This is a genomic window from Cellulomonas sp. ICMP 17802, assembly GCF_041295535.1.
GTDB lineage: Bacteria > Actinomycetota > Actinomycetes > Actinomycetales > Cellulomonadaceae > Cellulomonas.
In genome coordinates, this window is sequence record NZ_JBGFQZ010000001.1 from 558,373 (window position 1) to 613,904 (window position 55,532).

At 73.4% G+C, this 55,532-nt stretch carries 54 protein-coding genes, 1 tRNA gene and 1 pseudogene (1 of these 56 running past the window's edge); 32 read left to right on the top strand and 24 right to left on the bottom strand.

Features of this window, described 5'->3' with window-relative positions; translation table 11 throughout:
* Nucleotides 1-59 precede the first annotated feature (59 nt).
* From AB5970_RS02745 to pstB, 6 genes are all read left to right on the top strand, one after another.
* Entirely contained in the window at nucleotides 60-1,316 is a 1,257-nt protein-coding gene (locus AB5970_RS02745) for a sensor histidine kinase (protein ID WP_370502363.1), read from the top strand.
* Nucleotides 1,313-2,035, top strand: a complete 723-nt coding sequence (locus AB5970_RS02750) for a response regulator (RefSeq protein WP_370502364.1) — start codon at nucleotides 1,313-1,315, stop codon at nucleotides 2,033-2,035. Before AB5970_RS02745 ends, AB5970_RS02750 begins: the two co-directional genes overlap by 4 nt.
* Before the next feature lie 205 nt (nucleotides 2,036-2,240).
* Nucleotides 2,241-3,350, top strand: a complete 1,110-nt coding sequence (locus AB5970_RS02755) for a phosphate ABC transporter substrate-binding protein PstS (protein ID WP_370502365.1) — start codon at nucleotides 2,241-2,243, stop codon at nucleotides 3,348-3,350.
* An 85-nt stretch (nucleotides 3,351-3,435) separates the two neighbouring features.
* Entirely contained in the window at nucleotides 3,436-4,440 is a 1,005-nt protein-coding gene (pstC, locus tag AB5970_RS02760; RefSeq protein WP_370502366.1) for a phosphate ABC transporter permease subunit PstC, read from the top strand.
* 1 nt (nucleotide 4,441) lies between these two features.
* Entirely contained in the window at nucleotides 4,442-5,395 is a 954-nt protein-coding gene (pstA, locus tag AB5970_RS02765) for a phosphate ABC transporter permease PstA (RefSeq protein ID WP_370502367.1), read from the top strand.
* Between the two features lie 20 nt (nucleotides 5,396-5,415).
* Nucleotides 5,416-6,195, top strand: coding sequence for a phosphate ABC transporter ATP-binding protein PstB (gene pstB / locus AB5970_RS02770; protein ID WP_370502368.1), 780 nt, complete (start codon nucleotides 5,416-5,418; stop codon nucleotides 6,193-6,195).
* A 73-nt stretch (nucleotides 6,196-6,268) separates the two neighbouring features.
* Here the strand turns inward: pstB and AB5970_RS02775 are convergent, their stop codons facing one another.
* Nucleotides 6,269-6,778 (bottom strand): hypothetical protein, encoded by a 510-nt coding sequence (locus AB5970_RS02775; protein ID WP_370502369.1) that lies wholly within the window; start codon nucleotides 6,776-6,778, stop codon nucleotides 6,269-6,271.
* A 242-nt stretch (nucleotides 6,779-7,020) separates the two neighbouring features.
* Between AB5970_RS02775 and AB5970_RS02780 the strand changes: the two genes are divergently transcribed.
* The 3 genes and pseudogenes from AB5970_RS02780 to AB5970_RS02790 form a co-directional block, all read left to right on the top strand.
* Complete coding sequence (locus AB5970_RS02780) at nucleotides 7,021-7,503, top strand: CarD family transcriptional regulator (protein WP_028046210.1); 483 nt, start codon at nucleotides 7,021-7,023, stop codon at nucleotides 7,501-7,503.
* A gap of 13 nt (nucleotides 7,504-7,516) precedes the next feature.
* Nucleotides 7,517-8,263, top strand: a complete 747-nt coding sequence (gene ispD, locus AB5970_RS02785) for a 2-C-methyl-D-erythritol 4-phosphate cytidylyltransferase (RefSeq protein WP_370502370.1) — start codon at nucleotides 7,517-7,519, stop codon at nucleotides 8,261-8,263.
* A gap of 32 nt (nucleotides 8,264-8,295) precedes the next feature.
* Nucleotides 8,296-8,679, top strand: a pseudogene (locus AB5970_RS02790) (2-C-methyl-D-erythritol 2,4-cyclodiphosphate synthase); the annotation flags it as partial.
* On the opposite strand, the gene AB5970_RS02795 reads toward AB5970_RS02790, so the two are convergent.
* Nucleotides 8,601-9,632 carry an EamA family transporter gene (locus AB5970_RS02795; RefSeq protein ID WP_432205892.1) on the bottom strand — a complete coding sequence of 344 codons (1,032 nt, stop codon included), beginning with the start codon at nucleotides 9,630-9,632 and terminating at the stop codon, nucleotides 8,601-8,603. The pseudogene AB5970_RS02790 and the gene AB5970_RS02795 overlap by 79 nt on opposite strands.
* A 72-nt stretch (nucleotides 9,633-9,704) precedes the next feature.
* Here AB5970_RS02795 and AB5970_RS02800 point away from each other — a divergent pair, with 72 nt between their 5' ends.
* Nucleotides 9,705-10,610 (top strand): LysR family transcriptional regulator, encoded by a 906-nt coding sequence (locus AB5970_RS02800; RefSeq protein ID WP_370502372.1) that lies wholly within the window; start codon nucleotides 9,705-9,707, stop codon nucleotides 10,608-10,610.
* An 83-nt stretch (nucleotides 10,611-10,693) separates the two neighbouring features.
* The gene (locus AB5970_RS02805) at nucleotides 10,694-10,909 is read left to right on the top strand and encodes a hypothetical protein (RefSeq protein WP_370502373.1); all 216 of its coding nucleotides are present in this window, start codon (nucleotides 10,694-10,696) and stop codon (nucleotides 10,907-10,909) included.
* A gap of 7 nt (nucleotides 10,910-10,916) precedes the next feature.
* On the opposite strand, the gene AB5970_RS02810 is transcribed toward AB5970_RS02805, so the two are convergent.
* From AB5970_RS02810 to AB5970_RS02830, 5 genes are all read right to left on the bottom strand, one after another.
* Nucleotides 10,917-11,867 (bottom strand): NADP-dependent oxidoreductase, encoded by a 951-nt coding sequence (locus AB5970_RS02810; RefSeq protein ID WP_370502374.1) that lies wholly within the window; start codon nucleotides 11,865-11,867, stop codon nucleotides 10,917-10,919.
* Between the two features lie 86 nt (nucleotides 11,868-11,953).
* Nucleotides 11,954-13,861: a glycoside hydrolase family 127 protein gene (locus AB5970_RS02815; protein WP_370502375.1), complete on the bottom strand. Its 1,908-nt coding sequence runs from the start codon at nucleotides 13,859-13,861 to the stop codon at nucleotides 11,954-11,956.
* On the bottom strand, nucleotides 13,858-14,754 hold the full coding sequence (locus tag AB5970_RS02820) for a carbohydrate ABC transporter permease (protein WP_370502376.1): 897 nt from the start codon (nucleotides 14,752-14,754) through the stop codon (nucleotides 13,858-13,860). The genes AB5970_RS02815 and AB5970_RS02820 overlap by 4 nt, the downstream gene beginning before the upstream one ends.
* Nucleotides 14,755-14,764: 10 nt before the next feature.
* A complete protein-coding gene (locus tag AB5970_RS02825) occupies nucleotides 14,765-15,673 on the bottom strand; it encodes a carbohydrate ABC transporter permease (RefSeq protein WP_370502377.1) in 909 nt (302 codons plus the stop codon).
* A 79-nt stretch (nucleotides 15,674-15,752) separates the two neighbouring features.
* Nucleotides 15,753-17,069, bottom strand: coding sequence for an ABC transporter substrate-binding protein (locus AB5970_RS02830; protein WP_370502378.1), 1,317 nt, complete (start codon nucleotides 17,067-17,069; stop codon nucleotides 15,753-15,755).
* A gap of 295 nt (nucleotides 17,070-17,364) precedes the next feature.
* Between AB5970_RS02830 and AB5970_RS02835 the strand changes: the two genes are divergently transcribed.
* A complete protein-coding gene (locus AB5970_RS02835; RefSeq protein ID WP_370502379.1) occupies nucleotides 17,365-18,387 on the top strand; it encodes a LacI family DNA-binding transcriptional regulator in 1,023 nt (340 codons plus the stop codon).
* Here AB5970_RS02835 and AB5970_RS02840 read toward each other — a convergent pair.
* Nucleotides 18,384-19,742, bottom strand: coding sequence for a D-arabinono-1,4-lactone oxidase (locus AB5970_RS02840; RefSeq protein WP_370502380.1), 1,359 nt, complete (start codon nucleotides 19,740-19,742; stop codon nucleotides 18,384-18,386). The genes AB5970_RS02835 and AB5970_RS02840 overlap by 4 nt on opposite strands.
* Before the next feature lie 134 nt (nucleotides 19,743-19,876).
* On the opposite strand from AB5970_RS02840, the gene AB5970_RS02845 reads away from it, so the two are divergent.
* The 5 genes from AB5970_RS02845 (at nucleotide 19,877) to rlmB (ending at nucleotide 25,829) form a co-directional block, all read left to right on the top strand.
* The gene (locus tag AB5970_RS02845) at nucleotides 19,877-20,518 is read left to right on the top strand and encodes a TetR/AcrR family transcriptional regulator (RefSeq protein WP_370502381.1); all 642 of its coding nucleotides are present in this window, start codon (nucleotides 19,877-19,879) and stop codon (nucleotides 20,516-20,518) included.
* Nucleotides 20,515-21,735: an MFS transporter gene (locus AB5970_RS02850; RefSeq protein ID WP_370502382.1), complete on the top strand. Its 1,221-nt coding sequence runs from the start codon at nucleotides 20,515-20,517 to the stop codon at nucleotides 21,733-21,735. Before AB5970_RS02845 ends, AB5970_RS02850 begins: the two co-directional genes overlap by 4 nt.
* Entirely contained in the window at nucleotides 21,732-22,916 is a 1,185-nt protein-coding gene (locus AB5970_RS02855; protein WP_370502383.1) for an alanine racemase, read from the top strand. The genes AB5970_RS02850 and AB5970_RS02855 overlap by 4 nt, the downstream gene beginning before the upstream one ends.
* Before the next feature lie 368 nt (nucleotides 22,917-23,284).
* Nucleotides 23,285-24,730 (top strand): cysteine--tRNA ligase, encoded by a 1,446-nt coding sequence (cysS, locus tag AB5970_RS02860; protein WP_370502384.1) that lies wholly within the window; start codon nucleotides 23,285-23,287, stop codon nucleotides 24,728-24,730.
* 91 nt (nucleotides 24,731-24,821) lie between these two features.
* Entirely contained in the window at nucleotides 24,822-25,829 is a 1,008-nt protein-coding gene (gene rlmB, locus AB5970_RS02865) for a 23S rRNA (guanosine(2251)-2'-O)-methyltransferase RlmB (protein WP_370502385.1), read from the top strand.
* 9 nt (nucleotides 25,830-25,838) lie between these two features.
* On the opposite strand, the gene AB5970_RS02870 is transcribed toward rlmB, so the two are convergent.
* The 6 genes from AB5970_RS02870 to AB5970_RS02895 all read right to left on the bottom strand — a co-directional run bounded on the left by AB5970_RS02870 (nucleotide 25,839) and on the right by AB5970_RS02895 (nucleotide 33,885).
* Nucleotides 25,839-27,125 (bottom strand): DUF4032 domain-containing protein, encoded by a 1,287-nt coding sequence (locus tag AB5970_RS02870; protein ID WP_370502386.1) that lies wholly within the window; start codon nucleotides 27,123-27,125, stop codon nucleotides 25,839-25,841.
* A 122-nt stretch (nucleotides 27,126-27,247) separates the two neighbouring features.
* Complete coding sequence (locus tag AB5970_RS02875) at nucleotides 27,248-28,375, bottom strand: ABC transporter ATP-binding protein (RefSeq protein ID WP_370502387.1); 1,128 nt, start codon at nucleotides 28,373-28,375, stop codon at nucleotides 27,248-27,250.
* Between the two features lie 170 nt (nucleotides 28,376-28,545).
* Nucleotides 28,546-30,036 (bottom strand): PQQ-binding-like beta-propeller repeat protein, encoded by a 1,491-nt coding sequence (locus AB5970_RS02880; protein ID WP_370502388.1) that lies wholly within the window; start codon nucleotides 30,034-30,036, stop codon nucleotides 28,546-28,548.
* A 3-nt stretch (nucleotides 30,037-30,039) separates the two neighbouring features.
* Nucleotides 30,040-31,638, bottom strand: a complete 1,599-nt coding sequence (locus AB5970_RS02885; RefSeq protein ID WP_370502389.1) for a PQQ-binding-like beta-propeller repeat protein — start codon at nucleotides 31,636-31,638, stop codon at nucleotides 30,040-30,042.
* 44 nt (nucleotides 31,639-31,682) lie between these two features.
* A complete protein-coding gene (gene otsB / locus AB5970_RS02890) occupies nucleotides 31,683-32,453 on the bottom strand; it encodes a trehalose-phosphatase (RefSeq protein WP_370502390.1) in 771 nt (256 codons plus the stop codon).
* Nucleotides 32,446-33,885, bottom strand: a complete 1,440-nt coding sequence (locus tag AB5970_RS02895) for an alpha,alpha-trehalose-phosphate synthase (UDP-forming) (protein ID WP_370502391.1) — start codon at nucleotides 33,883-33,885, stop codon at nucleotides 32,446-32,448. Before AB5970_RS02895 ends, otsB begins: the two co-directional genes overlap by 8 nt.
* A 126-nt stretch (nucleotides 33,886-34,011) precedes the next feature.
* Between AB5970_RS02895 and AB5970_RS02900 the strand changes: the two genes are divergently transcribed.
* From AB5970_RS02900 to AB5970_RS02920, 5 genes are all read left to right on the top strand, one after another.
* A complete protein-coding gene (locus tag AB5970_RS02900) occupies nucleotides 34,012-35,709 on the top strand; it encodes a serine/threonine-protein kinase (RefSeq protein ID WP_370502392.1) in 1,698 nt (565 codons plus the stop codon).
* 63 nt (nucleotides 35,710-35,772) lie between these two features.
* A complete protein-coding gene (locus tag AB5970_RS02905) occupies nucleotides 35,773-36,270 on the top strand; it encodes a hypothetical protein (RefSeq protein ID WP_370502393.1) in 498 nt (165 codons plus the stop codon).
* A 42-nt stretch (nucleotides 36,271-36,312) separates the two neighbouring features.
* Nucleotides 36,313-37,233: a DsbA family protein gene (locus AB5970_RS02910; RefSeq protein WP_370502394.1), complete on the top strand. Its 921-nt coding sequence runs from the start codon at nucleotides 36,313-36,315 to the stop codon at nucleotides 37,231-37,233.
* Nucleotides 37,234-37,291: 58 nt separating this feature from the next.
* Nucleotides 37,292-37,365 (top strand) — tRNA-Thr (locus AB5970_RS02915).
* A 1-nt stretch (nucleotide 37,366) separates the two neighbouring features.
* A complete protein-coding gene (locus AB5970_RS02920) occupies nucleotides 37,367-38,581 on the top strand; it encodes a serpin family protein (protein ID WP_370502395.1) in 1,215 nt (404 codons plus the stop codon).
* A gap of 4 nt (nucleotides 38,582-38,585) precedes the next feature.
* On the opposite strand, the gene AB5970_RS02925 is transcribed toward AB5970_RS02920, so the two are convergent.
* Both AB5970_RS02925 and AB5970_RS02930 read right to left on the bottom strand, forming a co-directional pair.
* A complete protein-coding gene (locus tag AB5970_RS02925) occupies nucleotides 38,586-39,206 on the bottom strand; it encodes a pentapeptide repeat-containing protein (RefSeq protein ID WP_370502396.1) in 621 nt (206 codons plus the stop codon).
* 95 nt (nucleotides 39,207-39,301) lie between these two features.
* Nucleotides 39,302-39,973, bottom strand: a complete 672-nt coding sequence (locus AB5970_RS02930; RefSeq protein WP_370502397.1) for a response regulator — start codon at nucleotides 39,971-39,973, stop codon at nucleotides 39,302-39,304.
* A 90-nt stretch (nucleotides 39,974-40,063) separates the two neighbouring features.
* Here AB5970_RS02930 and AB5970_RS02935 point away from each other — a divergent pair, with 90 nt between their 5' ends.
* From AB5970_RS02935 to AB5970_RS02960, 6 genes are all read left to right on the top strand, one after another.
* Complete coding sequence (locus AB5970_RS02935) at nucleotides 40,064-41,236, top strand: sensor histidine kinase (protein WP_370502398.1); 1,173 nt, start codon at nucleotides 40,064-40,066, stop codon at nucleotides 41,234-41,236.
* Nucleotides 41,237-41,444: 208 nt separating this feature from the next.
* Nucleotides 41,445-42,008: a hypothetical protein gene (locus AB5970_RS02940; protein ID WP_370502399.1), complete on the top strand. Its 564-nt coding sequence runs from the start codon at nucleotides 41,445-41,447 to the stop codon at nucleotides 42,006-42,008.
* A gap of 66 nt (nucleotides 42,009-42,074) precedes the next feature.
* Nucleotides 42,075-42,632 (top strand): signal peptidase I, encoded by a 558-nt coding sequence (locus tag AB5970_RS02945; protein ID WP_370502400.1) that lies wholly within the window; start codon nucleotides 42,075-42,077, stop codon nucleotides 42,630-42,632.
* Nucleotides 42,629-43,204 (top strand): hypothetical protein, encoded by a 576-nt coding sequence (locus AB5970_RS02950; RefSeq protein ID WP_370502401.1) that lies wholly within the window; start codon nucleotides 42,629-42,631, stop codon nucleotides 43,202-43,204. Before AB5970_RS02945 ends, AB5970_RS02950 begins: the two co-directional genes overlap by 4 nt.
* The gene (locus tag AB5970_RS02955; protein WP_370502402.1) at nucleotides 43,198-43,788 is read left to right on the top strand and encodes a ricin-type beta-trefoil lectin domain protein; all 591 of its coding nucleotides are present in this window, start codon (nucleotides 43,198-43,200) and stop codon (nucleotides 43,786-43,788) included. Before AB5970_RS02950 ends, AB5970_RS02955 begins: the two co-directional genes overlap by 7 nt.
* On the top strand, nucleotides 43,785-44,342 hold the full coding sequence (locus AB5970_RS02960; RefSeq protein WP_370502403.1) for a hypothetical protein: 558 nt from the start codon (nucleotides 43,785-43,787) through the stop codon (nucleotides 44,340-44,342). Before AB5970_RS02955 ends, AB5970_RS02960 begins: the two co-directional genes overlap by 4 nt.
* Nucleotides 44,343-44,352: 10 nt before the next feature.
* Here the strand turns inward: AB5970_RS02960 and AB5970_RS02965 are convergent, their stop codons facing one another.
* Entirely contained in the window at nucleotides 44,353-45,150 is a 798-nt protein-coding gene (locus tag AB5970_RS02965; protein WP_370502404.1) for an SGNH/GDSL hydrolase family protein, read from the bottom strand.
* Between the two features lie 14 nt (nucleotides 45,151-45,164).
* On the bottom strand, nucleotides 45,165-45,842 hold the full coding sequence (locus AB5970_RS02970) for a uracil-DNA glycosylase (RefSeq protein ID WP_370502405.1): 678 nt from the start codon (nucleotides 45,840-45,842) through the stop codon (nucleotides 45,165-45,167).
* Between the two features lie 161 nt (nucleotides 45,843-46,003).
* Here AB5970_RS02970 and AB5970_RS02975 point away from each other — a divergent pair, with 161 nt between their 5' ends.
* The 3 genes from AB5970_RS02975 to AB5970_RS02985 all read left to right on the top strand — a co-directional run bounded on the left by AB5970_RS02975 (nucleotide 46,004) and on the right by AB5970_RS02985 (nucleotide 47,348).
* Nucleotides 46,004-46,318 (top strand): DUF3263 domain-containing protein, encoded by a 315-nt coding sequence (locus AB5970_RS02975; RefSeq protein ID WP_370502406.1) that lies wholly within the window; start codon nucleotides 46,004-46,006, stop codon nucleotides 46,316-46,318.
* Between the two features lie 93 nt (nucleotides 46,319-46,411).
* The gene (locus tag AB5970_RS02980) at nucleotides 46,412-47,017 is read left to right on the top strand and encodes a LytR C-terminal domain-containing protein (protein ID WP_370502407.1); all 606 of its coding nucleotides are present in this window, start codon (nucleotides 46,412-46,414) and stop codon (nucleotides 47,015-47,017) included.
* A gap of 127 nt (nucleotides 47,018-47,144) precedes the next feature.
* A complete protein-coding gene (locus AB5970_RS02985) occupies nucleotides 47,145-47,348 on the top strand; it encodes a cold-shock protein (protein WP_370502408.1) in 204 nt (67 codons plus the stop codon).
* Between the two features lie 113 nt (nucleotides 47,349-47,461).
* Here AB5970_RS02985 and AB5970_RS02990 read toward each other — a convergent pair whose 3' ends face one another.
* On the bottom strand, nucleotides 47,462-48,961 hold the full coding sequence (locus AB5970_RS02990) for a glycoside hydrolase family 15 (protein ID WP_370502409.1): 1,500 nt from the start codon (nucleotides 48,959-48,961) through the stop codon (nucleotides 47,462-47,464).
* A gap of 285 nt (nucleotides 48,962-49,246) precedes the next feature.
* On the opposite strand from AB5970_RS02990, the gene groL reads away from it, so the two are divergent.
* A complete protein-coding gene (gene groL, locus AB5970_RS02995) occupies nucleotides 49,247-50,872 on the top strand; it encodes a chaperonin GroEL (protein WP_370502410.1) in 1,626 nt (541 codons plus the stop codon).
* Nucleotides 50,873-50,967: 95 nt separating this feature from the next.
* Here the strand turns inward: groL and AB5970_RS03000 are convergent, their stop codons facing one another.
* From AB5970_RS03000 to AB5970_RS03020, 5 genes are all read right to left on the bottom strand, one after another.
* Nucleotides 50,968-52,194, bottom strand: coding sequence for a pyridoxal phosphate-dependent aminotransferase (locus AB5970_RS03000; RefSeq protein WP_370502411.1), 1,227 nt, complete (start codon nucleotides 52,192-52,194; stop codon nucleotides 50,968-50,970).
* 79 nt (nucleotides 52,195-52,273) lie between these two features.
* Nucleotides 52,274-52,549, bottom strand: coding sequence for a DUF4031 domain-containing protein (locus AB5970_RS03005; RefSeq protein WP_370502412.1), 276 nt, complete (start codon nucleotides 52,547-52,549; stop codon nucleotides 52,274-52,276).
* A 30-nt stretch (nucleotides 52,550-52,579) separates the two neighbouring features.
* Nucleotides 52,580-52,870 (bottom strand): WXG100 family type VII secretion target, encoded by a 291-nt coding sequence (locus AB5970_RS03010; RefSeq protein ID WP_370502413.1) that lies wholly within the window; start codon nucleotides 52,868-52,870, stop codon nucleotides 52,580-52,582.
* Between the two features lie 745 nt (nucleotides 52,871-53,615).
* The gene (locus AB5970_RS03015; protein WP_370502414.1) at nucleotides 53,616-54,443 is read right to left on the bottom strand and encodes an HD domain-containing protein; all 828 of its coding nucleotides are present in this window, start codon (nucleotides 54,441-54,443) and stop codon (nucleotides 53,616-53,618) included.
* 45 nt (nucleotides 54,444-54,488) lie between these two features.
* Nucleotides 54,489-55,532 carry the 3' portion of a sensor histidine kinase gene (locus AB5970_RS03020; protein WP_370502415.1) on the bottom strand. It continues 483 nt past the right edge of the window, so the window shows 1,044 of its 1,527 coding nt (coding positions 484-1,527); its start codon lies off the right edge, out of view — the gene reads right to left on this strand; the stop codon is at nucleotides 54,489-54,491.

The window sequence follows — 55,532 nt, forward strand, 5'->3', positions numbered from 1 at the left end:
CGGTCCGCTGCGGTGACATCGGCGTGTCGCACCCGTCGGCGCGTCCTAGGGTGAGTGCCGTGAACGGGATCAACGGGCTGCTGATGCTCCTCGCCGGCGGGCTCGGTCTGCTGGTGGGGGTCTGGGCGACCTTTGCGTTCCGCTGGAGCGAGCGCGAGCAGCGCACGCTCCCGCCGATGATCGAGCCGCAGCTGGACGAGGGCCTGGTCCGCACGCTCTCGGTGCTGCGTTCCGCGGCCGTGGTGCTCGACGAGGCCGACCGCGTGGTGCGGGCCAGCGCCCCGGCGCACGCGCTCGGCATCGTGCGCGACGGACGCATCGCCCCGGCGGCGATCCGGGACATGATCGAGCTGGTCCGGCGCGACGGCGTCATCCGCGACGAGGTGCTCGAGGTGCCGCGCGGCCCGGTGGGTCCGGGCGTGCTGCTGGTGCAGGTGCGCGTCGCGCAGGTGAGCGCCGAGCACCTGGTGGTGCTCGCGGAGGACCTGACGCAGGCCCGCCGGCTCGAGGCGATCCGGCGCGACTTCGTGGTCAACGTCTCGCACGAGCTGAAGACCCCGGTGGGCGCGCTGGCGCTGCTGGCGGAGACGATCCAGGACGCGGCCGACGACCCCGAGGCCGTGCGCCGGTTCGCGGGCCGGATGCAGACGGAGGCCACGCGGCTGTCGGCCCTGGTGCACGAGATCATCGAGCTCTCCCGGCTCCAGGTGGCGGGCGCCCTCGGGCAGCTCGGCCTGGTCGACGTGGACGCCGTGCTCTCCGAGGCGGTCGACCGCGCGCGCACCACGGCGGAGGCCAAGAAGGTCCGGCTGGACATCGGCGGCGTGCGCGGCACGCGCGTGTTCGGCCAGCACGAGCTGCTGGTCACCGCGGTGCGCAACCTGCTCGACAACGCGGTCGCGTACTCGGGCGAGGCGTCGCACGTGGGCGTCGGGGTGCGCACCGAGGGCGACCTGGTGGAGATCGCCGTGGTCGACGAGGGCATCGGCATCGCCGCCGCCGAGCAGGAGCGCGTGTTCGAGCGGTTCTACCGGGTGGACCCGGCCCGCTCCCGCGACACCGGCGGCACCGGCCTCGGGCTCTCCATCGTCAAGCACGTCGCGGCCGACCACGGCGGGGACGTGACCGTGTGGTCGCAGCCCGGCCGCGGGTCCACGTTCACGCTGCGCCTGCCGCGCGCGGAGGACCCGACGACCACCGGCACGGTCAGCACGCTGTCGGTGACCGACCGCGCGGCCGCCGCCGAGCCCGAGGACACCGACATCGACACCCCCATGGACATCGAAGGAGCGCACGTGCGCCGGAGCGCGTCATGACCAGGATCCTGCTGGTCGAGGACGAGGAGTCCTACCGGGACCCCCTGACGTACCAGCTGGAGCGCGAGGGGTTCGACGTCGTCACCGCCGCCACCGGCCCCGAGGCGCTGGCCAAGTTCGACGAGTTCGGGGCGGACCTGGTGCTCCTCGACCTCATGCTGCCCGGGCTGCCCGGTACGGAGGTGTGCCGGCGCCTGCGCCTGGTCAGCGACGTGCCGGTCATCATGCTCACGGCCAAGGACGACGAGATCGACAAGGTGGTCGGCCTGGAGCTGGGCGCCGACGACTACGTCACCAAGCCGTACTCCTCGCGCGAGCTGCTGGCGCGCGTGCGTGCGGTGCTGCGCCGCCGGGAGTCCGTCGTGGTCACGGCGGGCGCGCCCGCCCCGCTCGCCGACGCCGAGGACGACGAGCTGCTGGCCGCCGGCCCGGTGCGCATGGACGTCGAGCGGCACACCGTCCGGGTGCGCGACGAGCTGGTGGCGTTCCCCCTCAAGGAGTTCGAGCTGCTCGAGCTGCTGCTGCGCAACGCCGGCCGCGTGCTCACCCGGGGGCAGCTGATCGACCGCATCTGGGGCTCCGACTACGTCGGCGACACCAAGACGCTCGACGTCCACGTCAAGCGGGTCCGGGCCAAGATCGAGACCGACCCGGGCAACCCGACGCTGCTGCTCACGGTGCGCGGGCTGGGCTACAAGCTGACCGACGACGACGAGTAGCCCGTCGGCACCGTGACGCCCCGCCGCCCTCGAGGGCGCGCGGGGCGTCGTGCTGTGCGTCACGCGAGGTCGGACGCGCGTCCGACTCGTCGGCCACCGTTCACCTGGGGTTCACCCGATGCCGTCCACCCGGTCACGTGGGCTTCCTACCGTCAGCCTCGCCGCGCACACATCGGTGCGCACACGATCGACAGGACGGACCACAGTGAAGCTTCCCCTCCTCGGCCGCATCGGGGCGGTTGCCCTCGTCGGCACCCTCGCCCTCACGCTGTCGGCCTGCGGATCGGACAACGCGACGGGCACCCCGTCGTCCGGCACCTCGGACGCCCCGGCCTCGACGCTGAGCGGCACCCTCAACGGTGGCGGCTCCAGCGCGCAGGAGAAGGCGCAGCAGGCGTGGGTCGCCGGCTTCCAGACCGCGAACCCCGACGTCACCGTCAACTACACGACCACCGACTCGGGTGCAGGCCGCAAGGGCTTCCTCGACTCCTCGCTCGACTACGCCGGCTCGGACAGCGCGCTGAACGACGAGGAGCTCGCCTCCTCGACCGACCGCTGCTTCGGCGGCTCGGGCATCGACCTGCCGGTCTACATCAGCCCGATCGCCGTGGCGTTCAACATCGACGGCGTGAAGGAGCTCAACCTGTCGGCCGACGTGGTCGCCAAGATCTTCGCCGGCACCATCACCACGTGGGACGACGCGGCGATCACGGCGCTCAACCCGGACGCCTCGCTCTCCGGCCCGATCACGGTCGTGCACCGCTCCGACGACTCGGGCACCTCCAAGAACTTCCAGGACTACCTGTCCAAGACCGCGCCCGACGTGTGGACCTACGAGGTCTCCAACACGTGGCCGGTGGCCGTCGGCCAGGGTGCCAACGGCACGTCCGGTGTCGTCCAGACCATCCAGGCCGCGACCGGCACCATCGGCTACGCGGACGCGTCCGCCGTCGGTGACCTGGGCAAGGTCTCGCTGGGGGTCGGCTCCGAGTTCGTCGCCCCGACCGCCGACGCGGCCGCCAAGACCGTGGACGTCTCGCCCCGCGACGACGCCCGCGCCGAGGGCGACATCGTCATCAAGGTCGACCGCACCACTACCGAGTCGGGTGCCTACCCGGCGATCCTGGTGTCCTACCTGGTCGTCTGCAACACCTACGACAGCCAGGACAAGGTCGACCTGATCAAGGGCTACGCCAACTACGTGGCGAGCGCCGACGGCCAGTCGAAGGCGGCCACCGCGGCCGGCTCGGCGGCCATCTCGGACACGCTGCGCACGGACGTCCTCGCCTCGATCGACGCGATCACCACCAAGTAGTCAGCACGTCCCGCCCTCGTCCGGCGGCCGCCCACGCGGCCGCCGGACGAGGCCGCACCACCACTGTGGACAGGAGAATGATCCGTTGGCCTCGCCCACGACAGCGCTGACCCCGCCGGTCACGCCGGTCACCCCGCCCTCGCGCCGCACGAAGCCGAGCGACCGTGGCCTCGACCGCGGCTTCCGCTACCTCGCCGTGCTGTCCGGGATCCTCATCCTGGCCGTGCTCGCGGCGGTGGCGATCTTCCTGGTGATCGAGGCCATGCCGGCGCTCACCAACCCCGACCTCGCGTCGGAGGTCCCGTGGATCCCGGCCGGCGGGAACCTGTGGTCGGTGGTCGGGCCGCTCATCTTCGGCACGATCCTGGCCGCCGTCGTCTCGCTCCTGCTGGCGGTGCCGGTCGCCGTCGGCATCGCGCTGTTCATCTCGCACTACGCGCCCCGCCGGATGGCCTCGGTCCTCGGCTACGTCGTGGACCTGCTGGCTGCCATCCCGTCGGTCGTGTTCGGCCTCTGGGGCGTGCTGGTGCTGGCGCCCAAGGTGCAGCCCGTGTGGCAGTTCCTGGTCGACTACCTCGGCTGGATCCCGCTGTTCGCCGGCGACGACCACGGCAACGCGTCCAACCCGCCCCGCGTGCTCATGACCACCGCGATCGTGCTCGCCGTGATGATCCTGCCGATCATCACCGCCGTGAGCCGCGAGGTGTTCCTGCAGACGCCGCGGCTGCACGAGGAGGCCGCGCTGGCCCTCGGTGCGACACGCTGGGAGCTCGTCCGGATGGCGGTCCTGCCGTTCGGGCGCTCGGGCGTCACCTCCGCCGCGATGCTCGGCCTGGGCCGCGCGCTCGGCGAGACCATGGCGGTCCTCATGATCCTGTCGCCGGGCCTGCTCTACTCGTTCAAGCTGCTCGTCGCGAGCCAGCAGCAGACCATCGCCGCGAACATCGCGGCCCGGTTCAACGACGCGAACGACATCGGCCGCTCGACGCTCATCGCGACCGGCCTGGCGCTCTTCGTCATCACGCTCCTGGTCAACCTGGCCGCCCGCGCGATCATCGCGCGCCGCAAGGAATTCTCGGGGGCGAACTGACGTGGCCATCGCCGACACCCTCTCTCCCGAGGCCGCGGAGCTGCGCCGCGCCCTCACGCAGGTCGACCCCGCGCGCCGCCGCAAGGACCGCACCATGCGCGTGCTCATCTGGGGCGCCTTCGCGCTCGCCATGATCCCGCTGGTGTCGCTCATCTGGAGCGTCATCTCGAACGGCATGGGCCGCTTCGACCTGTACTTCCTCACGCACTCCATGCGCAACGTGTACGGCGGCATGGACGCCGGCGGCGTCTACCACGCGCTGCTGGGCACCATCCTGATCACCGGCCTGGCCGCGCTGATCTCGGTGCCCATCGGCATCCTCACCGCGATCTACCTGGTCGAGTACGGCTCCGGCAGCCTGGCGCGCGGCGTCACGTTCCTGGTCGACGTCATGACCGGCATCCCGTCGATCGTCGCCGGCCTGTTCGCGTTCGCGCTCTTCTACCTGGTGGTGGGGCCCGACGCCCGCAGCGGGGTGGTCGGGGCCGTCGCCCTGTCGGTGCTGATGATCCCCGTGGTCATCCGCTCGACCGAGGAGATGCTGCGGCTGGTCCCCAACGAGCTGCGCGAGGCGTCCTTCGCGCTGGGCGTGCCCAAGTGGCTCACGATCATCCGGATCGTGCTCCGCACCGCCGTCGCGGGCATCACGACGGGCGTGATGATCGCGATCGCCCGCGTGATCGGCGAGACGGCGCCGCTGCTCATCACGGTCGGCGCGACCGACTCGATCAACAACAACGTCTTCGAGGGCAACATGATGACGCTGCCGGTGTACGTGTACCGGCAGTACGCGGCAGGGCTTGTGCCCTGCGCCCCCGGCGACGACGCTTGCATCGCGACGATCAACTATGACCGGGCCTGGAGCGCGGCTCTCGTGCTCATCCTGGTCGTCATGCTGCTCAACCTCGTGGCGCGTGGCGTGAGCCGCTGGTTCGCGCCGAAGACCCGGGCCTGAGCCCCACAAGGAGATCCCCCATGGCACAGCGAATCGACGTCAAGGACCTGAACATCTTCTACGGCGACTTCAAGGCGGTCGCCGACGTCGGGATGTCGGTCGAGCCTCGGTCCGTCACCGCGTTCATCGGCCCCTCGGGCTGCGGCAAGTCGACGTTCCTGCGCACGCTCAACCGGATGCACGAGGTGATCCCGGGCGCGTACGTGCAGGGGTCGGTCGCGATGGACGGCGTCGACCTGTACGGCGCCGACGTCGACCCGGTGGCGGTCCGTCGCCAGGTCGGCATGGTGTTCCAGCGCCCCAACCCGTTCCCGACGATGTCGATCGCGGAGAACGTGCTGGCCGGCATCAAGCTGAACAACAAGCGCATCTCCAAGGCGGACGCCGAGGAGGTCGTGGAGACGTCGCTGCGCAGCGCCAACCTGTGGAACGAGGTCAAGGACCGCCTCAACCGGCCCGGCTCGGGCCTGTCGGGCGGCCAGCAGCAGCGCCTCTGCATCGCGCGCGCCATCGCCGTCAAGCCGCAGGTGCTGCTGATGGACGAGCCGTGCTCCGCGCTCGACCCCATCTCGACGCTCGCCATCGAGGACCTCATCGCCGAGCTGAAGTCCGACTACACGATCGTCATCGTCACGCACAACATGCAGCAGGCCGCCCGCGTCTCGGACCGGACCGCCTTCTTCAACCTCAAGGCGACCGGGCAGCCCGGCCGCCTGGTCGAGATCGACGAGACCTCGACGATCTTCTCCTCGCCGCGCGAGCAGGCGACGGAGGACTACATCTCCGGCCGCTTCGGCTGACCCGGTCCGCGCAGGGGGCGCGCAGCACGACAGAGGGGGCCGTCCGTGTCGGACGGCCCCCTCTGTCGGTGGGTCAGCGGGACGGCGTGGGCGTCGGCACCGACGTCGCGTACTCGGGCAGCGAGCCGTCCAGCACGGGGACGTCGACCGTGATCGAGCCGTCCTCCGGGGTCGAGATGGTCACCTTGAGCACCGCGCCCGGCGGGACGTCGACCGAGGAGAACGTCACGTCGGCCTGACCGTCCTCGGGGGCGTCGCCGCCGCCCAGCAGCACCGTCTCCTTGGGGCCCAGGTCGACGGTCGTGGAGTCGTCGCCGGCCGCCACGGTGACCGTCCGGTCCTCGGTGCCGTCGTTGATGAGGCCGCCCAGGAGGTTGCCCGGCTCGCCCTTGGCCGCGGAGACCACCAGCAGGTTGCTGCCGCGCACGTCGCCCAGCGTCATCCGGATGCCGTCGGACGCGCCGTACGGGTCCTCGGTCGTGATCGGGTTCGTCGCGGAGCAGCCGGCGAGCACGAGGCCGACGACGACGCCGCCGGCGGCGAGGGCGGCAGCCCGGAGGGTGCGGGGGCGGGGCGAGGTCACGGCGACTCCTCGGGGCGTCAGGCGGCTGCAGGCGTGCGGTCGACGGGTCTCCCGTCCGGGGGCAAGCCTAGCCCGGACCGCGGGGTGCGCCCTCCGCCGCGGGCGGGTCGTCGCGCGTGACCGCGCGCCGCCGGTCGACGCGCGTCGACCTGCCGCTGACCTGGGCCGATGGCCGTATTCACGCGGCAAAGGGGCGTTTTGGGCGTGATAAGATACCCCTCTGCGAAAGGGGACACCTGCAGATGACTTTCACTGTTGGGGAGACCGTTGTCTACCCGCACCACGGTGCGGCATTGATCGAAGAGATCAAGACCAGGACCATCCGCGGAGAGGACAAGCTCTACCTCAAGCTCAAGGTCGCTCAGGGAGATCTCACCATCGAGGTCCCGGCTGAGAACGTCGATCTGGTGGGCGTGCGTGACGTCGTGGGGCAGGAGGGTCTCGACCGCGTGTTCGAGGTCCTGCGCGCGCCCTACACCGAAGAGCCGACCAACTGGTCCCGTCGCTACAAGGCGAACCTCGAGAAGCTCGCGTCGGGCGACGTCATCAAGGTGGCCGAGGTCGTGCGCGACCTCTCCCGCCGGGACGCCGACCGCGGCCTGTCTGCGGGCGAGAAGCGCATGCTCGCCAAGGCCCGCCAGATCCTCGTGTCGGAGCTCGCGCTCGCGGAGCACACCGAAGAGGAGAAGGCCGAAGCGATCCTCGACGAGGTCCTCGCGTCCTGACGTCACCGCACAGGTGAGCGTCGCTGCAGTCCTGACTGCCGCCGGGAGCGGCAGCAGGCTCGGTCATTCCCTCCCGAAGGCACTGGTGCCCCTGGGAGGTCAGTCGCTCGTCGCGCACGCCGCCCGCAACCTGCTGGCAGCGCGCGCGGCGGGCGACGAGCGCGTCCGGGTGCTCGTGGTCACCGCGCCCGCCTTCCACCTCGACGCGATCGAGCGCGAGCTCGCGGGGTTCGCCGACGAGGTCGCGCTGCTGGTGGTCGCCGGCGGGTCCACCCGGCAGGCGTCGGTCGCCGCCGGCCTCGCGGCGCTGCTGGCGGACCCGCGGTCCCAGGAGGTCGACGTGGTGCTCGTGCACGACGCGGCCCGGCCCCTGGCGCCACCGTCGCTGGTGGCGCGCGTGGTGGACGCCGTGCGCGCCGGGCACCCCGCCGTGGTGCCCGGGCTGCCCGTCACCGACACCATCAAGCGCGTCGCGCCCCACCGGGGCGTCGCGGTCGAGCCCGTGCTCGAGACCGTGCCCCGCGGCGAGCTGCGCGCCGTCCAGACGCCCCAGGGCTTCGCCCGGGACCTGCTGGTCCGCGCGCACGCCGGCGGCGCCGCGCACGCCCACGACGAGGCCCTGGCGGCCTCGGACGACGCGGGCCTGGTCGAGCTGCTGGGCGAGCCCGTGTGGGTGGTCGCCGGCGACGAGCGGGCCGGCAAGATCACCACGGCCCGGGACCTCGCGGTCGCGCAGCTGCCGACGGAGGACGACGAGTGAGCCTGCTGCCCCGGACCGGGATCGGCGTCGACGTGCACGCGTACGACCCGGACCCCGCGCCCGACGCCGTCCTGCATCTCGCGGGGCTGGCGTGGCCGGGCGAGCGGCCGCTGGCCGGGCACTCCGACGCCGACGTCGCGGCGCACGCCGCCGCGGACGCGCTGCTCTCGGCCGCCGGCCTGGGCGACCTCGGCTCGAACTTCGGCACCTCCGAGCCCGAGTGGGCCGGCGCCGCCGGGGCCGCACTGCTGGCCGAGGCCGCCCGGCGCGTGCGGGAGGCCGGGTTCACGGTCGGCAACGTCGCGGTGCAGGTGGTGGGCAACCGCCCCAAGATCGGTCAGCGGCGGGCGGAGGCCGAGGCGGCGCTCTCCGCTGCGGTGGGCGCCCCCGTGAGCGTCTCGGCGACGACCACCGACGGGCTCGGGCTCACCGGCCGCGGCGAGGGCGTCGCGGCGATCGCCACGGCGCTGGTGGTGGCCACGGCCTGACGCCGGCGCGTGCTGCCCAGCAGCACGCCCGCGAGCACGAGCGCCCCCCAGGCCAGCTCGGCGACCGACGTGCGCTCGCGCAGCAGCAGCCACGAGGCCGCGATGCCGACCACCGGGACGAGCATCGAGAAGGGTGCCACGGTGCTCGACGGGTGCCGGCCCATGAGCGTGGTCCACAGCCCCGAGCCGACGACGGTCGCGACGAGGACCGTGAACAGCAGGCCGCCGATCGCGAGCAGGCCGCGGGTGCTGCCGAGGTCCTGGAACGAGCCGGCGATCCGGTCGGGGCCCTCGAGTGCGAGCGAGAGGGCGAGCATCGGGACCGGTGGCACCACGGACATCCAGAGCATCAGCCGGAACGGCTCGCCCGGTTGCGCCTGCACCGCGCGGCGGTTGCCCAGGTTGCCGACGGCCCAGCCGAGCCCGCCCGCGAGCGTCAGCAGCACCGGCACCAGCGTCGCCCCGCCCGCGAGCCCCGCGCGGTGGGCCGCGATGCCGCCCAGGCCCGCGACGGCGAGCAGGATGCCGGCCCCCTGCCGGGCCGTGATCCGCTCGCGCAGGAAGACCCCCGCCAGCACCACCGTGAACGGCGCGGACGACTGCAGCACCAGCGACGCCAGGCCCGTCGGCATCCCGGACGACATGGCCAGGTACAGGAACACGAACTGCAGCACCCCGAACCCGAGGCCGTACAGGCCGATCCAGCGCCACGGCGCGGTGGGGCGGGGGACCAGGAGCACGGTGGGCACCGCGATGAGCGTGAACCGCAGGGCGACGAGGAAGAACGGCGGGAACTGCTCGAGCGACAGGTGGATCGCGGGGAAGTTGAGCCCCCAGCAGACGGCGACCAGCGCGGCGAGCAGGCGGTCGCGGGTGGGCATGCCTCGAGGATGCGGGACGCCGACCATGCAGCACCATCGAAAAGAACTGATCCGACAATGTAGCGTCGCTGCATGGATCCTCGCGCGCTCGAGACCCTCCGCACGGTGGGCAGCCAGGGCGGCGTCACGGCCGCGGCCGCGGTGCTGCACCTGACCCCCTCGGCGGTCTCGCAGCAGGTGGCGCAGCTCCAGCGCGAGGTCGGGGTGCCGCTGACCGCGCGCGTGGGCCGCGGGCTGCGGCTCACCCCGGCCGGGGACGCGCTGGCGGCCGCGGCCGTCGACGTCGCGGTGGCGCTGGAGCGGGCGCGCGCCGCGTGCGACGAGTTCCTGGCGCGCCCGCAGGGCGTGGTGCGGGTCTCGGCGTTCCAGAGCGGCGCGCAGCTGCTGCTGCCGGCGCTGCTCACGCGGGTGGCGGCGATCGACGGGATCACGCTCGAGTGCACCGACGAGGACGTCGCGCAGGACGACTTCGTCGCGCTGACCGACCGCATGGACGTGGTCGTCGCGCACCGGCCCGACGCCGGGGTGGGCTGGGCGGGCGGCGCGGCGGTGCGGGTGGTGCCGCTGCTGCGCGAGCCGCTCGACGTGGCGGTGCCGCTGGACCACCCGCTGGCCGACCGCACGCAGGTGCGCCCGGAGGACCTGCGCGACCTGCCGTGGATCGCCGTGCGGGAGGGGTTCCCGGTGGCGACCGTGCTCGGCGCGGTCGGTGCGCGCTCCGGCGCCGCTCCCCGCATCGTGCACCGCGTGAACGACTTCCACGTGGTGGAGGCGCTGGTCGCGGCCGGGCACGGCGTCTCGCTGCTGCCCCGCTACACGTTCGGCGGCGGCGCCCGCGTGCGGCTCGTGCCGCTGGTGGGCGTCCGGGCCGGGCGGCGCATCGACGCGCTGCTGCGGCGGGACCGGGCCGAACGCCTGGTGGTCCGTCGCGTGCTGGACGAGCTCCGCGCCCTGGCCGAGCAGATCGGCGGCGGGTGAACCTCGGCGTGTGCGCGCAGGTCAGCGGCGTGTCCGAAATCTGGGGTGGCGTCCTGTCCCGGTGGCCAGGTACCGTCCCCGGCGTGACACAGTCGTCGGAGGCACAGACCGAGAGGCTCCCCGTGGTGGGAGCGCTCACGAAGCACCCGCTGCCCCACCGCGACAACGGGGTCCAGGCCGTCCGCGTCCGGGTGCGCGTGCCGCTCGACGTGCTCGAGGCGACCAACGACGGGCTGCGCGGGCTGGACGAGCAGCACCGCCGCGAGATCGCCGAGAACCCCCCGCCGTTGCCCTTCTGACGGGCCCCTACGGCACCAGCACGAGCTTGCCGGCGGCGTGCCCGGCCTGGCCGTCACGGTGCGCCTGCGCCACCTCGGACAGGGGATAGGTCTGCGCCACCCGCACGTCCAGCGAGCCGTCCGAGGCCAGCTCGGCCAGCTGCGCCCGGGCCGCCTCCCGCACGTCGTTCCCCGGGTCCGCGCCGGGACCGCCGCCGAGCGCCTTGATGCCGAGGTCGCCCGCCCGCCGGAACCCGGCGATCGTCGCGACGCGCGCGCGGTCCGCCACCAGGGCCACGGACGTGTCCAGCGCCTCGTCCGTGCCGACCGTGTCGATGGCCACCGTCACGGGCCCGGTGCTCCGGACCGCCTCGCGGACCCGGTCGAGCAGACCCTCGCCGTAGGCGACCGGCGTCGCGCCCAGGTCGCGCAGGTCGGAGTGGTGGCGCGGCGACGCCGTCGCGATCACCTGCGCGCCGCGGAGCACCGCGAGCTGGACGACCATGCGCCCGACGCCGCCCGACCCGCCGTGCACGAGCACCACGTCGCCGTCGTGCGTGCCCGTGGCGACCAGGGTGTGCACCGCGGTGGTCCCCGCGAGGAGCAGGCCCGAGGCGGCCGGCCAGTCCAGGTGCCGGGGGCGGCGGACCGTCACCTGCTCCGAGACCACGATGCGGTCCGCGTAGCCGCCGGAGACCCGCCACGCGATGATCTCGTCGCCGGGCGACAGCCACCGCACCGACGGGCCCACCGCGCTGACCACGCCGGACACCTCGTAGCCCAGGCGCATCGGCAGCCGGGCGGGGTTGGTGCCGTAGACGCCCGCGTAGCCCTTCCAGTCGGTCGGGTTGACGCCGGCGGCCCGCACCTCGACCAGCACGTCACCCGGTCCGGGGTCGCCCGGGTCGACATCGATCAGGCGGAGGACTTCCGGCCCGCCGTACGCGGTCGCGACGACGGCCCTGCTCGTGAGTGCCACCGGCACACTCTGCACCTGCCGCCCGGCGCAAGGCCAGAGCAACCCACCCGCGGGGGCAGGGATCACCCGCGCGGGGACGGCGCTGGTCAGGCCAGCGGGATCCAGACCCGCATCGTGGACGGTCCGCGGTTTGCCCAGTCGTGGTACGGGATCAGCTGCACCTCGGAGCCGCCCCCGAGCGGGTGCTCGCCGCCCGACCCGTACGGCCAGGCGCGCTCGTCGGCCGTCCGCGTCACCACGGTCGCCAGCACGCGCCCGTCGACGTCGCGCAGCCCGGCCGCGAGGTCCAGGCGCGCGTCGCCGACGTCCGCGCCGAGATCGACCGACTCGACGCAGAGCACCTCGGGGCCGCGCTCCACCACGACGCAGCCGCGCACCGCGTCGATGCGCGGATCGGCGGCGGAGACGCGCGGCGCGGTGGGCAGGCGCAGCTCGACCACGTCGCCCGCCGCGAACCGGCGGTGCACCTGGACGGTCCCCGGCGCGGCCTCCTGCGTCCCCTCCGGGGTGACCAGCGTGGCGCCCTGCGCCCAGGCCGGGACGCGCAGCGTCAGGGTCCAGGGGCGGTCCTCCGTCGTCGCGACCGTCACCCGGACGACGCCGTCGCGCGGGTACGCCGTCTCGACGTCGAGGTCGACGCGCCGGCCGTCCGCCAGGGCCGTGCGGATGCGGGCCGGGGCGTACTGGTGCAGCTGCAGGCCGTCGTCGTCGGTCGTGGCCACGTACGCCGCCAGGCTGGCCAGCGTGCGGGCCACGTTCGGCGGGCAGCACGACACGGCGAACCAGGGCGCGCGCAGCGACGACGACGCGCGCGGGCTGGCGACGTCCGCCGGCGGGACCGTGCCGGGCCGCCGCTGGTGCAGCGTGTTCGTGTAGTAGAACGCGGTGCCCTCCGCCGACGGCGAGGTGGCCACCACGTTGTACAGCGTGCGCTCGACCAGGTCGGCGTAGCGGGGCAGCCCCTGCGCGAGCAGCAGCCGCCACGAGAACATCACCGACCCGATGCCCGCGCACGTCTCGGAGTACGCGCGGTCGGGCGGCAGCTCGTAGTCGTCGCCGAACGACTCGCCCTCGTGGTGCGAGCCCTGGCCCCCGGTCACGTAGGTGCGGCGCGCGACCGTGTTCTCCCACTGGGTGGTGAGCGCGTCGAGCAGGCCGGCGTCCTCGGTCTCGACGGCCACGTCGACCGCGCCCGCCGCCAGGTAGTTGGCGCGCACGGCGTGCCCGCGCAGGACGGTGGCCTCCCGGACCGGGACGTCGTCCTGGTAGTACTCGCGGCCCAGGTCGATGTCGGCCAGGGTGCCGGTGCCGCGGCGCTCGACGAACAGGGCGGCCTGGTCGACGTAGCGGCGGTCGCCCGTGGCGCGGCCCAGCTCGGCCAGCGCCGGCTCGATCTCCGCGTGCCCGCACACCGACGCGATGCCGCCGGGGCCGAACGTGGCGACCACGTGGTCCGCGGCCCGGCGGGCGAGGGCCAGCAGGCCGCCGTCGGCGTCGGGACGCGTCCGGGCCCGCGCCACCGCGGCCTGGAAGAGGTGGCCGTAGCAGTACAGCTCGTGCCCCCACTCGAGGTCGGAGTACCGCGGGCGCTGCCCGGGCCGGCCGAAGTTCGTGTTGAGGTAGCCGTCGGGCTCCTGGGCGGCCGCCACGCGGTCCACCAGGGCGCGGAACCGGGCCTCGAGCGCGGCGTCGCCGGTGCGCCCGATCTCCCACGCCATGGCCTCGAGCAGCTTGTACACCTCGGAGTCGGAGAACTCCCGGCCCCCGCGGTGCCCGTCGAGGGTGCCGGCCGCGGCGGCGTCGAAGTTGCCGATCCAGCCCTCCCGCTCCATCCAGTGCTCGATGTGCGCCAGGCTCGCGGCGCCGTTGACCGCCTGCCGCTCGGCCCAGAAACCACCGGTGATCTGGACCTCGTCCAGCCCGAGCGGGCGGAGCGCGCCACGCGACGGCGTGACGGGGGTGGCGGTCGTGGTCGTCGTGAGGGTCATGGTCATCCCTTGAGCGCACCCGACATGAAGCCGCGCACGTAGTGTCGTTGGAGCAGGAGGAAGAGCACGATGCAGGGCACCGCCAGGACGACCACGCCCGCCTCGGTGGCGCCGTAGTCGACGACGCCCTGCACCTGGACGCGCAGGTTGGCCACCGCGAGCGGCAGCGTGAGCTTGTTGGAGTCGTTGATGAGGATCAGCGGCGCGAAGAAGTCGTTCCAGGCGGCCAGGAACGCGAACAGGCCCACGGTGATCAGGCCCGGCTTGACCGCGGGCAGCAGCACCCGCCACAGCGCCGAGAACGACGAGCAGCCGTCCACCATGGCGGCCTCGTCCAGCTCGCGCGGCACGGACTCGAACGAGATCCGCATCATGAAGGTGGAGAACGGCAGCTGGAACATGGTCAGCACCAGCGCCACGCCAACCAGCGAGTTCTGCAGGCCGATCGTGTTGAGCAGCACGTAGAGCGGGATCAGCAGGGTGGCGTACGGGACCATGAGGATGGCCAGCGTGAGCATGAACAGCGCGTTGCGGCCGGGGAACCGGAACCGCGCGAACGCGTACCCGCCCAGGGTCGAGATGGCGAGCGTGAGCACCACGCACAGCCCGGAGACGATCACCGAGTTGGCCAGGTACTGCCAGATGCCCGCCTGGTAGTGGGCGAGCGTGACGTAGTTGCCGAAGCCCCAGCCGTCGACCTGACCCGTCCCGGGCTTCGGCGACACCGAGGCCACCGACGTCCAGACCAGCGGGAACAGGAAGATCACGGCGAGCGCGCCGGAGAACACCCAGAACGGGGTGCGCAGGGCCAGCCCGCCGATCGTCGTCGGCGGGGCGGTGCGGCGCGGCGGCGGGAGCTCGGCCTCGGCGGGCCGGTGCGTGGCGGTGGCGATGGTCATCGTCGGCCCCTCAGCTCTCGTCCGAGCCGCGGAACGCGCGGAGCTGGACCACGTTGATGACGACGAGCGCCGCGAGCACGATCACCGAGAGCGCCGCGGCGACGCCGAGGTCGTTCTGGCCCTGGAACGCCACCGAGTAGATGAGCTGCACCACGGTGATGGTGCTGTTGTCCGGGCCGCCCTTCGTGAGGATGTAGAACTGCTCGAACGCCAGCAGCGAGCCCGTGACGCACAGGATCGTGGTCAGGGCGAGCGTCGGGCGCAGCAGCGGGATCGTGATGCGGCTGAACGTGTGCCACCGGTTGGCGCCGTCCATGCGCGCCGCCTCGTAGAGGTCCGCCGGGATCGCCTGCAGGCCCACGAGCATCAGCAGCATGTAGAAGCCGGCGTAGCGCCAGACGATGAGGAACAGGGTCGAGGCCAGCGCCGCGTTGGGGGTGCCCAGGAAGCTCCACCCCATGCGCTCCATGAACGGCGCGAGCGGGCCGGCCAGCGGCGAGTACAGGACGTAGAAGAGCAGGGACGCCGACGCCAGGCCGAGGGCGCTGGGCACCAGGAACGCGGTGCGGAGCAGCCCCTTCCAGCGGGTCGACTCCTGCACCAGCAGCGCGAGCCCGAGGCCCAGCGCGATGAGCAGGACGGTGGCCAGGACCGTGTACTTCAGCGTGAACACCACGGAGTCGGCGAAGAACCGGTTGTTCACCGCGTTGGTGTAGTTGTCCGGGAAGTTGATGCCCTGGTCGCCCGAGAGCAGCGGCCACTGCGACGCGCTCATGCGGAACACGAGGCCGAGCGGGACCACGAACAGGACCAGGACGAAGAGCGCGGTGGGCGACGCGTAGGCCCAGCCGCGCAGGCGGTGGCCGTCGCGGCGGGTGCGCAGCGGGGGTGGTGGCGTGGTGGCCGTCTGGACGGTCATCGGGGGACCTCTCGTGGGGCGGTGCGGGGCGGAGAGTGGGGTGCCGCCGTGCCCAGCGGCACCCCACTCCGGGAGCGGACTACTGCCCGAGCACCGCGGTGATCTCGTCGTTGTCCGCGTCGACCGAGCTGCCGTCCCCGAGCACCGCGTTGCGCACCAGCGTCAGCCAGGGGCTGTTCGGCGCGTTGAACGCCTGCTGGAAGTTGAGCGCGACGGGGGTGTCGCCCTTGCCGGCCACCTCGTTGATCGTGATGAGGCGCGGGTCCTGCGACGAGTACTGGTTGTCGGCCAGGTCGCTGCGCGAGACGACGTCGTTGTCCTTGGCCAGCACGCCCACCTGGGCGTCCTCGGACATCATCCAGGACAGGAAGTTCCACGCCTGGGCGGCGTTCTTCGAGTCCTTCGAGACGCCGATGCCGTCACCGCCGACGAACGTGGACGCGCCGCCCTTCGGGCCGGGGATGCCGGCGACGCCGACGTCGAAGCCCGTGGTGGACGACAGCAGCGTCGCCGGGTAGAACATCTGGCCCACCTTGCCCTCGGTGAACCCTGCGGTCCACGTCGGGCCGGCCTCGTCCTTGGAGGACGGGAGCACGGCGCCCGAGTCCCACATGTCCTTCCAGTCCGCGTAGATCTCCTTGGCCGTGGCGCTGTTGAGCAGCGACTCGGTGCCGTCCGCGTTCATGACCTGCTCGCCGTCGGCCCAGACCGACGGGAACCACGTGAACACCAGGCAGCCGCCGCAGTTCAGGCCGGTCGCGGTGCCGTACGTGTCGGGCTTGTTCAGCGCCTGGATCGCCTTGGCGTTGGCCACGTACTCGGTCATGTTGGCCGGACCCTTGTCGGGGTCGAGGCCGGCCTCCTTGTAGAGGTCCTTGTTCCAGAACAGCATCGACAGGTCGAGGACGAAGGGGAGCACGTGCTCCTTGCCGTCGGCGGTGCCGGCCGCGAGGTGGCCCTTGTTGATCGTGTCCTTGTACGGCAGCGCGTCGATCTGGGCCGTCAGGTCCTGGAACAGGCCCTGCTTGACCCAGTTGGGGACGTAGACGATGTCCGCGGCGAACAGGTCGGGCAGGCCGTCCGAGCCGGCCGCGGCGCCGACCTTGGCCACGTAGTCGTCGTTGGGGACGACCGTCAGCTCGACCTGGTTCTTGTGCGAGTCGTTGTAGGCCGCGACCAGCAGCTTGGCCTGCTTCTCCAGCGGCGCGCGGGTCCAGAGCGTGAGCTTGGTGCCGTCGTCGGTGCCGTCGGTGCCTGCCGTGACGTCGGCGGTGGCGCCTCCGGAGCTGGTGTCGTCCTTCGCGCTGGTGCACGCCGCCAGGCCGACCAGCAGGCCGGCCGTCACGACCCCGGCGGCCAGGCGGGTGCCTGCCGACCGGGTGCGGGTGATCCTCATGGGCGTCTCCTCGTGCTCTTCGTCGAGCGGGTGCCGTCGTCGGCACCCCGGGGGTCATGGGGCGAAACCCTTATCGGTACGCGAGGCACGGGGGGGCAGTGCGGCAGGGCGCTCGCCGGGCTCCACAGGGCCCTGGCGTGCACACCTGTGGGACCGGGGCCGAGCAGGCCGCACTCCGAAACTCACCGAAAAGGTTTTCTGAAGATAGTTCGGGGAGCGGTCGCGCGTCAACGGGTTGCGGCGGTTACAGTTCGATCACGAACCTGATGTCGGCAGCGCAGCACAGGAGGTGTCCGTGGCCCGCACCGAGCCCGCCCGCGCGGTGACGCTCTCGGACGTCGCCCGGCTGGCGGGCGTCTCCGTGGCCACGGCGTCCAAGGCGCTCAACGGCCGCGACCAGGTCAAGGACACCACCCGGCAGCGGGTCATCGAGGCCGCGGACCGGCTGTCGTTCAGCCCGAACCCGCTCGCCCGGGGGCTGCTCGCCGGTCGCACCGGGACCGTCGGCCTGCTCACCAGCGACCTCGAGGGCCGGTTCGTCATCCCGATCCTCATGGGCGCCGAGGACGCGTTCGGCGCCGGGCAGGTCAACGTGTTCCTCTGCGACGCGCGCGGCGACACCATCCGCGAGCAGTACCACCTGCGGGCGCTGCTGAGCCGCCGCGTGGACGGGCTCATCGTCGTGGGCCGGCAGACCGACCCGCGCCCGTCGCTCGGCCACGACATCCCGGTCCCCGTGGTCTACGCCTACGCCCCGTCCGACGACGCCTCGGACCTGTCCATCACGCCCGACAACGTCAGCGCCGGCCGGATCGCCGTCGAGCACCTCCTCGCCTGCGGCCGCACCCGGATCGCCCACATCACCGGCGAGCACGCCTACGCCGCGGCCCGCGACCGCGCCGCCGGGGTGGAGGCCGCGCTGCACGCCGCCGGGCTCGAGCTGGTGGGGGACGTCATGTACTCCGAGTGGTCCGAGCGGTGGGGGCGCGACGCCGCCGCCATGCTGCTGGCCCGGCACCCCGACGTCGACGCGGTGCTCTGCGGGTCGGACCAGATCGCCCGCGGCGCGCTCGACACCGCGCGGGACCTGCACCGGACCGTCCCGGGCGACCTCGCGGTGATGGGGTTCGACAACTGGGAGGTGCTCACCACCAACGCGCGCCCGGAGCTGACCAGCATCGACGCGAACCTGCAGCAGCTCGGCCGCACGGCGGCGCAGCGGGTGTTCGCCGCGCTCGACGGTGTCGACATCGGCTCCGGCACCGAGTACGTGCCCGGCCGGCTGGTGATCCGGGGCTCGACGGTCGCGCGGCGCTAGGCCGCGTCGTGGGTGCGCTCGGCCGTGCCCAGCAGCCGGTCGAGGTACGGGTTGCTGAACACGCCCTCGGGGTCGGCCTGCGCCCGCACGCGCTGGGCGTCGGCGAACCGGGGATAGAGCGCGCCCAGCTGCTCGGCCTCGAGCCAGTGCATCTTGCCCCAGTGCGGCCGGCCGCCCACCTGCGCGACGATCCGCTCGACGGCCGCGAAGTACCGCGCGTACGGCAGGCGCAGGTACTGGTGCACGGCGACGTAGGCGGTCTCGCGGCCGTGCGCGGTGGACAGCCACAGGTCGTCGGCGGCGGCGAACCGCACCTCGACCGGGAACGGCACGCGCTCGCCGCTCGACTCGATCCAGGCGTCGATCTCCTGCAGCACCCCGAGCAGCCGGTCGCGAGGTATGGCGTACTCCATCTCGCGGAACCTCACCCGGCGCGGCGAGACGAAGACCTCGGCGGACGGGGCCGTGTAGTGGCGGGGGCTCAGCGCGCGGGCCGCGAGCTCGTTGATCGACGCCGTCGTCGACGGCATCAGGGTGGCGACGCCGTTGGTCAGCGTGAACAGGCCGTTCGCGAGCAGCTCGTCGTCGACCCAGCCGCGCACCGGGTTGAGCGGCAGCACCACGTCGTCGGCCACCCGGTTGTTGCGCTTGGTCAGCGCGCGACGCGTGTGCGGGAACCAGTAGAACTCGAAGTGGTCGTTGCCCTCGACCAGCCCGTCGGGGCCGTCCAGCTGCTCCAGCACGGCCTCCAGCGGCCACGGCTCCTCGCGGGCCTCGAGCCGGTAGGCGGGGACCACCTCGAGCGTCACCGCGGCGAGCACGCCCACGCTGCCCAGGCCCAGGCGGGCGAGCTCGAACAGCTCGGGCTGCTGCGTGGGCGAGGTCTCGACGACCTCGCCGGTGGCCGTGACCAGCCGCGCGCCGACCACCTGCGTGGCCAGGCCGCCCAGCCGGGCTCCGGTGCCGTGCGTGCCCGTGGAGACGGCGCCCGCGATCGACTGCTTGTCGATGTCGCCGAGGTTGCGCATGGCCAGGCCGTGCTCGGCCAGCAGCGCGTTCAGCGCGCTCAGGCGGATGCCCGCGCCGACGGTGACGTGCGTCGTGCCGTCCTGCTGGGGCGCGACACGCTCGAGCGCGTCCAACGAGTCGAGACGCAGCTGGACCCCGTCCGTGACGGCCACGGGGGTGAAGCTGTGCCCGCCGCCCACGGCGCGGACGCGCAGGCCGTCGGCCGCCCCTTTTCGTACGGTCCCGACCAGTTCGTCCAGGTCACGGGGGTGCAGCACGCGTCGCGGCGTCGCGCTCGCGGTGCGCGCCCAGTTCTGCCAGGCGCCGGCGGCCTGCAGTCGTCCCATAACAACGAAGGGTCGTACTGGGCAGTTGTCCAAGTCAAGTGCGCCAAGACCTTGACTATCGTGACAAGGGATATTGAACTGTGCACGTGGGGCGGCGTCGGCCCGCGGCCGTCGCACGAGGGAGGGGACCCTTCATGAACCGCTTGCCTGTGGCCGAGAGGCGCGAGCAGCTGATCGAGGCTGCGCTCGCCGTCGCGAGCCGGGACGGCATCGAGGCTGCCACCGTGCGCGCGGTCGCCGCCGAGGCAGGTGTCTCGCTGGGCGTCGTCCACTACTGCTTCCAGGACAAGGACGAGCTGCTGCGCGCGATGGCGCACGCCATCACGGCGGCCAACCTCGAGCGCAGCCTGGGGGACCTTCCCCAGGGCGGGTCGGACACCGAGAGCGTCATCGAGAACGTCATCGACGCGCTCTGGGCCGGCATCCGGGAGTCCCGCGGACCGCAGCTGCTCAGCTACGAGCTCACCACGTCCTCGCTGCGGCACCCCGAGCTCAACCAGGTCGCCATCGAGCAGTACCGGGGCAGCTGGGCCGCGGCCGAGCAGGTGCTCGACCTGGTGGAGCGGACCGCGCACGTCGGCTGGTCCGTCCCGCGCGGGCAGCTGGCCCGGACCGTCGTCGCCGTGATCGACGGGTTCTCGCTCGCGTGGCTGGTCGACGGCGACAGCGAGACGGCGCGCGCCGGCCTGCAGGGCTTCGGCCGGTTCCTCGCGACCGTGGCGGTGCCCGTCGTCCTCGAGCCTGAGCCCGAGCCCGCACCGACGACGTCCGCGTGAGCACGACGGCCGTCGCCCGGCACGCTCGCGTCGCCGGCTCTCTGGGGTTCGCCGCGCAGGGGTTCGTCTTCGCGATGATCCTGACCAGCCTGGACTCGTTCAAGGACCGCTACGGCATCGACGACCTGACGATCGCGGCCGTGATCCTCGGCGTCTGCGTCATGGCCGGGGTGGGCACGCTGATCGCCGACCGGATCGCGCGGACCCCCGGCGGCAGCCGCGCGGTGCTCGGCACGGGCCTGGTGGTGGTCGCCGCCGCGGTGGTCGGCGTGGCGGTCGCGCCGACGTTCGCGCTGCTGGCCTGCGGGTTCGCGGTGTACGGCGTGGGCCTCGGCATGGTCGACGCGGGCACCAACATGCAGGCCGTGGCCATCCAGGGCATCTACGGCAAGTCGCTGCTGACCGGCTTCTACGCGTCGTGGTCGGTGGGCGGGATCGTCGGCACGGTCCTCATCGCCGTGTCGACCGGGCGCGTCTCCACCGACCCGGTCGCGTTCGTCCTGCTGCTGGGCACCGTCGTCGCGGCGTCGGTCGCGGTCGTCGTGCAGCGGTTCGCGTGGCGCGAGGCGGTCGCGCCCGCCGGCGTCGCGCCCACGCCCGGCGAGCCGCGCATCGACCCGGTCAAGCCCGTGATCCCGTGGGGCCCGCTGCTCCTGCTCGGCCTCGGGGTCGTGGCCTACTACGTCAACGACCAGGCGGTCTCCACCTGGAGCCCGATCTTCATGCACGAGGTGCTGGACACCACGGGCACCATCACCAAGCTCGGCTACGCGGCCTACCTCGCCATGACGCTGGTCTCGCGCCTCGCCGGCGACCCGTGCGTCCGGCGCTGGGGCCGGGCGCCCGTCGTGCGCGTCGCGTCCCTGGTCGGCGCCGGCGGGCTGCTGCTCGTGATCACCAGCCAGGCGCCGCTGCAGGCCGTGCTCGGGTTCGCCGTCGCCGGCGCGGGCCTGGGGCTGATCGCGCCGCTCTGCTTCTCGTCCGCGGGCGAGCTGGCGCCCGGGCACGCCGACGCGGTGGTCGCGCGGCTCAACGGATTCAACTACGTGGGCGCGGTGCTCGGCGGCGTGTTCGTCGGCGTGATCGGCAGCCAGTCGAACCTGCGCTGGGGCTTCGCGGTGCCCGCCGTCCTGGTGATCGCCGTCGCGGTGCTCGCGGGCCGGTTCGGCGTCGTGCGGCGTGACCAGGCCGCGGTGACCGCGGGAGCCGATGCATGACGGGCACCCTCGGCGATCGCCTCGACCAGGCGACGCGCGGCCTGCCTGCGCCGCTCGCGGTCGTGGACCTGGACGCGCTGGACGCCAACGCCGCGGATCTCGTGCGCCGGTCCGGCGGCACCCCGATCCGCGTGGCCAGCAAGTCCGTCCGGGTGCGGCACGTGCTCGAGCGCGTGCTCGCGGTGCCCGGGTTCGCCGGCGTCATGGGCTACTCCCTGCGCGAGGCGCTCTGGCTGGTCGGCCAGGGCGTCGACGACGTGCTGCTGGGCTACCCGACCGTCGACACGGGCGCGCTCGACGCCCTGGCCGCCGACCCGGTCGCCGCCGCGGCCGTCACGCTCATGGTCGACGACGTCGCCCAGGTCGAGCTGGCCGCCCGCGCGGCCCAGGCGCGCGGGACCACCCTGCGGCTGTGCCTCGACGTCGACGCGTCCCTCAGGCTGCGGTTCGGTCCGCTCGCCGCGCACCTCGGCGTCCGGCGCTCGCCCGTCCACTCGGCCGCCGACGCCCGCGTGCTCGCCGCCGCGATCGCCGCGCGCGCCGGGGTCGACGTCGTGGGGGTGATGTTCTACGAGGCCCAGGTGGCCGGGCTGCCCGACTCGTCGCCCGCGGTCCGGGCGGTCAAGCGGCTCTCGATCGCCGACCTGGCCACGCGGCGCACCGCCGTGGTCGACGCCGTGCAGGACGCCGTGGGCCACCCGCTCACGCTCGTGAACTCCGGCGGCTCCGGGTCCGTCGCGTCCAGCGCCGCCGACCCGGCCGTCACCGAGGTCACCGCCGGCTCCGGCCTGTTCGTGCCCACGCTCTTCGACGCCTACCGCTCGTTCACCCCGCGGCCGGCCGCGTTCTTCGGGCTCGACGTCGTCCGCGTCCCCGGGCCCGGGTTCGCCACGGCGTTCGGCGGCGGCTACATCGCGTCCGGTCCCGCCACCAAGTCCCGGCAGCCGCGGCCCGTCTGGCCGGCCGGGCTGTCCCTGACCAGCCGCGAGGGCGCCGGCGAGGTGCAGACCCCTCTGCGGCTGTCCGGCGACGCCGACCTGCGCGTCGGCGACCGGGTCTGGTTCCGGCACGCCAAGTCCGGCGAGGTGATGGAGCGCTTCGAGCAGGTGCACCTGGTCCGCGGCACCACCCTGGAGACCACGGTCCCGACGTACCGCGGCGAACAGCACACGTTCGGCTGACCCCGCGCGGGGTGGGTGGCGGGCGTCCGCAGATCCGGTCGCCGGGACGCGCGAACGTGCGGACGCTGCGGGGTTGGGTGGCGGGCGTCCGCACATCCGGTCGCTGGGACGCGCGAATGTGCGGACGCTGCGGGGTTGGGTGGCCGGCGTCCGCAGATCCGGTCGCCGCAGCGCTCGATCGTGCGGACGTCCGCACTCCCGCGAGCTCCCACCCCGTCGAGTGCGGACGCTGCGGCATGGGCTCGGCGGACGTCCGCACTCGTGCGGGCTCCGGCCTCATCGAGTGCGGACGTCGCGTCCTGAGGGGTCGTCGGGCGGAGTGTCCGGGTGTGAAAGGCGGGAGGGCGGCGCGCCGGTAGCCTTGGCGCGTGACCCTGCGCCTCTTCGACACCGCGACCCGGACGGTGCGTGACTTCGTCCCGCTCGTGCCCGGAGAGGTCGGCATCTACCTGTGCGGGGCCACGGTGCAGGCGCCGCCGCACATCGGGCACCTGCGCTCGGCCATCGCGTTCGACGTGCTGGTCCGCTGGCTGCGCCGCACGGGGCACCGCGTGACGCTGGTGCGCAACGTGACGGACATCGACGACAAGATCCTGGCCAAGGCCGCCGACGCCGGCGAGCCGTGGTGGGCGTGGGCGACCACCAACGAGCGCGCGTTCAGCGCCGCGTACGACGCGCTCGGCGTGCTGCCGCCGAGCCACGAGCCGCGGGCGACCGGCCACGTGCCGGCGATGGTCGAGCTGATGGACCGCCTGGTCGAGACCGGGCACGCGTACACGACCGGCCCGGGCGACGTCTGGTTCGACGTCCGCAGCTACCCGGAGTACGGCGCGCTGACCAACCAGCGGGTCGACGACATGGTCCCGGCACCGGACGGCACGGTCGACGACGACGCCAAGCGGGACCCCCGCGACTTCGCGCTCTGGAAGGCCGCCAAGCCGGGGGAGCCCGAGACGGCGGCGTGGAGCACCCCGTTCGGGCGCGGCCGGCCGGGCTGGCACCTCGAGTGCTCCGCGATGGCGCAGCGGTACCTGGGCGACACGTTCGACATCCACGGCGGCGGGCTCGACCTGCGCTTCCCGCACCACGAGAACGAGCAGGCGCAGTCGCGCGCCGCGGGCTACGGGTTCGCGCGCTACTGGCTGCACAACGGCTGGGTCACGCAGGGCGGCTCGAAGATGAGCAAGTCGCTCGGCAACGGGCTGCTGGTCACGGTCGTGCTGGCCAAGGAGCGGGCGTCAGTGCTGCGGTACGCCATGACGGCCGTGCAGTACAGCTCCATGCTCGAGTGGACCGACGACACGCTGCGCGAGGCCGAGGCCACCTGGGACCGGCTGGCCGGCTTCGTCGAGCGCGCGGCCGAGAAGGTGGGGGTGGCCGACGACGCCGAGGTGGCCACGGTCGCGCTGCCCGCGGAGTTCGTCGCCGCGATGGACGACGACCTGAACGTCCCCGCCGCGCTCGCGGTGGTGCACGAGCACCTGCGCACGGGCAACTCGGCGCTCGCCCGCGGCGACCTGGCCGAGGCGCGCGACGCCATGGTGGTGCTGCGCGCCATGCTCGACGTGCTCGGCCTCGACCCGGGCGGCCCGCAGTGGCGGGCGCACGGCAGCGACGCGCGGTACGCGCGGGCGCTCGAGGCCGTCGTCGCCGCCGAGCTGGAGGCCCGCGCGCAGGCCCGCGCCGCGCGCGACTTCGCCACGTCCGACGCGATCCGGGACCGCCTCGCCGCGGCCGGCGTCGTCGTCGAGGACTCATCGTCCGGAGCCCGGTGGTCCCTGGCCGCCCGCTCCGACATCACCGAGGAGACCTGATCCGCAGCGCGTCGGGAGGGGGGAGCCGCACGACGGCACCCCGCCCCGGCGGAGCGCAGGACCAGGTCGACCACAGAATGGAGAACTGAACATGGCCGGAAACTCAGAGCGCCGCGGGGCCGTCCGCAAGGGCAGCTCGAAGAAGACCGCGAGCGCCGGCACGGGCGGCAAGAACCGTCGCTCGCTGGAGGGCCGCGGCCCGACGCCGAAGGCCGAGGACCGCGAGTACCACCCCGCGCACAAGGCGAAGATCGCGGCGGAGCGCCGGGCGGTCGCGGGCACCCGCGGGACGTCGGGCCGGCAGTCGGCCGGGGCCAGCCGCAGCGCCGCCGGGTCCAAGGGCGGCCGCAAGAGCTCGACGCACGAGATCGTCTCGGGCCGCAACAGCGTGGTCGAGGCGCTGCGGGCCGGCATCCCGGTGTCCACGGTGTACATCGCGTCGCGCCTCGAGGCCGACGACCGCACGCGCGAGATCATCAGCGTCGCGGGCAACTCGAACTACCCGCTGCTCGAGGTCAGCCGCGCCGAGCTGGACCGCCTCACCGACGGCTCCGTGCACCAGGGCGTCGCCATCCAGGTGCCCCCGTACGCGTACGCGGACGACGAGGACCTGCTCGACGCGGCGGCGGAGTCGGACCGGCCGGCCCTCATCGTCGCGCTGGACGGCGTCACCGACCCCCGCAACCTCGGCGCCGTGCTGCGGTCGGCCGGGGCGTTCGGCGCGCACGGCGTGCTCGTGCCCGAGCGGCGCGCGGCTGGCGTCACGGCGTCGGCCTGGAAGGTGTCCGCGGGTGCCGCGGCGCGCGTGCCGGTGGCCCGCGTGACCAACCTGGTGCGCACGCTGCAGGGGCTCAAGGCCGCGGGCGTGTTCGTCGTCGGGCTGGACGGCGGCGGCGACGTCGCGATCACCGACCTGCCGTACGCGACCGACCCGCTGGTGCTCGTCGTCGGCTCCGAGGGCAAGGGTCTGTCGCGCCTGGTCCGCGAGCAGTGCGACGCCATCGCGTCGATCCCGATCGCGTCGGCCGTCGAGTCGCTCAACGCCGGCGTGGCGGCCGGCATCGCGCTGTTCGAGGTGGCCCGCCAGCGCGCGGTCTAGCTCGGGGCGTCAGCCGATGATCTGGTCGTCGGTCACGCGCGGGATCATGTCGGTGTCCGGGATCTCGCCCGCCTGCACGCCGAGGATCGCCTGCTCGTCGGGCCGCGAGGGCAGGATGTTCTTCACGTAGCTCTTCGCGGCGTGCTTCATGGGCACGTCGTGGCCCTGCTGCTCGGACAGGTACCAGCGGTGGTCCAGCAGCTCGTGGTAGATCTGCGCGGGCTCGAGCTTGCCGCGCAGGTCGCGCGGGACGCTGCGGACCGCCGGCTCGAAGATCTCGGTGAGCCAGTCGTGCGCCACGAACGACTCGTCGTCGCGCTGCCGGTCGGTGGCGGCGCGGAACTCGTCGAGGTCGTTGAGCAGGCGGCGGGCCTGGTTCTCCTGCACGTCGAGGCCGGTGAGCCGCATGAGCCGGCGCGAGTGGTGCCCGGCGTCCACCACCTTGGGCTGGATGCGCACGCTGGTGCCGTCGACGTCGGTGGTGATGTCGAGCTCGCCCACGTCGAAGCCCAGGTCGTTCAGGCGGTCGATGCGGGCCTGCACGCGCCAGCGGTCGCCGAACGTGAACGACTCGGACTCGGTCAGCGCGCGCCACAGCTCGCCGTACCGCTCGGCCAGCGCGTCGCCGATGGCCACGGCGTCGACGTCCTCCTCGAGGAACTCGCCGGCCTGCAGGTCCATGAGCTCGCCGATGATGTTGACGCGCGCGACCTCGAGGTCGTACCCGCGCTGCCCGTCGGAGAGCCGGTCGTGCAGGTCGCCCGTCTCGGCGTCGACCAGGTAGGCCGCGAAGGTCTCGGCGTCGCGCCGGAACAGGGTGTTGGACAGCGAGACGTCGCCCCAGTAGAAGCCGACCAGGTGCAGGCGGACCAGCAGCACGGCGAGCGCGTCGATGAGGCGGGTCGCGGTGTCCGGGCGCAGCGACTGGCTGAACAGCGCGCGGTAGGGGAGCGAGAACTGCAGGTGCTGGGTGATGAGCACGGCCTCGAGCGGCTCGCCGTCGGGGTCGCGGCGGCCGGTGATGACGCCGACGGGCTCGACCGACGGGACGTCGAGCCGGCGCAGCTGGCGCAGCAGCTCGTACTCCCGGTAGGCCACCGTCTCGCCGATCTCCTTGACGGCGATGACCCGACCGGACATCTTGGCGAACCGCACGATGTGCCGCGAGATGCCGCGGGGCAGGGCGGCGAGCGTCTCGGGCGGCCACTCCTCGAGCGGGATGTGCCACGGCAGGTCGAGCAGCGCGGGGTCGGGCGAGGCCGCGGTGATCTGCAGGCGCTGCGACATCGGGCTCATGCCTCGATCCTCTCAGAGAACGCGCACGGCCCCTCGCCGGAGACCCACAGGCGGGCGCCGGCCCACGACGAACAGGGCGGCCCCGGCCGAGGCCGGGACCGCCCTGTCAGGGTCGTGCTGGGTCAGACGGCGATGCGCTCGCCGTTGCCCGCGTGGAACAGGTGCGTCTCGCCCTCGCGGAGCTTGATGAAGATGGTCTCGCCCTTGCCGGGCACCTGGCGCGGGTCGACGCGCACGATGACCTGCGCGTCGCCGGCACCGGAGTGCACGGCGTCGGCGCGACCGAACTCGTTGGTGAGCGAGCCGTAGACGAACGCGTCCGAGCCCAGCTCCTCGACGATGTTCACGATGATCGGGATGCCGTCCGCCGTGCCCTCGGGCACGACGTCGACCGACTCGGGACGGAAGCCGACCGTGATGTGGTTCTTGTCGTCCTCGGTGAACTGGCCGATGACCGAGCGCGGCACGGCGACCCGGGCCCGGCCCAGGTTGGCGACGCCGTCGAGCACCGGGAACGTCCCGATGTTCATGGCCGGCGAGCCGATGAAGCCGGCGACGAAGACGTTGGCCGGGGTGTCGTACATGTCGCGCGGGGTGCCGACCTGCTGCAGGAGGCCGTCCTTGAGGACCGCGATGCGGTCGCCCATGGTCAGGGCCTCGGTCTGGTCGTGCGTGACGTAGACGGTGGTGACACCGAGACGACGCTGCAGCGACGCGATCTGCGTGCGGGTCTGGACGCGGAGCTTGGCGTCGAGGTTCGACAGCGGCTCGTCCATGAGGAACACCTGGGGCGAACGCACGATGGCGCGGCCCATGGCGACGCGCTGACGCTGGCCACCCGAGAGGGCCTTCGGCTTGCGGTCGAGGTACTGGGAGAGGTCGAGGATCTTGGCGGCCTCCTCGACGCGCTGCCGGATCTCCGCCTTCGGCGTGCCGGCGATCTTGAGCGCGAAGCCCATGTTGTCGGCGACCGTCATGTGCGGGTACAGCGCGTAGTTCTGGAAGACCATCGCGATGTCGCGGTCCTTCGGCTGGACGTCCGTGACGTCGCGGTCGCCGATGAGGATGCGGCCCGAGTTGACGTCCTCGAGGCCCGCGAGCATGCGGAGCGACGTGGACTTGCCACAACCGGAGGGGCCGACGAGGACGAGGAACTCGCCGTCCTCGATGTGGAGGTCGAGCGAGTCGACAGCGGGGCGCTCAGTGCCCGGGTAGACCCGGGAGGCCTTGTCGAAAGTGACCGTTGCCATGGCTGATCAATCCCTTCACCGGCAGGTACGTGCCGGACGATCCGTAGTGAAGAGTGTCAAGAGTGTCCTCGATGACACGGGCCGCGAAGGAATGGATTCCTCCGGTGGCCCGCGGTCATCATGCCATACCGGTGTGGACCGTCCACACCACGGTGTGACCAAGCACACGGTCAGCCCACGACGATGCCCGACCCGTCGAGGAACCGGATGAGCAGGCGCCCGGCGTACTCGCTGACCTGGTCGACGCCGCCCGGGTCGCGGGAGAGCAGGCGCGCGACGTCGGCGGCGCGCGCCGGGCTGCCGTCGGCCAGATCGAGGCCGCGCAGGGTCTGGTTGGCCGTGACGACGATGACCAGCGTCCCGTCCGTACCCAGGTAGACGGGGGTGGAGCCGATGCGCGCGCGCCACCGGACGTCGCCGGTGCGGGCGTCCTGGGCGAGGATCTCGGTGCCGTGCGCGACGTACACGACGCCGTCGACCAGGATCGGGTCGCCCGAGGTCCCCTCGGTGCGCCAGAGCTCGTCGCCGGTGGTGGCGTCCCGGGCGACGAGCGCGTTGCCGTCCCGTCGGCGGCGGCCGTCGGTGCCGTCGGACAGCAGGACGACGTCGGGGGCGGACCCGTCGTCGACGGCGGGCGTCGCCGGCATCTCGCCGACCGCCACGCGCGAGCCGTCCCGGGTGACCAGGACCGCCGCAGGGACGGCAACTGGCCGCCACGGCGACCACACCAGGGTGTCGGCGCGCGCCAGCTCGGCCCAGCCGTCCGCCGCGACCGTGACGTCACCGCGCGGGGACCCGTCGCCGCCGAAGAGCCAGGCGTGGCCGCTGTCGGTGAGCAGGACCCGGCCGTCGTCGCTGGTCAGCTCGGCCTCGGAGCGGATCACGTCGGAGCCCACGTGCACCTCGTGGACGGAGGGCACCACGGGCGTCGTCCGGCGCCAGGCCACCGACCCCGTGGTGGGGTCGGTCGCGGTCAGGGTCCACCGCACGCCCCCGCCGTCGTCGGTCACGGGCTTGGCGACGACCAGGTGCCGGCCCGTCACCGACCAGAGCGAGCCGGGCTCGACCACCGGCGACGCCAGCACCGTGCCGCGGGTCGGGTCCAGCACCAGCAGGGGCGTCGCGGCGCCGGCGGCCGGCACGGGGGACACCTCGGCGCCGCAGACGGCACGGGCGTCGTGGGTGGGCGCGAGCGCGGTGCAGCGGACCCACACCGAGGGGAACTCGGAGCGCCCGGCAGCGGGCAGCGCGGCGTCGAGCGAGAACGGGACCGACCACAGGACGCGTCCGGTGTCCGGGTCGGTGCCGCGCAGGTCGACCCCGCCCGAGTGGTACCGGGCGCCGATGGCCCACCGGCCGGCCGTGTCGCCGGCCACCAGCGAGCCGGCGGTCGGCGCCCACTGCCAGAGCTCGCCGAGCGGGTCGTGCAGCGGGCTGAGCACGCCGGGGACGTCCGCGAGGTACGCCAGGCGCTCACGCTCGTGCGTGTCGATGGCGGACTGCGCGCCGAGCAGACCGAGCGCGACCACCGCGGCCGCCCCCGCCACCGACAGCGCGTGCGTCCGCAGCCACGCCAGCAGGACCGACGGGGCCTCTCCGTCGTCGACACCGTCCGCGTCGTCGAGCTCGACGGGTGCCAGGTGCACGGTGTGCAGGGTCATCGCTCACCCCAGGGCCGCGAGGGCACCCGTGTCCATCCACACGAAGAGCCGCGGGTCGTGCCAGCCCGACTGGAAGCCCTGCACGTAGACCGGCGACCGGTCGCCGGCGACCTCGTTCATGAGGTCCTTCTTCCAGACGAGCCCGCCGTCGCGCAGCGAGTACGCCTCGAGCGTCGCGGCCAGGCCCGGCACGAGCAGGTAGCGGCCGTCGGTGCTGACCTGCTGGACCACGCGGTCGACGGGCGTGCTCCACCGCTGGTCCCCGGTGGTGGCGTCGTAGGCCCGCAGGGAGTCGTCGAACGCGATGTAGAGGACGCCGTCGAGCAGCAGGCCCGCGGTGATCGTGCCGTCCAGGTGCCAGAGCCGCTTCCCCGTGGCCGCCGACCAGCCGGAGAGGCCGTCGGCGCCGCTGGGCCCCTGGCCGACGGTGAAGACGACGCCGGGTGCGGACCCGTCGTCGACCGAGAGGTAGGCGGTGGTCTCCTCGATCGGGACCGTGCGGCCGTCCTGGAGCAGCAGGCTCCCGTGGTCGAGCCCGCCCGACGTCCACGTGCTCTGCAGGAACGCCCCCGAGCGGGCGGGCTCGACCCAGCCGCCGGGGTCGAGGGCCACGTGGCGCACGAGCTCGCCGTGCGAGGTGAGGATCCACGCGTGGCCGTCGACGGCGACGAGGACCCGGTCGCCGGCGACCTGGATGGACGCCGATCCCGTGGCGTTCGAGGCCTGGGGCCCGTCCTCGCGGCCGGGGACGTCCACGGCGGGCGACGTCCAGGTCCAGCTGGTCCGGCCGGTGACCAGGTCGGTCGCGGTGGTGGCCCAGCGGACCGACGAGGCGTCCGCCTTCGCTGGTGTGCCGTCGGTCGCCTCGCGCTGCGCGACCACGAGCGCGTCGTCCACCACCCCGAACCCGCCGTCGCCGGGGATCGTGCGCGTGGCCAGGACGGAGCCGTCGGCGGGGTCGACCACCCACACGGACGCGTCGGGATTGCCCTGGCCGCCGTCGCCGGGCTGCTGGGCGACGCAGAGGGCGACCGACGAGTCGCCGTGCGGCACCGCCGAGCAGGTCACCCAGAGCGAGCCGCCCCCGTCCGAGGTGGCGGGCGCGGGCTGGTCCACGGCCGTGGTCCACGTGGTCGCGCCGGTGTCCGGGTCCAGCCCGACGAGCGACAGCACGCCCGCCTGGTCCTGCAGGCCGCCTACGAGGGTGCCGTCGACCACCGCGCCCGTCTGGACGGCGCGGGCGAGCAGCGGGTCGGCGCGCCACACCACGCCGATGGAGGGGTCGGCCGGCGGCACGACGCCGGGGATCGCCGCGAGCGCGGCCAGCCGCGCCGACTCGCGATGGTTCACCACGAGCTGCGTGGTGACGAGCGCGAGGACGAGCCCGGCGGACACCGGGACGAGCCAGCGGGCGTGCCGGCGCAGCCAGCCCCGCGCGGCCAGGAGGTGCTGGTCGGCGTCGGTCCGGTCCGGGGCGTCCGCGTCGTCGTCGAGCTCGACGTCGACGTGCGACGACGGGGCGGCGGGTCGCGAGGCCGAACGGGATCGCTCGGGCTCGTCCGGGGCCTCGACGAGCTCGACCTGGTGCATCCGGCCGGACATGAGGCGACGCTACGCCTGCGCCCCGCGACCGACCAGCAGCGCGGTCAGAGGGCGTCGGCGAGGACGGCCAGGGCGGCCACCATCTGGTCTGGCCCGTCCACCCGGAACTGTGCCGCCGTGTCGCCCGGCCCGACCTTCACGGTGAGGTCGTCGGCGTGGAGGGCCTCGAACGCGTGCTCGTCGGTGACGTCGTCGCCCGCGTAGAGCACCACCGGTGCGGCCAGCTCGTCGCGCAGCGCGCGCAGCGCGTCGCCCTTGCTGGCCGTGAGCACCGAGATCTCGACCACGTCCTTGCCGTGCAGCACGCCCGAGCCCAGCCGCTCCCCGAGGGCGATCGCCTCCTGCTCGGCCGGCTCGGCCACCGCGTCCTCGGCGAGCCGCGTGTGCACGACGACGGCGGTCGGCTTGGTCTCCACCCAGACGCCGTCGCGACCCCGCGTGATCCTGGCCGCCTCGGCGCCGAGCGACGCCAGCCGGTCGGCCTGCTCGTCACTCAGCTGGACCACGTCCCGGTCCAGCCCCCACGTGGTCACGCGCGCCCGCTCGGCGCCGTGGCTTCCGATGAGGAACGTGCCGGCCGGCACCTGGGCCAGCGTGTGCAGGTCGTTCATCGACCGCCCGGAGACGAGCGCGAGCGAGACGCCGTCCGTGCCGGCCAGGCGGGCGAGCACGTCGACGCCGGCCGGGAGGATGCGCGACGCCGCGGGGTCGTCCTGCAGGGGCGCCAGGGTGCCGTCGAAGTCGAGGGCCACCAGCAGCGGCCGGCGGGCGGGGTCCGCGGCCACCGCGAGCAGGGCGGCGTCGAGGTCAGCCACGCTCGGCTCGCACGGGCACCGCGTTGAGGGCCGCGAGGAAGTCCTCCGACCAGGCGACCACGTCGTGCCCGAGCACCCGTCGGCGCAGTCGGCGCATGCGTTTGCGGGACTCGCGCGCGTCCAGGTGCACCGCGTACGTGATCGCGTCCTTCATCCCGTCGATGTCGTGCGGGTTCACCAGCACCGCTCCCGTCAGCTCGTCGGCCGCCCCCGTGAACTCGGAGAGCACCAGGGCGCCCCGGTCGTCGGACCGCGCCGCCACGTACTCCTTGGCCACCAGGTTCATGCCGTCGCGCAGCGCCGTGACCAGCATGACGTCCGCGGCGAGGTACAGGGCGGCCATCTCCTCCATGGGGAACGACTGGTGCAGGTACTGCACCGGCGCGTGACCCACCTGGCCGTAGTCGCCGTTGATGCGGCCGACCAGCAGCTCCACGTCATCGCGCAGGGTCTGGTAGGCGCCCACGTTCTCGCGGCTCGGGCTGGCCACCTGGACGAGCGTGGTGCTCTGGGGCGACAGCCGCTCCTCGGAGAGCAGCTCGCCGTACGCCTTGATCCGGTGCCGGATGCCCTTGGTGTAGTCGAGGCGGTCGACGCCCAGCAGCAGGTACTCGGGGTCGCCGAGCTCGCGACGGATCTGCTGCGCGCGCTCGCGGACGGCGTCGGTGCGCGCCAGCTCGTCGAACGCGTGCGAGTCGATCGAGATGGGGAACGCCGCCGCGCGCACGTGCCGCCCGGGCTCGCCGTGCTTGGACAGCGTGACCATCTGCCCGCGCGTGGTGAGGTCCGTCAGCCGACGCACCACGCGGACGAAGTTGGCGGCGTCGCCCGCCCGCTGGAAGCCCACCAGGTCGGCCCCGAGCAGCCCCTCGACCACCTGCACGCGCCACGGCAGCTGCGCGAACAGCTCCAGCGGGGGGAACGGGATGTGGTGGAAGTAGCCGATCCGCAGGTCGGGGCGCAGCTCGCGCAGCAGCTTGGGGACCAGCTGCAGCTGGTAGTCGTGCACCCACACGGTCGCGCCCTGGGCCGCCCGGTCGGCCGTGGCCTGGGCGAACCGCTGGTTGACCTTCTGGTACGACTCCCACCACTGCCGGTGGAACGCCGGCGGCTCGATGACGTCGTGGTAGAGCGGCCAGAGGGTGTCGTTGGAGAACCCCTCGTAGAACCGCTCGAGGTCGTCCTCGGAGAGCATGACCGGGATCAGCTCCGTGCCGTCCACGTCGAACGGGTCGAGCTCGAGGTCGGGCGAGCCGCCCCAGCCCACCCAGGCGCCGGACGTGCTGGCCATCACCGGCGCCAAGGCCGTCACCAGGCCGCCGGGCGACCGGGTCCAGGTGGGCTCGCCGTCCTCGCCCAGGCTCACGTCGACGGGCAGACGGTTCGCGACGACGACGAAGTCGTAGCCGTGCGCGGGCGCGTCGGAAGGCAACAGATCAGCTCCTCGGGTCTCCTCGACCCTATCTGTGCAGGCGGCGCCGCGACGGTCGGACGGCGCGTGACGGGCAGTCCGCGCGTTGGCAGGCGGGGCGCGCGGGGGTCCCGCTACGGTGCGGAGATGGAGCGGATCGGCTTGGCACCGGGGTCGGAGATCGGCGGATACACCGTCGTCGCGCCCCTCGGTTCGGGGGGCATGGGCACGGTCTACCGCGCGGTCGACGGGGGCGGGGACCCGGTCGCGCTCAAGATGCTGCACCCGCACATCGGGTCCGACGCGGTCGCCCGCGACCGGCTCCGCCGCGAGGTGCACGCCCTGCAGAAGCTGCGCCACCCGGGCGTCGCCGCGATCCTCGACGCCGAGGCGGACTCCACGGAGGCCTTCCTGGTGACCGAGCTGGTGGCCGGCGACAACCTCGAGGAGCACGTGCGCGAGCGGGGTCCGCTGGACGCCGACGAGCTGCTCGACCTGGCCGAGGGGCTGCGCGACGCGCTCGTCGCCGTGCACGGGGCCGGGGTGGTGCACCGCGACCTCAAGCCGTCGAACGTCATCGTCGGCGACGACGGACCCGTGCTCATCGACTTCGGCATCGCGCAGGCCGCCGACGACTCGCGCCTGACCGCCGAGGGCCTGGTCATCGGCACCCCGGGCTACCTGGCGCCCGAGCTGCTGGACGGTGCGGAGCCCGATGCCTCGTCCGACTTCTGGGGCTGGGCGGCGATCCTGGCGTTCGCCGCGACGGGTCGGGACCCGTTCGGCACCCGGCCGCTGGAGGCCGTGCTCGCGCGGGCGCGCTCGGGGGACGTGGACCTCGACGGGCTCGGACCGCTGACGGCCGCGGCCCTCCGGCGCGCGCTCGCGCCGGCCGCGGCGGACCGCACCTCGCCGGACGACGTCGTCGCGGCGCTCACCCTCGTGGCGGCGGAGGGCGAGCCGATCGCCGACGAGACCGAGACGACCGTGCTCGTCGCCGACGACAACGTCGGGACCACCGTGCTGCCCGCGGGCCCCCTGACGGCCGCCGCGGCGGCGTCCGCCGCGCCGGTGCTCGTGGCGAACGACGGCCGCACGCGCCCGTTCGACCCGGCCGACGCGGCCGTCGGTGGCGACGGCGACGACTGGGAGGACGAGGACCCCGACGGCGTCGACTGGATCAACGAGGACCTCGACGCGTCCGAGGAGCCCGAGCCCGAGGGGTCCGGGTACGAGCGCCCGCCCGCGCGTCGGCGCTGGGGCACCCTGCTGGCCGCCGGCCTCCTGCTCGGCTCCGCGGGCGCGTTGTACCCGGGCGTCACGCTCGTCGTCTTCACGATCCTCGTCATCGTCGTGCGCACCGTGGGGTCGACCGTCGAGGCCATGTACGGGCGGCGGGAACGGGCCGGGGTGCGTCGCTCGGACTCGGCGGTCGCGCTGGCCACCAGCCCGTGGCACCTGCTGCGCTCGCTCGTCGGGCTGGTGCCGTCGCTCGTGGTCGGTGCCAGCGTGGTCGTCATCCTGCTCGGGGTGTCCTGGTGGCTCATCGGCGACGGCCGCTGGGTGGTGGGCGACTCCCCGTCGGGCCAGGAGCCGCAGGGGCTGACCGCGTCGATCCTGGTCGGGTCGATCGTGCTGCTCGGCGCGGCCGTCGTCTGGTGGGGTCCGCTCTCGCTGATGACCCGCATCGGCGCCCGGCGCGTGCTCGCCGTGGTCGCGCCGGGCCGGACGGGGGCGCTCGTCGCGACCGTCGTGCTGCTGGCGGCGTCGGCCGTGTGCATCGCGCAGATCCTGTCGGGCGCGCCCATCACCTGGGCGCCCCTGCCCACCCCCGTCCTGCCCTGACCTCCGGGGGTCCGCCGGGCGCGGACACCGTGATCCTCAGCCGCGACCCCTACGCTGTGCGGCATGACCGCGCGACGAGGGCCGCACCTGGCCGCCTCGCGCCTGTCCCCGGTCGCCGCGCTGGCGGTCACCGGCCTCGCCGCGGCCGTCGCCGCGCAGGGACGCGTCCTGCTGCACGACTGCGTCGCCGCCGGCGGGGTGCTCGGCCCGCTCGGCCTGCGGCTGTCGGTGCTGAGTGACGCCGCCGACTGCCCCGACGGGTCGTACGGCCTGGGCGGCGTGTCGCAGGGCGCCGTCGTGCTGCTCAGCATCGCGGTCCCCGTCGCGGCCCTCTACCTGACGCTCGCCGCCTGCGGCATCGGCCTGACCGCCCTGCTCGTGCGGGCGTCCCGGCAGGTCCGGCAGCTTCTGCGCCGGGCGCTGCCCGGCCTGCGCGGGACGGTCTCCGCGCCGCCGGTCGCCCGTCGGGTGCGCCAGGTCCTGCCCGTCTCCGCGGTGTCGTGGACGGAGCGGGTGCTGCTCGGCAGCATCGCGCGGCGTGGCCCGCCCGCGGTCGCCTGACCGCCCGCCCACCCCACCTTCTCGTCCGACCCAGGAGCACCCATGCCCACCAACGACCCGCGTCCCACCAAGGCGGTGCGCCGCGAGGAGGCCCGCCTCAAGGCGGCCCAGATGCGCAAGGAGCAGGAGCGCAAGGCCAAGCGGAACCGCATCCTCGCGATCAGCGGTCTCGCCGTCGCCGTCGTCGCGCTCATCGCCGTCGCCTTCCTGATCATCAACCAGAACAAGGCCAACGTGGCCGCCAACTCCGACGTCGTGTACGGCGGCGACTCCGCCAACGTCGTGGCCCCCGCGCTCGCGGACGTCACGGCACCCGCGCCCGCCACCGACAACGGCGGCATCCCCGTCAGCGGGGACACCGCCGACGACGTCGGCGTGGTCGGCGACGGCGACGTCACCCTGACCATCTACTTCGACTTCATGTGCCCCATCTGCGGGCAGTTCGAGGAGATCAACGGCGACGACATCGCCACCCTCCTCGCCGACGGCGGCACCACCGTCGAGTACCACCCGATCTCGTTCCTCGACTCCAAGTCGGCGGGCACCTCGTACTCGACCCGCGCCGCCAACGCCGCGGCCATCGTCGCCGACAAGGCTCCGGCGCAGTTCGCCGCGTTCGTGTCCGCCATGTACAAGGACCAGCCGGCCGAGGGCTCGGCGGGCCGGACCGATGCGGAGATCGCCAAGATCGCCACCGACCTCGGCGTCCCGCAGGACGTGGCCGACTCGTTCACCGACACGGTGAACGGCTCCTACACGACCAAGACCGGTGACGTCGAGGCCTCGCAGGACGGCACGTGGCGCACCATGGCCCCGTGGGTCGCCGCGGCGACCAACCAGATGAGCACCGACATCGGCAAGATCTCCACGCCGACCGTGCTGATCAACGGCCAGGACTTCGGCGGCGCCTGGCAGACCCCGGGCGCCCTGCTCCAGGCCGTGCAGGCCGCGCAGGGCTCCTAGCGGCCACGGATGACCGGGCGCTCCTCGCGAGGGGCGCCCGGTTATCCTGGGCGCGCCCGCCTCCTTAGCTCAGTCGGCCAGAGCACCTGTCTTGTAAACAGGGGGTCATCGGTTCGAATCCGATAGGGGGCTCATGAGTCCGACCACCGCACAGCTGGTCGTGCGGTTCGGCGAGCCGTTCCTCGCGCGCTACCTGGCCGAGCACGGGACGGCGTCCCCGCTGGGTCTGTGGCTGCTGCTGGCGCTCGTGGCGCCGCTCGCCGACGGCCCCGCCCGTGCGGAGCTCGAGGACGTGCTGGGAACCGACGCCGACGACGCCGCGCGCCGGGCGGGCGAGCTCGTAGCCGGCCCGCACCCCGCCGTCGCGTCCGCGCTCGCCGTGTGGGCGCAGCAGGCGCTGCTCGACAGGGACCGGTTCGACGCCTGGGCGGCCGCGCTCCCGCCCGCCGCGGAGGCGGGCCCGGTGCCGTCGCGGGCCGACGCGGACCGGTGGGTGGCCGCGCACACGAACGACCTGGTCCGGTCGTTCCCGGTCCGGGTCGACGCCGCCACGGCGCTGGTCCTGGTGAGCGCCCTGGCGACGCGGGTGAGCTGGCTCGAGCCGTTCGACGAGGTCGGCGCCGCACGCCTCGGCGGCGAGTTCGGCGCCCGCGTGACGACGGCGCTGCAGGCCTCGCCGGGGCGGCACGAGTCGTACCTGGCGCAGACGCAGGCGGCGGGCCTCGTCGGCGTGCAGGTGGCCGGCTCGTCCGACGGCCTGCGGGTGTTCTCGGTGATCGCCGCCCCCGAGGTCGCGCCGGCGGACGTCCACGGCGCGGCGGGGGAGATCGCGCAGGGGCTCGCGCGCCGAGCCTCCCTCTTCGACGTCCCCCTCGGTCCCGGGCACGCCTGGGAGGTGACCGAGGCGGCCGAGCAGGGTCACGGCGGCCCTGCGCTCCGGGAGTCCGTCGGCGCCGTCCTCCCCGCGTGGGACGCGGAGTCGAGCCTCGACCTGGCCGGCGCCGAGGGGATGGCGGCGGCGTTCGCGACGCTCGGTCGGCTCCTGCGGCCCGAGTACCGGCCCGGGCGGTTCCAGGCGCGCCAGGTCACCGTCGCGGCGTTCAGCCGCGAGGGGTTCGAGGCCGCCTCGGTGACGGCCGTCGCGATGCGGGCCGGCTCGGCGCCCGAGCCGGTCGTCGTCCGGCACCGCCGCGCGACGATCCGGTTCCAGCGCCCCTACGCCGTGCTCGCGGTGGCGACCGGCAGCGTGCCGGACGTGGCCCGCGGGTGGGGGTCCGTCGACCTCGGCGTGCCGGCCTGGGAGGGCGTCCCGGTGTTCGGCGCCTGGGTGGCGCGGCCGCGTCCCTGACCCGTCACTCGACCCGTAGGTCCAGCCCCATCGCCTCGACGATCACCACGGCCTGCGGCAGCGTGATGATCGCGCCCTCGAGCTTGACGGTCGGCGGGTCGATGCCCGCGAGGTCGCTGCCGCGCAGGTCGCAGCCCGACAGGTCGGCCAGGTGCAGCCACGCCCCGGCCAGGTCGCAGTCGCGCAGCGTGCCGCGGGCGGCACGCACCCCGGTCAGGTCGGCCTCGCGCAGCCGGACCCCGGTGAACCGTGCGGAGTGCAGGTCGGCGCCGGGCAGGCCGACGAACGACCAGTTGCCACCCTCGACCACCGTGAGGTCGAACGTGCACCCGTCGAACATCGAGCCGATCAGCTTGCACCGCTCGAACCGCACGTCGAAGAAGTTGGAGCGGTGGAACGTGCAGTTCATGAACGCGGCGTCGGTGTGCACGGAGGCGTTGAACTTGGCGTGCCGGAACACGCACTCCTCGAACACCGCGCCGGTGCCGGACGCCTCGGTGAGGTCGAGGTCGACGAACTCGACGTTGCGGAACACCTCGCCCGACAGGTCGCGGGCGTACCAGTCCTCGCCCCGCACGGTCGTCGTGGTGGGGGGAGCGGCCTCGCCGCCGCGTCGCTCGGCCATGGCCCGATCATGGCGCACGACCACCGGGCGCGTCGCGCAAGCGGTCGACCGGGTGAAAGTGCACCGCCGGCGGGGCGGGGGAGGAACCGGACGAGTCAGACGGCCGGGCCGGTCTCCTCCAGCAGCCGCAGGGCGGCGCTGACCCGCGGGTTGCGCTGCGGGTCGCTGTCGATCCCGAGGGTCGCGTACATCCCGTTGACGTGATTCTGTACGGACTTCTCGGTGATCCCGAGCCGGTCGCCGATGCCCGCGTTGGACAGCCCCGCGGCCAGCAGGCGGAGCACCTCGTACTGCCGGTCGGTGAGCCGGGCGACCGCCGACCCGGCGCGCGGCGTCATGCGCGCCAGCAGCGCGGGATCGAGCACGGTCTCGCCGACGGAGGCCGCGCGCACGGCGTTGACCAGCACTTCCTCGCTCGTCGACGACGTCTTCGAGAGGTACCCCCACCCGGCGGCCACGTCGGCCGGCAGGTCGAGCAGCAGGTCCATCGCGTCGTGCGCGGACAGCAGCAGGATGCCCAGCGTCGGCATCCGGCGCCGCAGCGTGACGCCGAGCGCGATGCCGTTCCCGTCGGGCAGGTCGATGTCGAGGATGACGCAGTCGACCAGGCCAGGGCGCAGCAGGCGCATGGCCTCGGTGGCCGTGCCGACCGCCGCGACCACGTGCAGACCGGGCGTGCCGGCGAGCGTGTGCTCGAGCATGGAGCGGAACAGCGGCTGGTCCTCGACGACGGCGACGCGGAGGGAACTGGTGGCGGGAACACTCATCGCCGCCAGTATCGTCTGCGGCTGGGTTCGCCGCGCGCTACGCGCCGGGTGACCATGTGTGCACACCACGACTGCGACGAAGGAGGCGGGATGACGACGTCGTCGACCGACTCCGCCGCGGCGCTCGCCACCCGCCGGGACGACCTCTCGCGCGACCGCATCACCCTGCTGCGCGGGACCGCCATCATCGCGCTCGGCTACGGCGTGGGTGCCGCGCTGCAGTCGACGTACGTGTACGCCAGCTACATCCCCGACTGGGCCTACGTCTCGATCTGGGCCCGGCTCGGCGCGAACGCCATCGCGGTCGTCGTGCTGGTCGGCGTCCTGGCCCTGATCCAGGCGCACCGTGCCACCCGCCTCTGGGTCATGATCGGGTACGTCGTCCTCGCGGCGGCCGTCGCGTCGACCGTGCGGTTCGGGGCGCAGCTCGCGTTCGGCGTCCACGCCGACGCGTCGGACCCGGCGCGGGACGCGGAGCTGATCAGTGGATTCGTCCTCGGCGCGGTCTCGGGGTTCATCGGCATGTGGGCGATGGCGACGCGCCGGACCGCGCGGGTCCGGACCCGCGCCGCCGCGCGCGACGCGGTGCACGTCGAGCTCGCCGTCAAGGCGCTCGAGCAGGAGGAGATCCGGGTCCGCCGCGCGGTCGCCGAGGGCCTGCACGGCACGCTGCAGTCGAAGCTCGTGCTGGTCGACGCCCGGCTCGAGGACGTCCTCGTGCACACCGCCGACGGCGGTCTGACCCGTGAGGACGTCGAGTCGCTCGGCTGGGTGCGCGCCCAGCTGGCGGAGGCCCGCGAGACCGACGTGCGGGAGATGAGCCGGCTGCTCTACCCGGACCGCATCGAGCTCGGCGTGGTGCCGGCGGTGCGCGCGCTGCTCGGACGCCTCCCCTCCAGCATCGCGACCCGCCTCACCGTCAGCGACGCCGTCCGGCGCCTCGACGACCCCACCGGCTGCTCCCTGACCGTGAGCGAGCGGCTGCTGGCCGTCCGCGTGGTCGAGGAGGCCGTGACCAACGCGCTCAAGCACGGTCCCGCCTCCTCGGTCGTCGTCACCCTCGACGTCGAGGACGACGTGCTCCACGTGGGTGTCGAGAACGACGGCCAGCTCTACGACCCGTCGAGCGCCGGCCTGCCCTCGGGCACCGCCCGCCTGGGCACCCGGCTGTCCTTCGTGGGCGGCCGCCTGGCGATCTCGCCGGGCCGCGAGAAGGGCGCCCGCCTGGAGGCGTGGCTGCCGCTGGGGGCCGGAGCCGAGTAGGACGCCTGTCCACGTTGACGGATGGGCCGTATTTGTGCGGGGTGAAAGAAGCTCGCAATCCGGGCGGCCGGGGTGCTGCCACCCAGACTTGGACGAGTGTCCATGCCGATGACACCTACGTTCGCGGACGACCGCCTCTCGGCGTGTCTCCGTGAGCGGGTCTCGGTGAGGTGCCGATTCCCCGCACCGTCCCGATCAGGAGATCACCATGGCTTCCACGAAGTCCACGAACGACGTCATCGCCCAGGACGCCCCGGAGCGCAAGAAGCGCAAGCGCGCCGCGATCATCAAGTTCAGCTTCGCCGGCGCGGCCCTGCTGGGCATCGGCGCGGCCGCCACGTCGGCGGCCTGGACCGACGACGCGTGGTTCAGCGCCGCGGCCACCACGCCGACCATCCAGCTGCAGGGTGGCACCGGCACCCCCGTCGTGTGGGCCGACGCCGACACCTCGGCCACCGCGATCGTCATCCCGTCCTCGGCGTTCCTCAACCTGGAGCCCGGCGTCGCCCGCCAGTACACGGTCAACCTGAAGAACCTCAGCACGGTCCCGCTGATCGTGGCCGCCCCGACGGTCACCACCTCCGGTGCGATCTTCACCGGCGCCAACCCGGCCGTCGTCACCACGACCGGCGCGCCGGGCACGCTGGCCGCCTTGACCGGCACGGCCACCGTGACCGTCACGGTGACCCCGCCGCTGGCCTGGAACGGCTCGGCCACCTACCAGGGCAAGGCCGGCGCGATCACCCTGCAGTTCCAGGGCGCCTCGTCCTGACCCGGCGTCTGACGCGGGCCGGGCACCGTCCGACGGTGTCCGGCCCGCGCCGGAGCTGAGGCAACCATGCGCATCATTCGCACCGCAGGAAACGTCGTCCTCTGGGCCCTCGCCGTCGTCGGGGTCGCCAGCGTGCTGGTCTGGGGCGCCACCGCCCTCGGACTCATCAAGCCGCTGATCGTCGTCTCCGGTTCCATGGAGCCGGGGATCATGACCGGTGACCTGCTCATCGACGTGCCGCACGACACCGGGGACCTCGCCGTCGGTGAGGTGGCTTCGTTGCACAGCGACGTCACCGGCAAGACCGTCACGCACCGGGTCGTCGCCATCGAGCAGCTCGCGAACGGCACGTGGCAGGCAACGATGAAGGGCGACGCGAACCCCTCCGAGGACGCCGAGCCCTACGTCGTCGGTGCCCAGGCGTGGCAGCCCGCACTGCAGCTGCCCGGCTGGGGACGCGCGATCGTCACGCTCACCAAGCGGACCGTGGCCATCCCGCTCGCCGTCACCCTCCTGGCCTTCCTCGGCCTCACCTTTCTGTCCTCCGACCCGTCACGGCCGCGTCCGGTCGACGACGACGAGGAGCCCGCCCTCACCGGATCGAGCGTCGCGCCACCCTCATGATCACCAGACTGCGCAGCGGGTCCGCGCTCAGCATCGCCCTCGGGGCTGTGCTGGCGCTTGCCTGCGTGGTCTGCGGCGCCGCCGGCGCCGGAGCTGCCGCACTGCCCCGCACCGCAGGGATGACGTTCACCTTCGAGAACCTGTTCCCCGACCGGACCGTGACCCAGTCGCGCGTCCTCGACGTCCCCACCGACTCGTCGATCACCACCGTGCGGCTGCGCGAGGGCGGGCCGGCCGGCGGTGTCGCCTGGGTCGCCAGCCTGTGCCCCGCGTCAGGCTCGTGCGTCCCGCTCATCGACGGCGGGACCGGCATCTTGGTGCCGACCGGCCGGTACGCGCTGACCGTCTCGGCGACGGCGCGCACCCTCGTCCCCGGCGAGACCGCCTCGCTCGAGGGGCACGTGGTCCTGGTCGAGACGGGCGGCCGCCTTGCCTCCACCGGGGCGGACCTGGTCTGGCCGCTCCTCGCCGCCGCGGTGGCGCTGCTCGGCGGCGGGATGTTCCTCGTCGCCCTGTCGCGCCGTCGTGATCGCCAGGACCCGACGCCCGATCGTGGGGCGGCGTCGTGCTGAACCGGCTGCGCGTGCGGGTGTCCGCGGCCCTGGTCGCGGCCGCCGCCCTCCTGCTGCTCGCGTGGACCGCCGTGGGGCCGACGTCGGCCGCCTGGAACGATCAGGCGAACCTGAGTGCCCAGGCGACCTCCACCCTCTGGCTCGTGCAGATCACCGACCAGCACGGCAAGTGCCTGGACGTCCGCAACCGGACGTGGGCCGACGCCAACGTCGTGCAGATCTACACGTGCAACCAGACCCCGGCCCAGAAGTGGCTGATCATGAGCGACGGCACGATCCGGGCGAACGGGTGGTGCCTCGCCGTCCCCGGCAGCTCGACCGTGAACGGCACCGGTCTGCAGATCAAGACGTGCACCGCGGGCGCCAACATGCGCTGGACCGTCGACCGGTCGAAGACCACGGCACCGTGGCTGCGGCTGCGCTCCGCCCTGTCGTGGACGCCGAGCACGGCCGCCGGAGGCTGCGTGCTCGTTCCCGGGGGGACCACGACCGACACCACCCAGGTGCAGATCTCGACGTGCACCTACCCGAACGCCAACCAGGACTGGCAGCTCACCTCCTGGGACTGGCCGGACGCGGCATGAGCGAGCACAGCGGCACCGGACGTCGACGTGCCCTGACCGCCGTCGTCGGACTCGTGCTCACGGCGCTCGCCGGCCTCGTGTCGACCGAGCCGACGTCGGCCGCGTGGACCAACGACGTGCACGTCACGGCCGTGGCGACGACGGCGACCTGGAGCACCGGCACGACGTCCTGCACCGTGGTGCACCTCGTCGGCACGGTGGAGACGGTGACCGCCGGAGCGACCTGTGCGGTCAGCGGCGTGAAGATGCAGGCGGCCGGCTGGTGGGGCACCGCACCCTCGCGGCAGACGAACCTCGACATCACCTTCACGTCGACCGGCGCGGCGTATCCCGACTACTTCCGGTTCACGGTCGACCTGAGCACGACGCCCGGCCTGCCGAACGGCTGGGTCTGGTCGACCTCGGGCACCGGCGTCGGCAACCTCGTCGTCCGGTCGGCGTGCAGCGCGCTGCCCTCGCTGACCGCGACCTCGCCCACCACCTGGGGTCCGCCCACGACGCTGTACACGCCGCTCTACGAGAACCGCGCCGGGAACACGGCGTCCTGCCTCTGACCGTGGCCGCTCAGTCCAGCGGCGACAGCTCCGGCCGCTTCGGCGTGCGCTCGTCGCCCGACGACTTCCCGCGCAGGCGGCGGGTCGCCCACGGGTAGACGTGCTCGCGCACCCAGGCGGCGTCCTCGCGGGCCTTCTGCATCCGCGGCGTGGGCGGCAGGGGGGTCAGCGGGTCGTCCCAGCCGGCGTCGTCGGGCTCCAGGCCGAGGCCGACCAGGGCCGCCTGGGCCACCCGGGCGTGGCCGTCGGTGGTGAGGTGGATGCGGTCCTCGGCCCACATGCGCCAGTCCCGCAGGCTGCGCATGCCCCAGAGGTCGACGATGTAGGCGCCGTGCCGCCGGGCCATCGACCAGATGAGCGCGTCGAAGATGGCGACCCGGCTGCGGGTGGCCTTGACCAGCGGGCTGTCGGCGGCGTCGACCCCGGTGCCCAGCAGCACGTCGACCCCGGCCGTCCGCAGCCGCACGACGGCCGCCTCCAGGTTGCGCGCCATGCGGTCGACGTCGGCGGTGGGCCGCAGGATGTCGTTGCCGCCGCCGACCAGGCTCACGAGGTCGGGCTTGAGCGCGAGCGCCGCGGGGACCTGCTCGACCAGGATCGGCTTGAGCAGCCGCCCGCGGATGGCCAGGTTCGCGTATTGCAGCGGCTCCTCGCCGGCGGCGGTGCGGCGCGCGGACAGGTGGGCGGCCAGCAGGTCGGCCCAGCCGCGCTGCGGCGCCTCGCGGCCGTCGGGGTCGTCCCAGAGGCCCTCGGTGAACGAGTCGCCGATGGCGACGTAGCGGGACCAGCGGGGGATCGAGGAAGTCACGGACACATTGTTGCTCAGGTCAGCGACCAGTCCACCGGAGCGGCCCCCTGGGCCACGAGGAGCTCGTTGACGCGCGAGAACGGCCGGGACCCGAAGAACCCGCGGCTCGCCGACAGGGGGCTCGGGTGCACGCTCTCCACGGTCGGCACCGACCCGAGCGCGGGCTTGAGCGACTGCGCGTCCCGGCCCCAGAGCACCGCGACCAGCGGGCCGCCGCGCTCGACGAGGGCCGCGATGGCCCGGTCGGTCACCGCCTCCCAGCCCTGCCGCCGGTGCGAGGCGGGCGCGCCCGGGCGCACGGTGAGCACCCTGTTCAGCAGCATGACGCCTTGGTCCGCCCACGGGGACAGGTCGCCGTTGCGGGGCGGCTCGACGCCGACGTCCGCGACGAGCTCGGTGAAGATGTTGGTCAGCGACCGCGGCAGCGGGCGGACGTCGGGCTGCACCGAGAACGAGAGCCCCATCGGGTGCCCCGGCGTCGGGTAGGGGTCCTGGCCGACGACGAGCACCCGCACGTCCGCCAGCGGCCGCCGGAACGCCCGGAGCACCGCGTCGCCGGCGGGCAGGTACTCGCGGCCGGCCGCGACCTCGTCGCGCAGGAACTGGCCGGCCGCGCGGATCTGCGGCTCGACGGGGGCGAGGGCGACGGCCCAGTCGGGCGCGACGAGCTGGTCCAGGGGCGCGGCGGTCACGCCCGCGAGGGTACCGAGCGCGCGCACCTGTAGGGCAGTCGTGCGGCACACGGGCGACGACGCGCCGACGGGAATGACACCCGTGTCATTACGGTCGTACGATGGCGGGCGTCGGACACCCCGGTCCTGACCAGGACTGCCGCGAGAGCACAGGAGGACGCATGGACGCCGCGACGATCGTCATCGGATCGCTCCCGCAGCCCAGCAGTGTCCACGGTGCCGCCACCTCCGGTCTCTCCGAGCGGGACGAGCAGGTGCTCGCCTTCGAGCGTCAGTGGTGGAAGTACGCGGGCGCCAAGGAGTCGGCCATCCGCGAGCTGTTCGACATGTCGGCCACGCGGTACTACCAGGTGCTCAACGCCCTGATCGACGACCCGGCGGCCCTCGCGCACGACCCGATGCTGATCAAGCGCCTGCGCCGCATGCGGTCCTCGCGCCAGCGCGCCCGCACGGCCCGCCGCCTCGGCGACGCCTGAAACCGGCGCGCGCGTCATCCCCGTACGTGACACGGCCCACCTCGGGGCCGGGCTGGGCGTGTTCGCACGGCCTGAGCCGTTAGCCTGTCCGGCGTGAGCAAGGCGGAGTACTCCTACCCCGAGGACGAGTTCGACGTCCCGTCGAACCCCGACGTCCCCCGCGGCGTGCATCGTGCACCCCGATCCGCGTGGAGCAGGTGGTGGCCGTTCCTGCTCGTGCTGGTGCTGGCACCGGCCCTGGCGTTCGTCCTGGTGAACCTCGCGGCGCGTGACGGCAACCTGCCCGCGCTCCCCGGCGCGTCCTCGCCCGCGTCCGACTCGAGCGGCACGCCCGACGACACCGCGAGCGACGGAGCCACGTCGCCGACGGACACCGCCACCGAGACCACGCCGGCCGACCAGCCGAGCGCGGCTGCGCCCGCGATGGACACCCCGGTCACCGTGCTCAACGCCGCGAAGATCAGCGGGCTGGCCGGCACGCAGGCCGAGAAGCTCACGGCCGCCGGCTTCACGGCCGTGACCACCGGCAACTTCACGGGCACCGCCCCCGCCGACTCGGTCGTGTACTACGCGACGGAGGACCTGAAGGCCACGGCCGACCTCGTCGCCGCCACGCTCGGTCTGACCACCGTCACGCTCTCGGCCGACGACGCCGGCACGGGCGTCTCCGTGGTGCTCACCAGCAAACCCGGCGCCTGACCCGGTCCCTCTTCCGGACCCGGGGCCCGGTCCGAGACGACCCTGGTCGGCCGCGGACCGCTCCCACTAGGCTCACGCGCACCAGGCGCCGGCGGAGCGCGTGGCACCGGACGTCGAGGAGCACGGGATGGCCCAGGGCATCGTGAAGTGGTTCAACGCGGAGAAGGGGTACGGCTTCATCACCCCGGCAGGGGGAGGCCAGGACCTCTTCGTGCATTTCAGCGCCATCCAGTCGGACGGCTACCGCTCCCTCGAGGAGGGGCAGGACGTCGAGTTCGAGGTGGGCCAGGGGACCAAGGGGCCGCAGGCCGAGCAGGTCCGCGGCCTCTGACGAGCCGGCCTCTGACGAGCCGGCCACTGACGCCGGACTCCGGGGCGCGAGCTGCTGACAGACCCTCGTCCCCGACGGGCCGTGCACCGACGGGTGCGCGGCCCGTCGGCGTGTCACCCGGCCCGCACGGTCCCGCGGTCCAGCGCGTCGAGCGCGAGCAGCACGCAGGCGGCGCTCCAGCCCAGGGGCGCGACGGCCGCGGGCGAGCCGTCGGCCAGGACCTTCTCGGGCAGCGACCCCGACGCGGTGCGATGGCTGTCGAGGAACGTGAGCCAGCCGTCGGCCAGCCCGGCGTCGCCGTTCTCGGCCGCCACCCATGCGTAGAGCGACGTCTGCGGGGTCCAGGAGACGCCGTCGTCGCGCCACCCGGCGCCGGGTGCCAGCCCGTTGGCCGGCCGCACCATCGCCACGGCGGACGCGCGCCACGCGGCCTCGACGCCGGGCACGGCGGTGGTCACGAACGGGGGCAGCAGGAACGCGCTGGCGGCGTCCGCGTGGCCGCCGACCGCGTACCGCGCGTACCCGGTGGGCCCGAACGTGCGGATGACCGCCACCTTGCTGCGGATCGAGGCGTCGAACGCCGCGGCCGCCAGCGCGTCGTCGTCGGCCAGCCCGAGCACGCGTGACGCCTGCTGCAGGCCCGCGACCAGGGGAGCCACGGTGCCCAGCGTGAGCGCGTCCTCGTGGACCTCCCAGTAGTCGGGCGACGCCGGCGGCAGGCCGTCGCGGCCCACCAGCGCGATCGCGTGGCGTGCCGAGCGGGCGACCAGGGGGTGCAGCCGCGCGACGGCCTCGGCGCGCTCGTCGGGGTCCGTGATCTCGTCGACGACGAGACCGGCGGCCCACAGCACCCACCCCGTGCCGTCGGTCTGCACGCCGCGGTCGTCGGGCGGGCCCGAGCCGTCGGGCAGGTAGCGGGCCTGGAACGAGCCGTCGGGCGACTGCACGCGGTCGAGGAAGCCGAGGATCTCGAGCGCGTCGTCCACGTGGCCGGTGCGGGCCAGGGCGACGGCGACGAACGACGCGTCGCGCGGCCACACGTACCGCCACTTGTCCGACCAGGCCGCGACGGCGGCGCCGTCGGGGAGCACCAGCGCGTGAAGGTCCAGCAGCGCCGCCCGCGCCATGTCCTCGTACGGGCCCCCGGCCCCCGGCACGGTTCCCGACGCCAGCCATGCGCGCTGCCGGCCGGCCATCGTCGCGGCCGCCGGGGCGGTGGCGCCCCGCCCGGTCCCCACCCGGCCGCCGACCGCACGCGCCAGGGTCGTCGCGGCGGGGTCGACGACGTGGGTGCCCGCCAGGAACGTGATGTCGGTGCCGGCCGCGAGCGGCTCCCGGCGCCCACCGGGCAGCGTGGTCACGCCGTCGAGGTACAGGGGGATCGTCGCGTAGGCGTGGGCCTCGGTCGCCGGGTGCCCCGCAGGCGGCTCGGTCGCGACGGCGCCCGTCGGCGCGGTGGCCACGAGCGTCGTCGTCATGGCTACGACGAGCGCGGCGGCGGCCACGGCCCCGTCGCTCCGGCGTCGCGGTCCACGGCGTTCGCGGGCGCGCGTCTGCGTACCGGGCTCGCCCAGGCCCGGGCCCGGGTCGACGTCGTCGTCGTGACCTTGCACACGCGCACGATAGTCCGGCACCGCTCCCACGGGGTGCGCGCCCGGCTTCCCGGGCGCCGACGGGCGGCGTCGGGGCTGCTCGGAGGCCTCGCCGAGAGTGAACGCTGCTTGCACTCTCGGGGGTCGAGTGCTAACCATTGGACTTAGCACTCTCCGGTGGAGAGTGACAGAATCACCCCGGCCGTCCGGTGAGGGCCGTCGCACGCGGGACAAGACCGCGAGTGGCGTGCCCGTCCGTCGCGGGCACCCTCGGCCGACCCGAACCCAGTGAAGGATCACAGCCCCATGGCCAAGATCATTGCCTTCAACGAGGAGGCCCGCCGCGGCATCGAGCGGGGACTCAACATCCTCGCCGACACCGTCAAGGTCACCCTCGGCCCGAAGGGCCGCAACGTCGTCCTGGACAAGAAGTGGGGCGCCCCCACGATCACCAACGACGGCGTCTCCATCGCCAAGGAGATCGACCTCGAGGACCCCTTCGAGAAGATCGGTGCGGAGCTCGTCAAGGAGGTCGCCAAGAAGACGGACGACGTCGCTGGCGACGGCACCACCACCGCCACGGTGCTCGCCCAGGCGCTCGTGCGCGAGGGCCTGCGCAACGTCGCGGCCGGCGCCAACCCGATCGCGCTGAAGAAGGGCATCGAGAAGGCCGTCGAGGCCGTCACCGCTGCCCTGCTCGCGCAGGCGAAGGACGTCGAGACCAAGGAGGAGATCGCCGCCACGGCCGCCATCTCCGCCGGCGACCAGGCGATCGGCGACCTCATCGCCGAGGCGCTCGACAAGGTCGGCAAGGAAGGCGTCATCACGGTCGAGGAGTCCAGCGCGCTGGGCCTCGAGCTCGAGCTCACCGAGGGCATGCGCTTCGACAAGGGCTTCCTGTCGGCGTACTTCGTGACCGACCCGGAGCGTCAGGAGGCCGTCCTCGAGGACGCGTACGTCCTGCTCGTCGAGTCGAAGATCTCGAACGTCAAGGACCTGCTGCCGCTGCTGGAGAAGGTCATCCAGGCCGGCAAGCCGCTGTTCATCGTCGCCGAGGACGTCGAGGGCGAGGCCCTGGCCACGCTCGTCGTCAACAAGATCCGTGGCCTGTTCAAGTCGGTCGCCGTCAAGGCCCCCGGCTTCGGCGACCGCCGCAAGGCGATGCTGCAGGACATGGCCATCCTCACCGGCGGCCAGGTCGTCTCCGAGACCGTCGGTCTCAAGCTCGACACGGTGGGCCTCGAGGTCCTCGGCACGGCGCGCAAGATCGTCGTCACCAAGGACGAGACCACGATCGTCGAGGGCTCCGGCGACGCCGCCCAGATCCAGGGCCGCGTCACCCAGATCCGCGCCGAGATCGAGAACTCGGACTCGGACTACGACCGCGAGAAGCTCCAGGAGCGCCTCGCCAAGCTCGCGGGTGGCGTCGCCGTCATCAAGGCGGGCGCGGCCACCGAGGTCGAGCTCAAGGAGCGCAAGCACCGCATCGAGGACGCCGTGCGCAACGCCAAGGCGGCCGTCGAGGAGGGCATCGTCGCCGGTGGTGGCGTGGCGCTCATCCAGGCCGGCAAGACCGCGTTCGAGGGCCTCAAGCTCGAGGGCGACGAGGCGACCGGTGCGCAGATCGTGAAGCTCGCGATCGAGGCCCCGCTCAAGCAGATCGCGATCAACGCCGGTCTCGAGGGTGGCGTCGTCGTCGAGAAGGTGCGCAACCTCCCCGTGGGTCACGGCCTCAACGCCGCGACCAACACGTACGAGGACCTGCTCGCCGCGGGCGTCAACGACCCGGTGAAGGTCACGCGCTCCGCCCTGCAGAACGCGGCCTCGATCGCCGCGCTCTTCCTCACCACCGAGGCCGTCGTGGCCGACAAGCCGGAGCGCAACCAGGCGCCGGCCGGCGGTGGCGGCGAGGACTTCGGCGGCGGGTTCTGATCCGCAGCTGAAGTGCTGAGCACGTAGCACGGTCGAACGGGTCGGTCACCTTCGGGTGGCCGGCCCGTTCGCTGTCCCCGGCCTTGCCCGTCCGTCTACTGGCGGTAGCTGCTCAGGAAGTTGCCCATGCGCTCGATCGCCTCCGCCAGGACGCGGGCCTCGGGCAGCGTGACGATGCGCAGGTGGTCCGGGGTGGGCCAGTTGAAGCCCGTGCCCTGCACCAGCAGGATGTGCTCGCTGACCAGAAGGTCGTACACCAGGCGGGCGTCGTCGTGGATCTCGTGCACCTCCGGGTCCAGCCGCGGGAACAGGTACAGCGCGCCGTCGGGGCGGACGCAGTCGACGCCCGGGATCGAGGTCAGGCCGCGGTAGGCCACGTCGCGCTGCTCGTGCAGGCGGCCTCCGGGGGCGATGAGGGCGTCGATGCTCTGCACGCCGCCCAGCGCGGCCTGGACCGCGTGCTGCGCCGGCACGTTGGGGCACAGGCGGGTCGACGCCAGCAGGGTGATGCCCTCGAGGAAGCCGGTGGCGTGCTCGCGCGGGCCGGTGACGACGAGCCACCCGGACCGGTAGCCGGCCACGCGGTAGGTCTTGGACAGGCCGTTGAACGTCAGGCAGAGCAGGTCCGGCGCGACCGTCGCCATCGGGATGTGCCGCGCGCCGTCGAACAGGATCCGGTCGTAGATCTCGTCGGAGAGCACCAGCAGGCTGTGCTCGCGGGCGATGGCCGCGATGCCCTCGAGCACCTCGCGCGAGTAGACGGCGCCCGTGGGGTTGTTCGGGTTGATGACGACGATGGCCTTGGTGCGCGGGCTGACCAGCGAGCGCAGGTGCTCGAGGTCAGGCTCCCAGCCGGCGGACTCGTCGCAGCGGTAGTGCACCGGGACGCCGTCGGACAGCGAGGTCATGGCCGTCCACAGCGGGTAGTCCGGCGAGGGGATGAGCACCTCGTCGCCCTCGTCCAGCAGCGCCTGCATGACCATCGTGATGAGCTCGGAGACGCCGTTGCCCAGGTACACGTCGTCGACGTCGATCTCGGGAAAGCCCGGCTCGGTCTCGTACCGCGTGACCACGGCGCGGCGCGCGCTGAGGATGCCGCGCGAGTCGGTGTAGCCGTGCGCGTGCGGGATGGCGGCGATGACGTCGCGGACGATCTGGTGGGGTGCCTCGAACCCGAACGCGGCGGGGTTGCCGGTGTTGAGCCGCAGGATCGTGTGGCCCTCCGCCTCGAGCCGCACGACCTCGTCCAGGGCGGACCCGCGGATCTCGTAGAGCACGTTCTTGAGCTTCGACGACTGGTCGAGAGGGCGCAGGTGCGGCATCCGTCGAGGGTATCGCCGGCTGTGACGCGACCGGGATCGGCCGGCGACGCCGCTCGCCGGCCACGACGCGGGCGCCGACCTAGTGGCGACGCACGCGGTCCCGCGCCGGGACGCGCAGGCCCGAGGCCCGCAGGCGCCGGATGAGCTCCTTCGCGCTCACCAGCTGGGCCCCGAGCGCCACCAGCTCCTCGATCCGCTGGTCGGGGACGTCGTAGTGGTCGTGGTCGAACCCGCGCGCGGGGATGCCCGCCCGGGCCGCGAACGCGTGCAGCTCGTCGAGCGAGGAGTCGCTGACCAGGTGGCCCCAGAGCATGCCGTGGTTCGGCCACATCGGCGGGTCCACGAGCACGGTCACGGGCCGAGCGTAAGCGCCCGGGCGGAGCACTCACACGCTGAACAGCCGCGACGCCTGCGCCTCCGCGTCGGCGTAGGTGCGGGCGGCCGACTGCATCGCCGCCACGATCTGCTCGAGCGAGGCGTCTAGGCGGGTCTCGGTGGTGGACCAGTCGGCGAGCACACCGCTGAACGCCGTGGCCGCGGCGCCGCGCCACGACCCCTGGAGCTCGGTCAGCTGCCGGTGCATCGCGGCGACCTCGCTGCGGATGGTGCCCGCGCGCGTCTGCACGCTGGCCGCCGCCTGGGCGACCTGCGCGCTGTCGACCTCGTACCTGGTCATGGAACCTCCGTCGCTCGTGGCCGGGCGGTCCCGGCGGGTGTGCGTCGACGGTAGGGAGGCGGGCGGGGCGCGACCCGGTGGCCGACGAGATCCGTGGACCGGAAGTGGCGACGTCGGGGCTGTGGGCGGCTCGCCGGTCGGGAGAGATCCGTGGACCGGAGGAGGACGCCGGGGCTGTGGGGGGCTCGGAGCGCCGAGTGCGGAGTCCGTGGCGGTCTGTCCCGGGTCGACGGCGCCGCTGCACCCCGACCCGGGACCGACCAGCACCTCGGTCACCACAACAACCCGCAGCCCGACCAGAGACCTGCAAGGCGATGCACGCGAGAGCGCTCCCACAGCGTACGCGGCCGGACCCGGAGAAACTAGCGGTCCGCTGGCGGATCACCCCGGCAGAGCCACTCAGCCCGCAACGTCCGCACAGATGCAGGCCAGGACCCGCTCGAGTGCGGACGCAAGGGGTCAGTAGCCGCGCAACGTCCGCATAGATGCAGGCCAGGACCCGCTCGAGTGCGGACGTAAGCGCCGGGCTCGGCGCAACGTCCGCATTCATGCGGGCCAGCACCCAGCCCACCCGAGTGCGGACGTGACCGGTCAGCCAGCCGCAACGTCCGCATAGATGCGGGCCAGAACCCGCCCGAGTGCGGACGCAAGAGGTCAGCCAGCCGCAACGTCCGCGTAGATGCAGGCCAGGACCCGCATCTGTTCGGACGCTACGGGCTCAGGCAGAGCCGAGCGCGACAGGGCGTCAGCTGCGGGCCGCGCTCGTGCCCTCGGCCGGGGTGACGTAGCCGGCGGCGGCGTCGGCGGACGGGGCGTCGGCGGCGACGGTCCCGGCGGCGACGGTTCCGGCGGCGGTTCCTGCGGCGGCGGTCCCGGCGGCGGCGTCGATCGCCCGCAGCTCCTTCTCCAGGCGCTGCAGCTCGCCGGACAGGTTCTGCCGCGCGGGCTCCTCCCAGGCGGACCCGAGCGGGCTGACGAAGAGCGAGGGCCGGGCGAGGAGCTTGTGCAGGATGCGGACGCGGGCGCGCAGGTAGTCCTCGACGGGCAGGTGCGCGTACTCGGTGCGGATGTCCTGCACGTACGCCTTGTACTTCTGCGGCTCGGTGGCGAGCATCGCGAGGTCGGCGTCGCAGAGCACGGCGCAGTCGAAGTCGGCCGGGTTCGGGGCGTGCCGGACGAGGGCGACCACGAGGTCGTGCACGCGCTGGGCGCGCTTCTCGGGGACGCCGAGCGCGGTCAGCTCGTCGAAGGCCAAGCGCGCGCTCGCGATCTCGTCCTCGCCGCCGCGGTTGGCGTACGCCTTGCGGTCGGCGGCGTCGAAGATCGCGCCGTGGTACCAGGCGGCGAGCCGGACGATGTCGGGCTCGTGGGTCTCCTCGACCAGCTCGTCGACGCGGATCAGTACGTCGACCAGGTGCTTCAGGTTGTGGAACGCCCGACCGGGGGAGCCCCACCGGTCGACCAGCGCCTGCCCGGCGTCGCGGATCTGCTCGGTCGGCGCGGTGGCTCCGGCGCCGACGGCACTGCGGACATACGCGGACAACAACCACTGCGGTGCGTCATGGACGCCCATGAAATTCAGCCTTACTCCGACGGTAGGAACCCGCCATGGTAGCCCTCAGACCTGGGCGTCGCGGGCCGAACCCGGGAGGGTGACCCGCACGGTCGTCCCGCCGCCCGGGGTCTGCTCCAGGCTCACCTCGCCGTCGTGCGCGTCGACGATCGCGGCGACGATCGCCATGCCCAGCCCCGCCCCGCCCGAGTCGCGGCCGCGGCTGGCGTCGACCCGGTAGAACCGCTCGAACACGCGCGCGGCGTGCTCGGGGTCGATGCCGGGTCCGTGGTCGCGCACCTCGAGCACGCCCTCGCCCGACGGCAGGGTGCCCACCGCGATCTCGACGGGGGTGCCCGGCGGGGTGTGCTGCACGGTGTTGCCGACGAGGTTCGCGAGCACCTGGCGCAGCCGCGACTCCTCGCCGACGACGACGCACGGACCGCCCGCGGCCCCGTCGACCAGGGGAACCAGCCGGGTGGGTCGCGAGGGGTCGAGCGCGTGCAGGTCGCTCACGGCGTCGGCGGCGAGGACGGTGAGGTCGACCGGGCCGGTGCGCATGGGCCGGCCCTCATCCACGCGCGCGAGCGCGAGCAGGTCCTCGACGAGTGCGCCCATGCGGATGGCCGACTGCTCGATGCGCCGCATGGTGTCGTCCACCTGCTCGGTCGAGGTCAGCGCGCCCATCCGGTACAGCTCGCCGTACCCGCGGATGGTGGCCAGGGGCGTGCGCAGCTCGTGGGAGGCGTCGGCGACGAACCGGCGCATCCGGGCCTCCGACGCGGTCCGCGCCCCGAACGCCCGCTCGATCTGCGCGAGCATCCCGTTCAGCGCGGCGCTGAGCCGGCCGACCTCGGTGTGCTCGGACCCGGCGGGCACCCGCTGGGAGAGGTCACCCTCGGCGATGGCGGCCGCGGTCGTCTCGATCTCGCGCAGCGGCCGCAGCGAGCGGCGGACGGCCCAGGTACCGGCCGCGGCGCCGAGCAGCACGATGCCGAGGCCGCTGAGCAGCAGCACGAGGGTCATGTGCCGGACGGTCCGCTCGATGTCGCCCAGCGGGAGCGCGACGACCACGGTCCCGACGGTGCCGTCGCGCATCGTGAACGTGTA

Excerpts from the sequence above, each read along its gene's own strand:
- AB5970_RS02925 (WP_370502396.1), bottom strand. The coding sequence starts at position 39,206 with ATGGCCGAGCGACGCGGCGGCGAGGCCGCTCCCCCCACCACGACGACC.
- AB5970_RS02935 (WP_370502398.1), top strand. The coding sequence starts at position 40,064 with ATGACGACGTCGTCGACCGACTCCGCCGCGGCGCTCGCCACCCGCCGG.
- pstB (WP_370502368.1), top strand. The coding sequence starts at position 5,416 with ATGGCACAGCGAATCGACGTCAAGGACCTGAACATCTTCTACGGCGAC.
- AB5970_RS02750 (WP_370502364.1), top strand. The coding sequence starts at position 1,313 with ATGACCAGGATCCTGCTGGTCGAGGACGAGGAGTCCTACCGGGACCCC.
- AB5970_RS02945 (WP_370502400.1), top strand. The coding sequence starts at position 42,075 with ATGCGCATCATTCGCACCGCAGGAAACGTCGTCCTCTGGGCCCTCGCC.
- AB5970_RS02795 (WP_432205892.1), bottom strand. The coding sequence starts at position 9,632 with ATGCCCACCCGCGACCGCCTGCTCGCCGCGCTGGTCGCCGTCTGCTGG.
- AB5970_RS02930 (WP_370502397.1), bottom strand. The coding sequence starts at position 39,973 with ATGAGTGTTCCCGCCACCAGTTCCCTCCGCGTCGCCGTCGTCGAGGAC.
- AB5970_RS02800 (WP_370502372.1), top strand. The coding sequence starts at position 9,705 with ATGGATCCTCGCGCGCTCGAGACCCTCCGCACGGTGGGCAGCCAGGGC.
- AB5970_RS03010 (WP_370502413.1), bottom strand. The coding sequence starts at position 52,870 with ATGACCAGGTACGAGGTCGACAGCGCGCAGGTCGCCCAGGCGGCGGCC.
- AB5970_RS02830 (WP_370502378.1), bottom strand. The coding sequence starts at position 17,069 with ATGAGGATCACCCGCACCCGGTCGGCAGGCACCCGCCTGGCCGCCGGG.
- AB5970_RS02815 (WP_370502375.1), bottom strand. The coding sequence starts at position 13,861 with ATGACCATGACCCTCACGACGACCACGACCGCCACCCCCGTCACGCCG.
- AB5970_RS02910 (WP_370502394.1), top strand. The coding sequence starts at position 36,313 with ATGCCCACCAACGACCCGCGTCCCACCAAGGCGGTGCGCCGCGAGGAG.
- AB5970_RS02870 (WP_370502386.1), bottom strand. The coding sequence starts at position 27,125 with ATGAGCCCGATGTCGCAGCGCCTGCAGATCACCGCGGCCTCGCCCGAC.
- AB5970_RS02825 (WP_370502377.1), bottom strand. The coding sequence starts at position 15,673 with ATGACCGTCCAGACGGCCACCACGCCACCACCCCCGCTGCGCACCCGC.
- AB5970_RS02880 (WP_370502388.1), bottom strand. The coding sequence starts at position 30,036 with ATGACCCTGCACACCGTGCACCTGGCACCCGTCGAGCTCGACGACGCG.
- rlmB (WP_370502385.1), top strand. The coding sequence starts at position 24,822 with ATGGCCGGAAACTCAGAGCGCCGCGGGGCCGTCCGCAAGGGCAGCTCG.
- AB5970_RS02780 (WP_028046210.1), top strand. The coding sequence starts at position 7,021 with ATGACTTTCACTGTTGGGGAGACCGTTGTCTACCCGCACCACGGTGCG.
- AB5970_RS03000 (WP_370502411.1), bottom strand. The coding sequence starts at position 52,194 with ATGCCGCACCTGCGCCCTCTCGACCAGTCGTCGAAGCTCAAGAACGTG.
- AB5970_RS02905 (WP_370502393.1), top strand. The coding sequence starts at position 35,773 with ATGACCGCGCGACGAGGGCCGCACCTGGCCGCCTCGCGCCTGTCCCCG.
- AB5970_RS03015 (WP_370502414.1), bottom strand. The coding sequence starts at position 54,443 with ATGGGCGTCCATGACGCACCGCAGTGGTTGTTGTCCGCGTATGTCCGC.
- AB5970_RS02855 (WP_370502383.1), top strand. The coding sequence starts at position 21,732 with ATGACGGGCACCCTCGGCGATCGCCTCGACCAGGCGACGCGCGGCCTG.
- AB5970_RS02840 (WP_370502380.1), bottom strand. The coding sequence starts at position 19,742 with ATGGGACGACTGCAGGCCGCCGGCGCCTGGCAGAACTGGGCGCGCACC.
- AB5970_RS02875 (WP_370502387.1), bottom strand. The coding sequence starts at position 28,375 with ATGGCAACGGTCACTTTCGACAAGGCCTCCCGGGTCTACCCGGGCACT.
- AB5970_RS02985 (WP_370502408.1), top strand. The coding sequence starts at position 47,145 with ATGGCCCAGGGCATCGTGAAGTGGTTCAACGCGGAGAAGGGGTACGGC.
- AB5970_RS02920 (WP_370502395.1), top strand. The coding sequence starts at position 37,367 with ATGAGTCCGACCACCGCACAGCTGGTCGTGCGGTTCGGCGAGCCGTTC.
- AB5970_RS02885 (WP_370502389.1), bottom strand. The coding sequence starts at position 31,638 with ATGTCCGGCCGGATGCACCAGGTCGAGCTCGTCGAGGCCCCGGACGAG.
- AB5970_RS02845 (WP_370502381.1), top strand. The coding sequence starts at position 19,877 with ATGAACCGCTTGCCTGTGGCCGAGAGGCGCGAGCAGCTGATCGAGGCT.
- AB5970_RS02975 (WP_370502406.1), top strand. The coding sequence starts at position 46,004 with ATGGACGCCGCGACGATCGTCATCGGATCGCTCCCGCAGCCCAGCAGT.
- AB5970_RS02820 (WP_370502376.1), bottom strand. The coding sequence starts at position 14,754 with ATGACCATCGCCACCGCCACGCACCGGCCCGCCGAGGCCGAGCTCCCG.
- AB5970_RS02950 (WP_370502401.1), top strand. The coding sequence starts at position 42,629 with ATGATCACCAGACTGCGCAGCGGGTCCGCGCTCAGCATCGCCCTCGGG.
- groL (WP_370502410.1), top strand. The coding sequence starts at position 49,247 with ATGGCCAAGATCATTGCCTTCAACGAGGAGGCCCGCCGCGGCATCGAG.
- AB5970_RS02960 (WP_370502403.1), top strand. The coding sequence starts at position 43,785 with ATGAGCGAGCACAGCGGCACCGGACGTCGACGTGCCCTGACCGCCGTC.
- AB5970_RS02940 (WP_370502399.1), top strand. The coding sequence starts at position 41,445 with ATGGCTTCCACGAAGTCCACGAACGACGTCATCGCCCAGGACGCCCCG.
- AB5970_RS02900 (WP_370502392.1), top strand. The coding sequence starts at position 34,012 with ATGGAGCGGATCGGCTTGGCACCGGGGTCGGAGATCGGCGGATACACC.